General features: G+C 69.4%; 53 protein-coding genes and 1 tRNA gene (2 of these 54 running past the window's edge). 44 read left to right on the top strand and 10 right to left on the bottom strand.

Annotation, left to right across the window (positions count from 1 at the left end):
- From miv_RS25360 to miv_RS25215, 30 genes are all read left to right on the top strand, one after another.
- Positions 1–138, top strand: partial view of a CAP domain-containing protein gene (locus tag miv_RS25360; RefSeq protein WP_207179597.1) — the end only. Its footprint begins 417 nt before the window's first position; 138 of the gene's 555 nt are visible here — the last part of the coding sequence; the start codon falls outside the window, past its left edge; the stop codon is at positions 136–138.
- 307 nt (positions 139–445) lie between these two features.
- A complete protein-coding gene (locus miv_RS25355) occupies positions 446–811 on the top strand; it encodes an NADH-quinone oxidoreductase subunit A (protein ID WP_048425436.1) in 366 nt (121 codons plus the stop codon).
- 50 nt (positions 812–861) lie between these two features.
- Complete coding sequence (locus miv_RS25350) at positions 862–1,443, top strand: NuoB/complex I 20 kDa subunit family protein (RefSeq protein WP_048425437.1); 582 nt, start codon at positions 862–864, stop codon at positions 1,441–1,443.
- A 12-nt stretch (positions 1,444–1,455) separates the two neighbouring features.
- The gene (locus miv_RS25345; RefSeq protein WP_207179595.1) at positions 1,456–2,118 is read left to right on the top strand and encodes an NADH-quinone oxidoreductase subunit C; all 663 of its coding nucleotides are present in this window, start codon (positions 1,456–1,458) and stop codon (positions 2,116–2,118) included.
- A 6-nt stretch (positions 2,119–2,124) separates the two neighbouring features.
- Positions 2,125–3,315 (top strand): NADH-quinone oxidoreductase subunit D, encoded by a 1,191-nt coding sequence (locus miv_RS25340; RefSeq protein ID WP_048425439.1) that lies wholly within the window; start codon positions 2,125–2,127, stop codon positions 3,313–3,315.
- A gap of 59 nt (positions 3,316–3,374) precedes the next feature.
- Positions 3,375–4,478 (top strand): NADH-quinone oxidoreductase subunit NuoE, encoded by a 1,104-nt coding sequence (gene nuoE, locus miv_RS25335; RefSeq protein WP_207179593.1) that lies wholly within the window; start codon positions 3,375–3,377, stop codon positions 4,476–4,478.
- Between the two features lie 48 nt (positions 4,479–4,526).
- Positions 4,527–5,828: an NADH-quinone oxidoreductase subunit NuoF gene (nuoF, locus tag miv_RS25330; protein WP_048425441.1), complete on the top strand. Its 1,302-nt coding sequence runs from the start codon at positions 4,527–4,529 to the stop codon at positions 5,826–5,828.
- 99 nt (positions 5,829–5,927) lie between these two features.
- Positions 5,928–8,009 carry an NADH-quinone oxidoreductase subunit NuoG gene (gene nuoG, locus miv_RS25325; protein ID WP_207179590.1) on the top strand — a complete coding sequence of 694 codons (2,082 nt, stop codon included), beginning with the start codon at positions 5,928–5,930 and terminating at the stop codon, positions 8,007–8,009.
- A gap of 13 nt (positions 8,010–8,022) precedes the next feature.
- Positions 8,023–9,045, top strand: a complete 1,023-nt coding sequence (nuoH, locus tag miv_RS25320; protein WP_048425443.1) for an NADH-quinone oxidoreductase subunit NuoH — start codon at positions 8,023–8,025, stop codon at positions 9,043–9,045.
- Between the two features lie 23 nt (positions 9,046–9,068).
- Positions 9,069–9,557 carry an NADH-quinone oxidoreductase subunit NuoI gene (gene nuoI, locus miv_RS25315; protein ID WP_048425444.1) on the top strand — a complete coding sequence of 163 codons (489 nt, stop codon included), beginning with the start codon at positions 9,069–9,071 and terminating at the stop codon, positions 9,555–9,557.
- 190 nt (positions 9,558–9,747) lie between these two features.
- The gene (locus miv_RS25310; RefSeq protein ID WP_048425445.1) at positions 9,748–10,368 is read left to right on the top strand and encodes an NADH-quinone oxidoreductase subunit J; all 621 of its coding nucleotides are present in this window, start codon (positions 9,748–9,750) and stop codon (positions 10,366–10,368) included.
- A gap of 126 nt (positions 10,369–10,494) precedes the next feature.
- Entirely contained in the window at positions 10,495–10,800 is a 306-nt protein-coding gene (gene nuoK / locus miv_RS25305) for an NADH-quinone oxidoreductase subunit NuoK (protein ID WP_048425446.1), read from the top strand.
- Positions 10,801–10,882: 82 nt separating this feature from the next.
- Positions 10,883–13,045: an NADH-quinone oxidoreductase subunit L gene (gene nuoL, locus miv_RS25300; protein WP_207179588.1), complete on the top strand. Its 2,163-nt coding sequence runs from the start codon at positions 10,883–10,885 to the stop codon at positions 13,043–13,045.
- Between the two features lie 22 nt (positions 13,046–13,067).
- A complete protein-coding gene (locus tag miv_RS25295) occupies positions 13,068–14,588 on the top strand; it encodes an NADH-quinone oxidoreductase subunit M (RefSeq protein WP_207179586.1) in 1,521 nt (506 codons plus the stop codon).
- A gap of 10 nt (positions 14,589–14,598) precedes the next feature.
- Positions 14,599–16,044: an NADH-quinone oxidoreductase subunit NuoN gene (nuoN, locus tag miv_RS25290; RefSeq protein ID WP_058618920.1), complete on the top strand. Its 1,446-nt coding sequence runs from the start codon at positions 14,599–14,601 to the stop codon at positions 16,042–16,044.
- 4 nt (positions 16,045–16,048) lie between these two features.
- A complete protein-coding gene (locus miv_RS25285) occupies positions 16,049–16,849 on the top strand; it encodes a biotin--[acetyl-CoA-carboxylase] ligase (RefSeq protein ID WP_207179585.1) in 801 nt (266 codons plus the stop codon).
- A gap of 205 nt (positions 16,850–17,054) precedes the next feature.
- The gene (locus tag miv_RS25280; protein WP_058618918.1) at positions 17,055–18,728 is read left to right on the top strand and encodes a ribonuclease J; all 1,674 of its coding nucleotides are present in this window, start codon (positions 17,055–17,057) and stop codon (positions 18,726–18,728) included.
- A gap of 176 nt (positions 18,729–18,904) precedes the next feature.
- Positions 18,905–19,309, top strand: a complete 405-nt coding sequence (gene mce / locus miv_RS25275; RefSeq protein ID WP_207179584.1) for a methylmalonyl-CoA epimerase — start codon at positions 18,905–18,907, stop codon at positions 19,307–19,309.
- Between the two features lie 2 nt (positions 19,310–19,311).
- Positions 19,312–19,647 carry a DUF1467 family protein gene (locus miv_RS25270; protein WP_244748703.1) on the top strand — a complete coding sequence of 112 codons (336 nt, stop codon included), beginning with the start codon at positions 19,312–19,314 and terminating at the stop codon, positions 19,645–19,647.
- A 494-nt stretch (positions 19,648–20,141) separates the two neighbouring features.
- Positions 20,142–21,476 carry a proline--tRNA ligase gene (proS, locus tag miv_RS25265; RefSeq protein WP_207179583.1) on the top strand — a complete coding sequence of 445 codons (1,335 nt, stop codon included), beginning with the start codon at positions 20,142–20,144 and terminating at the stop codon, positions 21,474–21,476.
- 4 nt (positions 21,477–21,480) lie between these two features.
- Positions 21,481–22,791: a lipoprotein-releasing ABC transporter permease subunit gene (locus miv_RS25260; protein ID WP_207179582.1), complete on the top strand. Its 1,311-nt coding sequence runs from the start codon at positions 21,481–21,483 to the stop codon at positions 22,789–22,791.
- A 117-nt stretch (positions 22,792–22,908) separates the two neighbouring features.
- Positions 22,909–23,610, top strand: coding sequence for an ABC transporter ATP-binding protein (locus miv_RS25255; RefSeq protein WP_207179581.1), 702 nt, complete (start codon positions 22,909–22,911; stop codon positions 23,608–23,610).
- 244 nt (positions 23,611–23,854) lie between these two features.
- A complete protein-coding gene (gene ppdK / locus miv_RS25250; RefSeq protein WP_207179579.1) occupies positions 23,855–26,533 on the top strand; it encodes a pyruvate, phosphate dikinase in 2,679 nt (892 codons plus the stop codon).
- Between the two features lie 247 nt (positions 26,534–26,780).
- Entirely contained in the window at positions 26,781–28,511 is a 1,731-nt protein-coding gene (locus miv_RS25245) for an adenylate/guanylate cyclase domain-containing protein (protein WP_207179578.1), read from the top strand.
- 136 nt (positions 28,512–28,647) lie between these two features.
- Positions 28,648–29,880: a cell wall hydrolase gene (locus tag miv_RS25240; protein WP_244748702.1), complete on the top strand. Its 1,233-nt coding sequence runs from the start codon at positions 28,648–28,650 to the stop codon at positions 29,878–29,880.
- 620 nt (positions 29,881–30,500) lie between these two features.
- A complete protein-coding gene (locus miv_RS25235; RefSeq protein WP_058618914.1) occupies positions 30,501–31,106 on the top strand; it encodes a hypothetical protein in 606 nt (201 codons plus the stop codon).
- Between the two features lie 150 nt (positions 31,107–31,256).
- Entirely contained in the window at positions 31,257–32,264 is a 1,008-nt protein-coding gene (gene acuI / locus miv_RS25230; protein ID WP_058618913.1) for an acrylyl-CoA reductase (NADPH), read from the top strand.
- 49 nt (positions 32,265–32,313) lie between these two features.
- The gene (greA, locus tag miv_RS25225; RefSeq protein WP_048425459.1) at positions 32,314–32,775 is read left to right on the top strand and encodes a transcription elongation factor GreA; all 462 of its coding nucleotides are present in this window, start codon (positions 32,314–32,316) and stop codon (positions 32,773–32,775) included.
- 295 nt (positions 32,776–33,070) lie between these two features.
- Positions 33,071–33,565 carry a YciE/YciF ferroxidase family protein gene (locus tag miv_RS25220; protein ID WP_058618912.1) on the top strand — a complete coding sequence of 165 codons (495 nt, stop codon included), beginning with the start codon at positions 33,071–33,073 and terminating at the stop codon, positions 33,563–33,565.
- Between the two features lie 43 nt (positions 33,566–33,608).
- Positions 33,609–34,022, top strand: a complete 414-nt coding sequence (locus tag miv_RS25215; RefSeq protein WP_058618911.1) for a VOC family protein — start codon at positions 33,609–33,611, stop codon at positions 34,020–34,022.
- Positions 34,023–34,032: 10 nt separating this feature from the next.
- On the opposite strand, the gene miv_RS25210 is transcribed toward miv_RS25215, so the two are convergent.
- The 6 genes from miv_RS25210 to miv_RS25185 form a co-directional block, all read right to left on the bottom strand.
- Positions 34,033–35,022 carry a glucokinase gene (locus tag miv_RS25210; protein ID WP_207179576.1) on the bottom strand — a complete coding sequence of 330 codons (990 nt, stop codon included), beginning with the start codon at positions 35,020–35,022 and terminating at the stop codon, positions 34,033–34,035.
- A 66-nt stretch (positions 35,023–35,088) separates the two neighbouring features.
- Positions 35,089–36,039 (bottom strand): 3-hydroxyacyl-CoA dehydrogenase family protein, encoded by a 951-nt coding sequence (locus tag miv_RS25205; RefSeq protein ID WP_207179574.1) that lies wholly within the window; start codon positions 36,037–36,039, stop codon positions 35,089–35,091.
- Between the two features lie 256 nt (positions 36,040–36,295).
- Complete coding sequence (locus miv_RS25200) at positions 36,296–37,444, bottom strand: NADH:flavin oxidoreductase/NADH oxidase (protein WP_207179572.1); 1,149 nt, start codon at positions 37,442–37,444, stop codon at positions 36,296–36,298.
- Between the two features lie 8 nt (positions 37,445–37,452).
- A complete protein-coding gene (locus miv_RS25195) occupies positions 37,453–38,481 on the bottom strand; it encodes a cyclase family protein (RefSeq protein ID WP_048425465.1) in 1,029 nt (342 codons plus the stop codon).
- Between the two features lie 67 nt (positions 38,482–38,548).
- A complete protein-coding gene (locus miv_RS25190; RefSeq protein ID WP_425312992.1) occupies positions 38,549–39,772 on the bottom strand; it encodes an ABC transporter substrate-binding protein in 1,224 nt (407 codons plus the stop codon).
- Between the two features lie 177 nt (positions 39,773–39,949).
- On the bottom strand, positions 39,950–40,636 hold the full coding sequence (locus miv_RS25185) for a histidine phosphatase family protein (RefSeq protein ID WP_048425466.1): 687 nt from the start codon (positions 40,634–40,636) through the stop codon (positions 39,950–39,952).
- Between the two features lie 143 nt (positions 40,637–40,779).
- Between miv_RS25185 and miv_RS25180 the strand changes: the two genes are divergently transcribed.
- The gene (locus miv_RS25180) at positions 40,780–41,193 is read left to right on the top strand and encodes a PaaI family thioesterase (RefSeq protein ID WP_425312940.1); all 414 of its coding nucleotides are present in this window, start codon (positions 40,780–40,782) and stop codon (positions 41,191–41,193) included.
- Positions 41,194–41,297: 104 nt separating this feature from the next.
- Complete coding sequence (locus miv_RS25175) at positions 41,298–42,779, top strand: MFS transporter (protein ID WP_207179568.1); 1,482 nt, start codon at positions 41,298–41,300, stop codon at positions 42,777–42,779.
- Positions 42,780–42,782: 3 nt separating this feature from the next.
- Here miv_RS25175 and miv_RS25170 read toward each other — a convergent pair whose 3' ends face one another.
- Complete coding sequence (locus miv_RS25170) at positions 42,783–43,850, bottom strand: NAD(P)H-dependent flavin oxidoreductase (protein ID WP_207179566.1); 1,068 nt, start codon at positions 43,848–43,850, stop codon at positions 42,783–42,785.
- 389 nt (positions 43,851–44,239) lie between these two features.
- On the opposite strand from miv_RS25170, the gene miv_RS25165 reads away from it, so the two are divergent.
- The 3 genes from miv_RS25165 to miv_RS25155 all read left to right on the top strand — a co-directional run bounded on the left by miv_RS25165 (position 44,240) and on the right by miv_RS25155 (position 46,864).
- Positions 44,240–45,754 (top strand): DEAD/DEAH box helicase, encoded by a 1,515-nt coding sequence (locus miv_RS25165; RefSeq protein WP_058619284.1) that lies wholly within the window; start codon positions 44,240–44,242, stop codon positions 45,752–45,754.
- A 22-nt stretch (positions 45,755–45,776) separates the two neighbouring features.
- Positions 45,777–46,160, top strand: coding sequence for a hypothetical protein (locus miv_RS25160; RefSeq protein ID WP_207179564.1), 384 nt, complete (start codon positions 45,777–45,779; stop codon positions 46,158–46,160).
- A 518-nt stretch (positions 46,161–46,678) separates the two neighbouring features.
- On the top strand, positions 46,679–46,864 hold the full coding sequence (locus miv_RS25155) for a YegP family protein (RefSeq protein WP_207179561.1): 186 nt from the start codon (positions 46,679–46,681) through the stop codon (positions 46,862–46,864).
- 15 nt (positions 46,865–46,879) lie between these two features.
- Here the strand turns inward: miv_RS25155 and miv_RS25150 are convergent, their stop codons facing one another.
- Positions 46,880–47,083, bottom strand: a complete 204-nt coding sequence (locus tag miv_RS25150) for a DUF2283 domain-containing protein (RefSeq protein ID WP_048430857.1) — start codon at positions 47,081–47,083, stop codon at positions 46,880–46,882.
- Positions 47,080–47,328, bottom strand: coding sequence for a DUF4258 domain-containing protein (locus miv_RS25145; RefSeq protein WP_207179559.1), 249 nt, complete (start codon positions 47,326–47,328; stop codon positions 47,080–47,082). Before miv_RS25145 ends, miv_RS25150 begins: the two co-directional genes overlap by 4 nt.
- A gap of 188 nt (positions 47,329–47,516) precedes the next feature.
- Here miv_RS25145 and miv_RS25140 point away from each other — a divergent pair, with 188 nt between their 5' ends.
- The 8 genes from miv_RS25140 to miv_RS25105 all read left to right on the top strand — a co-directional run bounded on the left by miv_RS25140 (position 47,517) and on the right by miv_RS25105 (position 55,987).
- Complete coding sequence (locus miv_RS25140; RefSeq protein ID WP_244276405.1) at positions 47,517–47,840, top strand: hypothetical protein; 324 nt, start codon at positions 47,517–47,519, stop codon at positions 47,838–47,840.
- Between the two features lie 631 nt (positions 47,841–48,471).
- Positions 48,472–49,125: a septation protein A gene (locus miv_RS25135; RefSeq protein ID WP_048430854.1), complete on the top strand. Its 654-nt coding sequence runs from the start codon at positions 48,472–48,474 to the stop codon at positions 49,123–49,125.
- 56 nt (positions 49,126–49,181) lie between these two features.
- Positions 49,182–49,931, top strand: a complete 750-nt coding sequence (locus miv_RS25130; RefSeq protein ID WP_207179557.1) for an endonuclease III domain-containing protein — start codon at positions 49,182–49,184, stop codon at positions 49,929–49,931.
- A gap of 102 nt (positions 49,932–50,033) precedes the next feature.
- A complete protein-coding gene (gene trpS, locus miv_RS25125; protein WP_207179554.1) occupies positions 50,034–51,074 on the top strand; it encodes a tryptophan--tRNA ligase in 1,041 nt (346 codons plus the stop codon).
- Positions 51,075–51,759: 685 nt separating this feature from the next.
- Positions 51,760–52,467 carry a haloacid dehalogenase type II gene (locus miv_RS25120; protein ID WP_207179553.1) on the top strand — a complete coding sequence of 236 codons (708 nt, stop codon included), beginning with the start codon at positions 51,760–51,762 and terminating at the stop codon, positions 52,465–52,467.
- Between the two features lie 505 nt (positions 52,468–52,972).
- Positions 52,973–53,599: a metallophosphoesterase family protein gene (locus miv_RS25115; protein ID WP_207179549.1), complete on the top strand. Its 627-nt coding sequence runs from the start codon at positions 52,973–52,975 to the stop codon at positions 53,597–53,599.
- 154 nt (positions 53,600–53,753) lie between these two features.
- Positions 53,754–53,828, top strand: a tRNA-Thr gene (locus miv_RS25110).
- A gap of 644 nt (positions 53,829–54,472) precedes the next feature.
- Positions 54,473–55,987, top strand: coding sequence for a methyltransferase domain-containing protein (locus miv_RS25105; RefSeq protein WP_207179547.1), 1,515 nt, complete (start codon positions 54,473–54,475; stop codon positions 55,985–55,987).
- Positions 55,988–56,188: 201 nt separating this feature from the next.
- On the opposite strand, the gene miv_RS25100 is transcribed toward miv_RS25105, so the two are convergent.
- A complete protein-coding gene (locus miv_RS25100) occupies positions 56,189–56,338 on the bottom strand; it encodes a hypothetical protein (protein WP_207179544.1) in 150 nt (49 codons plus the stop codon).
- A 119-nt stretch (positions 56,339–56,457) separates the two neighbouring features.
- Between miv_RS25100 and miv_RS25095 the strand changes: the two genes are divergently transcribed.
- On the top strand, positions 56,458–56,598 hold the 5' end (the start) of the coding sequence (locus miv_RS25095; RefSeq protein WP_207179542.1) for a tyrosine-type recombinase/integrase. It continues 621 nt past the right edge of the window; only the first 141 of its 762 coding nucleotides appear in the window; it begins with the start codon at positions 56,458–56,460; its stop codon lies beyond the right edge, outside the window.

The following is a 56,598-nucleotide window of genomic DNA, read 5'->3' as shown; positions in this document are numbered from 1 at the left end:
CTGAAGCGCTGGCAGGTCTCGCCCGAGCACAACCGCAACATGCTGATGCCGCAGGTCCGGCGCGTGGGCATCGCCCGGGTCGATGCGCCCGGCAGCCGCTACAAGCGCTTCTGGGCCCTGATCCTGTCGGACGGCTGAGCGGCGCCCCGGCGACCGGATCGGGCACCCGGCGGGGCCGGAGCGGGAAGGGGCCCTGCGACGATACTCCCCGGGAGGCCCGAGGCCCCGCGGTGTTGTGCACCGCGCGCATATCCTTATGTAGCGCAGGGACGTTCGCGGTTTGTGCGGTGCGAACGCCCCTTGTTTCGCAATACCCGCTCGTTTAAGCCTCGCGGCACCTTCCGGGCTTTGGAACCGTTCCGAGAACGGCCCCGGCGGCCCGCGGCGCGGGCCCGCGCCAAGGCCCGCGCTCACAAGGCCTCGCGCCAACCCTTGAGGATGCTCGATGAACGGCCTCCTGTCGGATTACCTGCCGCTGGTGATCTTCATCGGCGTCTCTCTCGTCATCGCGGTGGCGCTGCTCGTGGCTCCGTTCCTGGTGGCCTATAACAGCCCGGACCCCGAGAAGCTCTCGGCCTACGAGTGCGGGTTCAACGCCTTCGACGACGCGCGCATGAAGTTCGACGTGCGCTTCTACCTCGTCGCCATCCTGTTCATCATCTTCGACCTCGAAGTGGCCTTCCTGTTCCCGTGGGCGATCACGTTCGGGGATCTCGGCTGGTTCGGCTTCTGGTCGATGATGCTCTTCCTCGGCGTGCTCACCGTCGGCTTCGTCTACGAGTGGCGCAAGGGCGCCCTCGAGTGGGACTAGAAGCCGGAACGCGCAGAGCCGCCCCCGAGACGTAGGAACCGGACCCCACCATGGCCCTCACCACCGTCCGCGCCCCCGAGATCGCGCCGCAGCCCAAGGGTATCCTCGACCCGGCCACCGGCAAGCCGATCGGCGCCAACGACCCGACGTTCCTGACGATCAGCGACGAGCTCGCCGATCGCGGCTTCCTGCTCACCACCACGGACGACCTCATCACCTGGGCCCGCACCGGCTCGCTGATGTGGATGACCTTCGGTCTCGCCTGCTGCGCCGTCGAGATGATGCAGATGTCGATGCCGCGCTACGATTGCGAGCGCTTCGGCTTCGCCCCGCGCGGCTCGCCGCGCCAATCCGACGTGATGATCGTCGCCGGCACGCTGACCAACAAGATGGCGCCCGCGCTCCGCAAGGTCTACGACCAGATGCCGGAGCCGCGCTACGTCATCTCGATGGGCTCCTGCGCCAATGGTGGCGGCTACTACCACTATTCCTACTCGGTGGTGCGCGGCTGCGACCGGGTCGTGCCGGTCGACATCTACGTCCCGGGCTGCCCCCCAACCGCCGAGGCGCTGCTCTACGGCGTTCTGCTGCTGCAGAAGAAGATCCGCCGCACCGGCACGATCGAGCGCTGAGGCGGGGATCCCATGAGCAACGGCATCACCATCCGGGCCCATACCCAGACCGAGCAGGGCGACGCGGCCCTGCTGGCGCTCTCCGACACGCTCGCCGCGGGCCTGGGCGCCGCGATCACCGACCGGGCGCTCGCCTTCGGCGAATTGACGCTGGTGGTCGAGGGCTCGGAGATCCTGCGGGTGCTCACCCACCTGCGCGACGATCCGGCTTGCGCCTTCTCGACGTTCATCGACATCTGCGGCGCCGACTATCCGGCGCGGGCGAAACGCTTCGACGTCGTCTACCACCTGCTCTCCATGCGCCATAACCGGCGCATCCGGGTGAAGGTGCAGACCGACGAGCGCACCCCGGTCCCGTCGGCGATCCCGGTCTTCCCGGCCGCCAACTGGTTCGAGCGCGAGACCTACGACCTCTACGGCATCCTGTTCTCGGGCCATCCGGACCTGCGCCGGCTGCTCACCGATTACGGCTTCGAGGGTCATCCCCTCCGCAAGGACTTCCCGCTGACCGGCTTCGTCGAGGTCCGCTACGACCAGGACGAGGCCCGGGTGGTCTACGAGCCCGTGCGACTGACGCAGGAATTCCGCAACTTCGACTTCCTGTCCCCCTGGGAGGGCACCGACTACGTGCTCCCGGGCGACGAGAAAGCCGACAAGGCACCGGCGAAAGGCTGAGCCGACATGGGCGAGCACAGCATCCGCAACTTCTCGATCAATTTCGGCCCGCAGCACCCGGCGGCGCACGGCGTGCTGCGCCTGGTGCTGGAGCTCGACGGCGAGGTGGTCGAGCGCGTCGATCCGCATATCGGCCTGCTCCATCGCGGCACCGAGAAGCTGATCGAGGTCAAGACCTACCTCCAGGCGACGCCCTATTTCGACCGGCTCGACTACGTCGCGCCGATGAACCAGGAGCACGCCTTCTGCCTCGCGGTCGAGCGGATGCTCGGGATCGAGGTGCCGCGCCGTGCCAAGCTGATCCGCACGCTCTACTGCGAGATCGGCCGGCTGCTCTCGCACCTCCTCAACGTCACCACGCAGGCGATGGATGTCGGCGCCCTCACGCCCCCGCTCTGGGGCTTCGAGGAGCGCGAGAAGCTAATGATCTTCTACGAGCGCGCCTCGGGGGCTCGTCTCCACGCCAACTACTTCCGCCCGGGCGGCGTCCACCAGGACCTGCCGCCGAGCCTGATCGACGACATCGAGGCGTTCTGCGAGACCTTCCCGCAGGTGGTCGACGACCTCGACAACCTCGTGATGGCCAACCGCATCTTCAAGCAGCGCAACGTCGACATCGGCATCGTCACCGTCGAGGAGGCCCTGGCCTGGGGCTTCTCGGGCGTGATGGTGCGCGGCTCCGGCATCCCGTGGGACCTGCGCAAGTCGCAGCCCTACGAGGCCTATGCCGAGATGGAGTTCGACATCCCCGTGGGGAAGAACGGCGACACCTACGATCGCCAGGTCATCCGCATGGAGGAGATGCGCCAGTCGGTGCGCATCATGAAGCAGTGCATCGCCAAGCTGCGCGAGCCGGCCGGCCAGGGCCCGATCGCCACGCAGGACGGCAAGGTCGCGCCGCCGCCGCGGCGCGAGATGAAGCGCTCGATGGAGGCGCTCATCCACCACTTCAAGCTCTACACCGAGGGCTTCCACGTCCCGGCCGGCGAGGTCTACGCCGCCGTCGAGGCGCCCAAGGGCGAGTTCGGCGTGTACCTGGTCGCCGACGGCACCAACAAGCCGTATCGCTGCAAGATCCGCGCTCCGGGCTTCGCTCACCTCCAGGCGATGGACTGGATGTGCCGCGGGCACCTGCTGGCGGACGTGTCGTGCATCCTCGGTACGCTCGACATCGTGTTCGGCGAGGTGGACCGGTGAGGGGGCTCACGCCCTCGCCCGCACCCGTCGGACACGTTTGAGACATGGACGTTTGAGACATGGCCAACCGCAGATTAGCCCCCCTCTCCGAGCAGCCCGAGAGCTTCGCGTTCACGGCTGAAAACGCCGAGTGGGCCAAGGGGCAGATCGCCAAATACCCGGAGGGGCGCCAGGCCTCGGCGGTGATCCCGCTCCTGTGGAAGGCGCAGGAGCAGAACGGCGGCTGGCTGCCGCAGAAGGCGATCGAGGCGGTGGCCGACCAGCTCGGCATGCCGCATATCCGCGTGCTGGAGGTCGCGACCTTCTACACGATGTTCGCCCTCGAGCCGGTCGGCCGCTACTGGATCCAGGTCTGCGGCACGGCGCCCTGCGACGTCTGCGGCGCCCGCGAGCTGAAGCAGTACCTTCACGAGCGCCTTGGCCCGTCGGGCCATGTCAGCCCGGACGGCAACTTCTCCTGGCTCGAGGTCGAGTGCCTGGGCGCGTGTTGCAACGCCCCGATGGCGCAGATCAACCACGACTACTTCGAGGATCTCACGCCTGAGTCCCTCGGCAAGCTCATGGACGACCTCGCGGCCGGCCGGCCGGTGAAGGTCGGCTCGCAGATCGGCCGCACCTCCTCCGAGCCCAAGGACGCGGTGACGACCCTCCAGGACGAGACGCTGTTCGACGGCTCGCGCGTCGGCGCGTGGCGCAAGCGCTTCGAGGAGGAGGGGCTGAAGGAGACCGGCGCCGACTCGACGGGCGAGAAGGCCCGTGCCGACGCCTCGGCCGCCGAGAATCCGAAGGCCGCCCGCCCGGATGCCGGCCGCGCCACCGAGAGCAAGGCTGCCGCCGCGTCCGCGCAGGCCCAGTCTCCCGCCGGCGTCGAGCCGAAATCCGACAAGGGCAAGGTGACGCCGGACCGCACCACCGTCGCGGTCCCCCGCACCGGGTCGGAGACCGTCGGCGCGCCGCAGAGCGGCCGCTCCTACACCCCGACCCCCGTCGACCCCGCGGACGGCCGCCCGGTGGCTGCCGCCAAGGGGACAACGCCGGAGGCCGGCGCCGTGCCGGCGAACGCCCCGGGCAAGACCGACGGATCGCAGGCCAAGCCCGTCGGCGTGACCAACGCGGACAAGGCCGCCGACAAGGGCCCGCCCGGCCCCAAGGCGAAGCAGTAATCTCGACCATGATGCCCCTTTTCACAGCAGGCCTGTAGGACGATCGCCATGCTCGCCGATCAGGATCGGATCTTCACCAACCTCTATGGTCTCCACTCCCCCGGTCTCGAGGCCGCGAAGAAACGCGGCGCGTGGGACGGCACCAAGTTCCTGCTCCAGCAGGGCCGGGACTGGATCATCGAGGAGATGAAGAAATCGGGCCTGCGCGGCCGCGGCGGCGCCGGCTTCCCCACCGGCCTGAAGTGGTCCTTCATGCCCAAGAAGTCGGACGGCCGGCCGCACTACCTGGTGGTGAACGCTGACGAATCCGAGCCGGGCACCTGCAAGGACCGGGAGATCATGCGGCACGACCCGCATCTCCTGATCGAGGGCTGCATGCTGGCCTGCTTCGCCATGGGCGCGCATGCCTGCTACATCTACATCCGCGGCGAGTACGTCGCCGAGAAGCACGCGCTCCAGCGCGCAGTGGACGAGGCCTACGCCGCCCGCCTCGTCGGCGAGAGCAACGTCCACGACTACCCCTTCGACATCTACGTCCACCACGGCGCCGGTGCCTACATCTGCGGCGAGGAAACGGCGCTGATCGAGAGCCTCGAGGGCAAGAAGGGGATGCCGCGGCTCAAGCCGCCGTTCCCGGCCAATATGGGCCTCTACGGCTGCCCGACGACGGTCAACAACGTCGAGTCGATCGCGGTGGCGGGCACCATCCTGCGCCGCGGCGGCGCCTGGTTCGCGGGCCTCGGCCGTCCGGGCAACACCGGCACCAAGCTGTTCTGCGTCTCGGGCCACGTCAACAAGCCCTGCAACGTCGAGGAGGAGCTCGGGATCACCTTCCGCGAGCTGATCGACCGGCATTGCGGCGGCATGCGCGGCGGCTGGGACAACCTTCTGTGCTCGATCCCCGGCGGCTCCTCGGTGCCGCTGGTGCCGGCCGCCGAGATCATCGACGCGCCGATGGATTTCGACACGCTGAAGAACCTGAAGTCGGGCCTCGGCACCGCCGCCGTGATGGTGTTCGACAAGTCGACCGACATGGTCGCGACGATCGCCCGCATCGCGTACTTCTACAAGCACGAGTCCTGCGGCCAGTGCACCCCGTGCCGCGAGGGTACCGGCTGGATGTGGCGCGTGATGCTGCGCATGGCGGAAGGCCGGGCGCAGAAGCGCGAGATCGACATGCTGCTCGACGTGACGAAGCAGATCGAGGGCCACACGATCTGCGCGCTCGGCGACGCCGCCGCCTGGCCGATCCAGGGCCTGATTCGGCACTTCCGCCCCGAGATCGAGAAGCGCATCGACCGCTACACCGCCAACCCGCACCCGACCCCGGTGCCGATGGCGGCGGAGTGAGACGGTGCCGCGTCTGCCGCATCATGACCTGCCTTCCCGGTTCGCCGGCCCGGCGCGCGGAGACGCGCGCCCCGCGGACCTCGCCCGAGAGTTGACCGCATGACCAAGATTCTCGTCGACGGCATCGAGGTCGATGTCCCGCCGGACTACACCCTGCTCCAGGCCTGCGAGGTCGCGGGTGCGGAGATCCCGCGCTTCTGCTTCCACGAGCGCCTGTCGATCGCCGGCAATTGCCGCATGTGCCTCGTCGAGCTGAAGGGCGCGCCGAAGCCCGTCGCCTCCTGCGCCTGGGCCGTGCGCGATTGCCGCCCGGGTCCGAACGGCGAGCCGCCAGCGGTGTCGACCAAGTCGGCCCTGACCAAGAAGGCCCGCGAGGGGGTGATGGAGTTCCTCCTCATCAACCACCCGCTCGATTGCCCGATCTGCGACCAGGGCGGCCATTGCGACCTGCAGGACCAGGCGATGGCCTACGGCGTCGACTCGACCCGCTACGGCGAGAACAAGCGCGCCGTCGAGGAAAAGTATATCGGCCCGCTGGTGCGGACCGCGATGAACCGCTGCATCCACTGCACCCGCTGCGTCCGCTTCCTGGCGGAGGTGGCCGGCGTGCCGGATCTCGGCGCCATCGGCCGCGGCGAGGACATGGAGATCACCTCCTACCTCGAACGCGCGATGGAATCGGAGCTGCAGGGCAACGTCGCCGACCTCTGCCCGGTCGGGGCGCTGGTCCACAAGCCGCAATCCTACAACGTCCGCCCCTGGGAGCTGAACAAGACCGAATCCGTCGACGTGATGGATGCGGTCGGCTCGGCGATCCGCGTCGATACCCGCGGCCGCGAGGTGATGCAGATCGAGCCGCGGGTGAACGAGGCGATCAACGAGGAGTGGATCTCCGACAAGACCCGCCACGTCGTCGACGGCCTGCGCCTCCAGCGCCTCGACCGGCCGTACCTGCGCGAGAACGGCCGCCTGCGCCCGGCCTCCTGGGCCGAGGCGTTCGGCGCGATCGCCGCGAAGCTCAAGGGCGCCGATCCGAAGCGCGTCGGCGCGATCGTCGGCGACCTCGCGGGCGTCGAAGAGATCTTCGCGCTGAAGACCCTGATGGCGTCGCTCAAGGTGCAGAACCTCGATTGCCGCCAGGACGGGGCGGCGATCGATCCCGCCTGGGGCCGGGCCGCCTACACCTTCGGGCCGGGCATCGCCGGGATCGAGCAGGCCGACGCGATCCTGATCGTGGGCGCCAACCCGCGCACCGAGGCCTCGCTCCTCAACGCCCGCATCCGCAAGCGCTGGCGGCTCGCGCCGATCCAGATCGGCGTCATCGGCGAGGATGCGGACCTCACCTATCCCCACACCTATCTCGGCGCCGGCCCCGACACCCTGGCCGAGGTCGCGGCGGGCCGCCACAGCTTCGCCGAGGCGCTGAAGGGCGCCGAGCGGCCGCTCGTCATCGTCGGCCAGGCGGCGCTCGCCCGGCCGGACGGCGCTGCGCTCCTCGCGGCGGTCGCCAAGCTGGTCCAGGGCCTGGGCGCGAAGGCCGAGGGCTGGAACGGTCTCGGCGTGCTCCAGAACGCGGCGTCCCGCGTCGGCGCCCTCGATCTCGGCTTCGTGCCGGGGGAGGGCGGCCTGACCTTCGCCGAGATGGTGCAGGGCGGCGCGCTCGACGTGCTGTTCAACCTCGGCGCCGACGAGGTCGAGGTCGGCCCCGGCGCCTTCGTGATCTACCAGGGCACCCACGGCGACAAGGGCGCCCACCGCGCCGACGTGATCCTGCCGGGCGCGGCCTATACCGAGAAGTCGGCGACCTACGTCAACCTCGAGGGCCGGGTCCAGCTCGCCAACCGGGCCGCCTTCCCGCCGGGCGATGCCCGCGAGGACTGGGCGGTCCTGCGCGCCCTCTCGGACGTGCTCGGCCAGCGGCTCCCGTTCGACTCGCTCGGCGCGCTGCGCAAGGCGCTCTACGCCGCCCACCCGCACTTCGCCGGCATCGACCAAGTTGCGCCGGCCGACGGCGCCGCGGCGCTGACGACGCTGGCGGGTCTCGCGGGCGAGCCCGGCCGCGAGGCGTTCCGCCCCGCGGTGGCGGATTTCTATCTCACCAACCCGATCGCCCGCGCCTCGCGGGTGCTCGCCGAGTGCTCGGGTCTCGCCCGCGGGCGGGCCCTCGAAGCGGCGGAATGAGGAGCACCGACCGATGACCGTCTGGGAGGTGCTCGGCACCGTCCTCCTCATAGGCCTGAAGAGCGTGGCGCTGCTGGTGGCGCTGCTCGTCTTCATCGCCTACGCGCTGCTCGCCGACCGCAAGATCTGGGCGGCGGTGCAGCTGCGCCGCGGCCCGAACGTGGTCGGGCCCTGGGGCCTGTTCCAATCCTTCGCCGACCTCCTGAAGTTCGTGCTGAAGGAGCCGGTGATCCCGGCAGGCGCCAACAAGAGCCTGTTCCTCCTGGCGCCGCTGATCTTCGCCACCCTGGCGCTCGCCGCCTGGGCGGTGATCCCGCTCGCCGACGGTTGGCCGATCGCCGACATCAATGTCGGCATCATCTACATCTTCGCGATCTCGTCGCTCGGCGTCTACGGCGTCATCATGGGCGGCTGGGCCTCGAACTCGAAATACGCCTTCCTCGGCGCGCTCCGCTCGGCTGCCCAGATGGTGTCCTACGAGGTCTCGCTCGGCTTCGTGATCGTCACGGTGCTGATGTGCGCCGGCTCCCTCAACCTGTCGCAGATCGTGCGGGCGCAGGACACCTCGCTCGGCATCCTCGGCTGGTACTGGCTCTGGCTCTTTCCGATGTTCGTGGTGTTCTTCATCTCGGCGCTGGCCGAGACGAACCGCCCGCCCTTCGACCTGCCCGAGGCCGAATCCGAGCTCGTCGCCGGCTACATGGTGGAATATTCCTCCACCCCGTACCTGCTGTTCATGCTCGGCGAGTACGTCGCCATCGTCACGATGTGCGCGCTGGGCACGATCCTGTTCCTCGGCGGCTGGCTCTCGCCGATCCCGTTCGCGCCCTTCACCTGGGTGCCGGGCCTGATCTGGTTCGCGCTCAAGGCCAGCTTCCTGTTCTTCATGATCGCCATGGTGAAGGCGATGGTGCCGCGCTACCGCTACGACCAGCTCATGCGGCTGGGCTGGAAGGTCTTCCTTCCGCTCTCCCTCGTCATGGTGTTCGTCGTCGCCTTCGTCCTCAAGCTGACCGGCCTCGCGCCGGTCTCCTGAAGCCCCCCGTCGGAGAACGAGCCATGAAGCTCGACCAGGTCGCCCGCGGCCTGCTGTTGAAGGAGTTCGTCACAGGGTTCGCCCTGGCGATGCGCTACTTCTTCAAGCCCAAGGCGACGATCAACTACCCCTTCGAGATGGGCCATCGCGGCCCGCGCTTCCGCGGCGAGCACGCCCTGCGGCGCTACCCCAACGGGGAAGAGCGCTGCATCGCCTGCAAGCTCTGCGAGGCGGTGTGCCCGGCGCAGGCCATCACCATCGAGGCGGGCCCGCGCCGCAACGACGGCACCCGGCGCACGACGCGCTACGACATCGACATGGTGAAGTGCATCTATTGCGGCATGTGCCAGGAGGCCTGCCCGGTGGACGCCATCGTCGAGGGGCCGAACTTCGAGTTCTCGGTCGAGACCCGCGAGGAGCTCCTCTACGACAAGGAGAAGCTGCTCGCGAACGGCGACCGCTGGGAGCGCGAGATCGCCCGCAACATCGCGGCGGACGCGCCCTACCGCTGATCGCGGCCGGGGGAGGGCCGCGAGCCCTCCCCGGATCTGAAGACAGGGGAGGGCGGTGATCCTTCCCAGATCGACGCCACATTCGCCGCTCCCCCGGTTGTGCGCCGCGGGAGCGGGTTCTATAGACGAGCCGCCGGCACGCTCCGGGGGTCGGGCAGGAGGCCGCCGCCAGGCGGCATGAATTCAGCGCATGACCGCAGCCGCCGCCTTCTTCTATCTGTTCGCCGCGATCACCGTCGCCTCCGGCTTCATGGTGGTCGCCTCGCGCAACCCCGTCGTTTCGGTGCTCTTCCTCATCCTCGCCTTCGTGAACGCCTCCGGGCTGTTCGTGCTGATGGGGGCGGAGTTCCTGGCCATGCTCCTGGTCGTGGTCTATGTCGGCGCCGTCGCGGTGCTGTTCCTCTTCGTCGTCATGATGCTCGACGTCGATTTCGCGGCGATGCGCCAGGGCTTCCAGGACTACCTGCCGGTCGGCGGCCTGATCGGGGCGGTCTTCCTGGTCGAGCTGCTCCTCGTGGTCGGCTCCTGGGCGATCGATCCGGGCCTCGTCCACGGTCCGCTGGCGGTCTCGCCCGGATCAGAGACGGTCACCAACACGCAGGCCCTCGGTCTCGTTCTCTACACCAACTACTTTTTCTTCTTCCAGATCGCCGGCCTGATCCTGCTGGTGGCGATGATCGGCGCGATCGTGCTGACCCTGCGCGACCGTCCGGGCGTCAAGCGCCAGGACATCGCGATCCAGAACGCCCGCACGCAGGCCAGCGCTGTCGAGGTCCGCCAGGTCCCGACCGGCCAGGGCGTCGAGGTCTGAGGGCCGGCCTGACCGCGGTCGAACGAGTTCGTGCGGGGCTGCCCCAAGCCTCGCGATGCTGATGGCAAGAGCGGCGGGGCAGGCGCCCCGCGACACGAAGGCGGCCGCCCGCGGCCGAGAGGCACGATGATCGGTTTGAGCCATTACCTGACGGTCGCCGCGATCCTGTTCACCCTCGGGGTGCTCGGCATCTTCATCAACCGCAAGAACATCATCGTGATCCTGATGTCCGTCGAGCTGATCCTGCTCGCGGTGAACATCAACCTCGTGGCGTTCTCGACCCATCTCGGCGACATCGTCGGCCAGGTCTTCGCCCTGTTCGTGCTCACGGTCGCCGCCGCGGAGGCCGCGATCGGCCTCGCCATCCTGGTGGTGTTCTTCCGCAATCGCGGGTCGATCGCCGTCGAGGACGTCAACATGATGAAGGGCTGACGCGGCTCACCGAGCCCGCACGCCCTTTCCCCTAAGAACCAGCGCCACAGCGGCAACCGCCACGCGAGGCCGGGACCCGAGCATGTACCACGCGATCGTCTTCCTGCCCCTGATCGGCTTTCTCATCGCCGGTCTGTTCGGGCGCCGCATCGGCCCGCGGGCCAGCGAGGTGGTGACCACCGGCATCCTCGTCTTCGTGGCGCTCCTGTCCTGGGTCGCCTTCTTCGAGGTGACCGGAGGGCACGGCCACGGCGCCACCACGTATCACGTCGCGACGTGGTTCACCGCCGGCGGCCTGACGGTCGACTGGGCGTTCCGGGCCGACACGCTGACCGCGGTGATGCTGGTCGTGGTCAACAGCGTCTCGGCGCTCGTCCACCTCTACTCGATGGGCTACATGCACGAGGATCCGCACCGGCCGCGGTTCTTCGCCTACCTGTCGCTCTTCACCTTCGCCATGCTGATGCTGGTGACGTCGGACAACCTCGTCCAGATGTTCTTCGGCTGGGAGGGCGTCGGCCTCGCCTCGTACCTGCTGATCGGCTTCTGGTACGAGAAGCCCTCGGCCAACGCCGCCGCCATGAAGGCGTTCATCGTCAACCGCGTCGGTGATTTCGGTTTCTCCCTCGGCATCTTCCTCTGCTTCGTGCTGTTCGGCGCGGTCTCCTACGACGCCATCTTCGCCAAGGTGCCGGAGCTCAAGGACGCGACGTTCCACCTGCTGGGCTACGACTGGAACGCGCTCACCATCTGCTGCCTGCTGCTGTTCATGGGTGCGATGGGCAAGTCGGCGCAGTTCCTGCTGCACACGTGGCTGCCCGACGCGATGGAGGGCCCGACCCCGGTCTCGGCGCTCATCCACGCCGCCACCATGGTGACCGCCGGCGTGTTCATGGTCGCCCGCCTGTCGCCGCTCTTCGACGCGGCGCCCAACGCGCTCATCGTCGTCACGGTGATCGGCGGCATCACGGCCTTCTTCGCGGCGACCGTCGGCCTCGTGCAGAACGACATCAAGCGCGTCATCGCCTACTCGACCTGCTCGCAGCTCGGCTACATGTTCGTCGCGCTCGGCGTCGGCGCCTACGCGGCGGGCGTCTTCCACCTCTTCACCCACGCCTTCTTCAAGGCGCTGCTGTTCCTCGGCGCCGGCTCGGTCATCCACGCGATGCACCACGAGCAGGACATGCGGAACATGGGGGATCTGCGCCGCTACATCCCCTTCACCACCGCCATGATGGCGATCGGGACGCTCGCGCTGATCGGCTTCCCGTTCACCGCCGGTTTCTACTCGAAGGACGCGATCATCGAGGCGGCCTACATGTCGACCCGCCCGGGCCACACGCTGGCCTTCCTGGCGACCGTCATCGCGGCCTTCTTCACCTCGTTCTACTCCTGGCGCCTGTTCTTCATGACCTTCGAGGGTCGGGCCCGCTGGCAGAATGCGCATGGCCACGGCCATGACGACCACCACGCCGACGCGCACGCCCACCATGCCGTCGCCCACGCCTCGGCCCACACGTCGGCCCACACGTCGGCCCATGCCTCCTCCGCCATCGCCGACGGCGCCCCCGGCCACCACGAGGGTGTCGCCCACGACGACAAGGGCCACGACGTCGAGCCGGCCTCGCGCTCGGCCATCGAGCACCACGACGACCACCACGCCCACACCCCGCACGAGAGCCCGAAGGTGATGACGATCCCCCTGGCGATCCTCGCCATGGGTGCGCTCTTCGCCGGCCTGGTGTTCAAGAACCGCTTCATCGGCGAAGGCATGGACGAGTTCTGGAAGGGCGCGCTCGCGCACGGCCCCGACAACCACATCATGCACGACATTCACAACGCGCCCGCCTGGGTGCAGCACTCGCCCTTCGTGATGCTGGTGCTGGGCTTCGTGCTCGCCTTCTGGATGTATATCCGCCGTCCGGAGCTGCCGCATCAGCTCGCCACCAACCAGCCGCTGCTGTACCGCTTCCTGCTCAACAAGTGGTACTTCGACGAGATCTACGACCGGATCTTCGTTCGCCCGGCCAAGGGCTTCGGCGAGTTCCTGTGGAAGGTCGGCGATGGCCGGATCATCGACGGGATGGGCCCGAACGGCATCGCCGCTCGCGTGGTCGATGTCACCCGCGGGGTGGTCCGCCTGCAGACCGGCTACGTCTACCACTACGCTTTCGTGATGCTGGTCGGCGTCGCGGCCCTGGTGAGCTGGTACCTCATCACCGGCGTCTCCGCGGCCACCCACTGATCTGACCGGAGAACAGAGACTCATGCTCGGCCTCGGGATCCTCTCCGGCCTCCTCGTCCTGCCCCTCGTCGGCGCCGCATTCATCCTGACGCTGCGCGGCGACGAGGAGTCGGTCCGTCGCAACGCCCGCTGGGCGGCGCTCATCGCCACCCTCGCCACCTTCCTCCTGTCCCTCGTCGCCTGGGGTCGCTACGACACCGCGACCTCGCAGTTCCAGCTCGTCGAGACCCATGCCTGGCTGACGGACACGATCCGGTTCAAGCTCGGCGTCGACGGCTTCTCGATGCCGCTGGTGCTGCTCACCACCTTCCTGATGCCGTTCTGCGTCGGCGCCTCCTGGCTCTCGATCGAGCACCGGGTGAAGGAGTACTTCGTCGCGTTCCTGGTCCTCGAGACCACGATGATCGGCGTGTTCTGCGCCCTCGACCTGGTGCTGTTCTACCTGTTCTTCGAAGCCGGCCTGATTCCGATGTTCCTCATCATCGGCATCTGGGGCGGCAAGCGCCGGATCTACGCGTCGTTCAAGTTCTTCCTCTACACCCTGCTCGGCTCGGTGCTGATGCTGCTCGCCATCATGGCGATGTACTGGCAGGCCGGCACGACCGATATCCCGACCCTGCTGCAGACCCGCTTCCCGGCGAACATGCAGATCTGGCTCTGGCTCGCCTTCTTCGCCTCCTTCGCGGTGAAGATGCCGATGTGGCCGGTCCATACCTGGCTCCCCGACGCCCACGTCGAGGCGCCGACCGCCGGCTCGGTCATCCTGGCGGGCATCCTCCTGAAGATGGGCGGCTACGGCTTCATCCGGGTCTCGCTGCCGATGTTCCCGGACGCGTCGCACTACTTCGCCCCGATGGTCTACACGCTGTCGGTCGTGGCGATCATCTACACCTCTCTGGTCGCGCTGGTGCAGACCGACATCAAGAAGCTGATCGCCTACTCCTCGGTGGCGCATATGGGCTTCGTGACGCTCGGCCTGTTCACGCTGAACGAGCAGGGCATCCAGGGCGCCCTGTTCCTGATGATCTCGCACGGCATCGTGTCGGGCGCGCTCTTCCTCTGTGTCGGCGTCATCTACGACCGGATGCACACCCGCGAGATCTCGGCCTATGGCGGCCTCGTCAAGCGCATGCCGCTCTACGCCGTCGCCATGATGGTCTTCACCATGGCCAATGTCGGCCTGCCGGGCACCTCGGGCTTCGTCGGCGAGTTCCTGGCCATGATGGGCGCCTTGCGGGCCAACCCGATGGTCTCGTTCTTCTCGGTCTTCGGCATCATCCTGTCGGCGGCCTACGCCCTGTGGCTCTTCGCCCGGGTGGTCTATGGCAAGCTCGAGAAGCCGAGCCTGCAGGGGATCACCGACCTCGATCGCCGCGAGATGCTGATCCTCGCCCCGCTCGTCGTCCTGACGATCTACTACGGCGTCCATCCCGGCCCGATCCTCGACGTCTTCGCGCCCTCGACCGACGCGCTGATGCAGGGGATGCGCGCCGCCCTCTCCACGACCCAGACCGCTGCCGCGGCCCTGCCGGTCCCGCACTGAGTTTTTCGCGATGAACGCCGCTCAGATCGTCATGCCCGCCCTCGGGCCCGCCCTGCCGGAGCTGATCCTGTCGGTCGGCGTCCTGGTGCTGATCCTCTACGGTGCCTTCAAGGGCGAACGCTCCACCGAGGGCGTCAGCGTCGGGGCCCTGATCCTGCTGATCCTCGCGCTGTTCGCGGTGGTCAGCCAGCCCTTCGGCGCCAAGGTCACCACCTTCAACGGTTCCTTCATCGTCGACGGGTTCGCCCGGATCATGAAGGCGCTGACCCTGATCGGGTCGGCCGCCGCCATCCTGCTCGCCAAGGAGCATTTCGAGCGCGAGCGCATCGCCCGGTTCGAGTATCCGATCCTGATCGTCCTCTCGACGATCGGCATGATGGTCATGGCCTCGGCCAACGACCTGATCGCGCTCTACATGGGCCTGGAGCTGCAGAGCTTGGCGGCCTACGTCATCGCCTCGTTCCACCGCGACGACGTGCGCTCGACCGAGGCCGGCCTGAAGTACTTCGTGCTCGGCGCGCTGTCCTCCGGCATGCTGCTCTACGGCGCCTCGCTGGTCTACGGCTTCACCGGCACCGTCTCGTTCCCGCACATCGTCACCGCGCTCCGCGAGGGCTCGGGGGTCGGCGTGGTGCTCGGCGTCGTGTTCGTCGCCGCCGGCGTGTCGTTCAAGCTCGCGGCCGTGCCGTTCCACATGTGGACGCCGGACGTCTACGAGGGCGCGCCCACCCCCGTCACCGCCTTCTTCGCCTCGGCTCCCAAGATGGCCGCGATGGCCATGGCCGTGCGGGTCTTCATCGGCGCCTTCCCGGTCATCACCCCGGAGTGGCAGCAGATCATCGTGTTCGTGTCGATCGCCTCGATGGCGCTCGGCTCCTTCGCGGCGATCGGCCAGCGCAGCCTCAAGCGCCTGATGGCGTATTCCTCCATCGCCAATGTCGGCTACGCCCTCATCGGGCTCGCCGCCGGCACAGAAGAGGGCGTGCGCGGCGTCGTGATCTACATGGCGATCTACCTCGCCATGACGCTCGGTGCCTTCGCGGTGATCCTGTCGCTGCGCCGCGGCCGCCAGATGTACGAGACCATCGACGACCTGTCGGGCCTGTCGCGCACCCATCCGCTGGTCGCGTTCCTGCTCGCCATGATGATGTTCTCGCTCGCCGGCATCCCGCCGCTCGCCGGGTTCTTCGCGAAGTTCTACGTCTTCGCGGCGGCCATCAAGGCGAACCTGGTCCTGCTGTCGGTGATCGGCGTGGTCACCAGCGTGGTCGGCGCCTACTACTACCTGCGCCTCGTCAAGGTGATGTACTTCGACGAGCCGGCCGGCGCCTATGCGCCGATGGGCCCTGGCCTGCGCATCGTGCTCGGCCTGTCGAGCGTCGTGGTGCTGCTGTTCTGGCTCGTGCCGGCGCCGCTGGTCGGGCTGGCCGGAGCCGCCGCGAAGTCGCTGTTCTAGGCGCATGACCTTCGTGCTCGACCCCGCGGCCATGGCCGCGGGATACCGCCTCGAGGTCCATGACAGCCTCGGCTCGACGAGCACGCAGGCCCTCGATCTCGCCCGCGCGGGCGAGACCGGCCCGCTCTGGGTGGTCACCCGGGAGCAGACCGGCGGACGCGGCCGGCGCGGCAAGGGCTGGAGCTGGATCCCCGGCAACCACGCCGCGAGCCTGCTCTGGCCCGTGCCCGCCGGGATTGCCCCGGACCGGGTCGCGACGCTCGGCTTCGTCGCCGGCGTCGCGGTCGAGCGGGCCCTGCGCCGGGCCTGCGGTCCGGGGGCGGGTGGACGCGGGCCCGATTTCCGGCTCAAATGGCCGAACGACGTGCTGCTCGGCGGTGCCAAGCTCGTCGGCATCCTCCTCGAGATGGAGACCCTGCCGGATCGCCGCGCGGTGGTGACGGTCGGGATCGGGATCAACGTGGCGGGCGCGCCGGACGGGCTGCCCTACGGCGCGACCTCGTTGGCCGGAGCCGGTCACGCGGTCGATGCGCCGGGCCTGTTCCGCCTGCTGACGGGCGCCTGGATCGAGGCCGAGCGGCTCTGGGACGAGGGCAGGGGCTTTTCCCGCATCCGCGAGGCCTGGCTCGCCGCGGCGGCCGGGCTCGGCGGGCCGGTGACGGTCCAGGCCGGGGGGCGTAGCGCGACCGGGACCTTCGAGACGATCGACGAGGGCGGGCGCCTCGTGGTGCGGCTGCCGGATGGCGGCCACGTCGCGGTCTCGGCCGGCGAGGTGCATTTCGGGACGGCCGCCACGGCGGCGTGACGCGAGGAGGCGGACCGGCGCCGTGACGGCGACGACGCGTCCCCGAGGGAGAGAGGTTTTTTCACGGCGGGGCGCCCTCTGGGCGCCGCCGCCGCGCGGCCGTTTCCGGCCGGACACGAACATGACGGCGCCGTGACCGTGACGGCAGACGAGGCCGTTCCTCGAGTGGGACCGCGACGGCGGTCCATGCAGCAATGGTATGGGAATGTCGAACAAGGGAGATGAGCTGATCTTCGTGCCCCTCGGCGGAGTGGGCGAGATCGGCATGAATGCGGGCCTCTACGGCTTCGGCCCGCCGAAGCACCGCAAGTGGATCATGGTCGACCTCGGCATGGGCTTCGCCAGCGAGGAGCATCTGCCGGGCGTCGACCTGATGTACCCGGATCTCAGCTTCGCCGAGGAGCACCGCAACGACATCCTGGGCATCCTGATCACCCACGGCCACGAGGACCACATCGGCGCCATCGGCGAGATGTGGCCGAAGCTGAAGGTGCCGATCTACGCCACCCGCTTCACCAAGAACCTGATCGAGGCCCGCCGCCTCGGCGAGCCGGGCGCGCCCAAGGTCGACATGCGGGAGGTGCCGGCGGACGGGCGCCTCCAGCTCGGCCCGTTCTCGATCGAGTACGTGCCGGTCGCCCACTCGATCCCCGAGGCGAACGCCCTCGCGATCCGCACTCCGCTCGGGATGGTCCTGCATACCGGCGACTGGAAGCTCGACGACACGCCGGTCGCCGGCAACTCCACCTCGGAGGAGACCTTCACCCGCCTCGGCGAGGAGGGCGTGCTGGCGCTGGTCTGCGATTCGACCAACGTCACCCGCGAGGGCCGGTCGCCGAGCGAGTCGGAAGTCTCGCAGCACCTCGCCGAGCTGATCCGCAACGCCCCGCACCGGGTCGCGGTGACGACCTTCGCGTCGAACGTCGCGCGCATGCGCGCCGTCTGCCTCGCGGCGCAGGCCTGCGGCCGCGACGTGGTGGCGGTCGGCCGGGCCATGGACCGGGTGATCGACGTCGCGCGCGAGTGCGGCTACCTCGACGGCCTGCCGGAGATCCGGGGCGCCGAGGCCTACGGCTACCTGCCGCGCGAGAAGGTGGTGGCGCTCCTCACCGGCTCGCAGGGCGAGCCGCGGGCGGCGCTGGCCCGGGTATCGCGCGAGGAGCATCCCGAGATCGCGCTCGCCGCGGGCGACCGGGTGATCTTCTCCTCGCGGGCGATCCCCGGCAACGAGCGGGCGGTCGGTGCGATCATCAACGACCTGATCGAGGCCGGCATCGAGGTCATCACCGACCGGACCGAGCTCGTCCACGTCTCCGGCCACCCGCGCCGGGACGAGATGGCGGCGATGTACCGCTGGACCAAGCCGCAGATCGCGGTGCCGGTCCACGGCGAGGCTTTGCACCTCGCCGAGCACGCGACCTTCGCCCGCAAGCAGGGCGTCGAGAAGGTGATGAAGGCCCGCAACGGGACCCTGATCCGGCTGGCTCCCGGCGAGCCGGAGATCGTCACCCGGGTCAAGAGCGGTCGCGTCTACAAGGACGGCAACGTCCTGGTCGATGCGAACGACCGCGCCATTCCCGAGCGGCGCAAGCTCGCCTTCACGGGCATCGTCTCGGTGGCGGTGGCCCTCGACCGCAACGGCGAGATCAAGGGCGAGCCGTCGATCGACCTGATGGGCCTGCCGAGCTACGGCCGCAAGGGCGAGGTCATCATCGACGTCGTCGGCGACGCGGTCGAGCGGACGCTCAACGGCCTGTCGCGGGTCAAGCGCCGCGACTCCGAGGCGGTCGAGAACGCCGTCGACCGCGCGATCCGCTCGGCCGTCAACGAGGTGTGGGGCAAGAAGCCCGCCTGCCACGTGATGGTCGTCGAGGTGTGACGAGAGCGGGGGCGTCGCCCCGGTGCGATTTCCGACCCTCCCCCCTCTGCGGGGGGAGGGGGCTCTTCGCGCTTTAGGCGCTCAGCGTCTAGTCACAAGGACGGGTTGATGCCGTCGCGCCGTTGGAGCCAAAACCCAAGAACAGATCATCCCTCAGGGATTACGGAGAAAACCCCATGATCGGCCGGCTCAACCACGTCGCCATCGCGGTGAAGGATCTCAAGGCCGCAGCCAAGGTGTACCGCGATACGCTCGGCGCGACCCTGTCGGCGGCGCTGCCGCAGCCGGAGCACGGCGTGACGGTGATCTTCGTGGAGCTGCCCAACAGCAAGATCGAGCTGCTGGAGCCGCTGGGTGCCGATTCGCCGATCAACGCCTTCCTGGAGCGCAACCCGGGCGGCGGCATCCACCACGTCTGCTACGAGGTCGACGACATCCTGGCGGCCCGCGACCGGATGAAGGCGCAAGGCGCCCGCATCCTCGGCTCGGGCGAGCCGAAGATCGGCGCCCACGGCAAGCCGGTGCTGTTCATGCACCCGAAGGACTTCCTCGGCACGCTGGTCGAGCTGGAGCAGGCCTGATCTTGATCGCCGACCTCTTCGACCGCGCCACCGCCTCAATCCCCCGCACCCTCGCGGTCTGCGTGGTCCTGATGCTGCCGATGCTCGCCCTGGCGGTCTGGGGCTTCCGCCTCAGCGCCTTCGGGGCGGGGGCTCTCTATTTCGTGGTCTGGTGGACGGTGCTGTTCGCGGTGCTGCCGTTCCGCGCCGCGCCCGACGGCACCGAGGTCGTGGTGCCGGGGCAGGATCTCGGCGCGCCGCACAAGCCGCAAATGCGCCGCAAGGCGGTGTGGACCACGCTCGTCTCCGACGTGGTCTTCGTCGTCGCGGTGGCGGCCTTTCCTCTCGCAGGGCTGTAGCAGAGCCGCGGCGTTCGACGCCGCGGTCGCCCGCATGGTCCGGGCTTCATTGTCGTTCGAAGCACAAAATAAAAAAGCAAGGCTCGGAAGCCTTGCTTGATAGCTTTCTGAATGTTTTCGCCAGTCCATATTCTATTATTCACCCCGTTGGGTGTTGAGGCTGGCTATTCCTCCCGAGACTCGGACCTTGCGCGGCGCCGTTCGGCCTGCCTGCGCATCATCGCGATGCCGCTTATAGGAACAAGAATTCGCATTGTCACCACCTTTCCAGCAGGTTGATGCGTTTTTTTGCATGGCAACCGCATTTTCCTCCTTCGCCCCGCTTCCGGCGCGGGGAGGGACGCCGACGGAGGCGCCGCGGCGGGCAGCGCGTCGCGTTTCATGTTTTGCGAACGGGGCCGGAAGCGTGCAAAAGGGCGATCCCCGGGGATCAACCCGCCCCGGCGGGGCCGCGAGCCCCCGTAAAGCCACTGCCTGCCACGCCAAGGTCGACCATGCGTCTCAGCCGCTACTTCCTGCCCATCCTGCGCGAGACGCCCAAGGAAGCCGAGATCGTCTCGCACCGCCTGATGCTGCGCGCCGGCATGATCCGCCAGGAGGCGGCCGGCATCTATGCCTGGCTGCCGCTGGGCCTGCGGGTGCTCAACCGGGTCGCGGACATCATCCGGGCCGAGCAGGACCGCTCGGGCGCCGTCGAGCTCCTGATGCCGACGATCCAGTCGGCCGACCTGTGGCGCGAATCCGGCCGCTACGACGCCTACGGCAAGGAGATGCTGCGCATCAAGGACCGGCACGAGCGCGACATGCTGTTCGGGCCGACCAACGAGGAGATGATCACCGCGATCTTCCGCTCGGCTGTGCGCTCCTACAAGGATCTGCCGAAGAACCTCTACCACATCCAGTGGAAGTTCCGCGACGAGGTGCGGCCGCGCTTCGGCACCATGCGCTCGCGCGAGTTCCTGATGAAGGACGCCTACTCGTTCGACCTCGACCAGGCGAGCGCGCGGCACTCCTACAACAAGATGTTCGTGGCCTATCTCCGCACCTTCGCGCGGCTCGGCCTGAAGGCGATCCCGATGCGGGCCGAGACCGGGCCGATCGGCGGCGACCTCTCCCACGAATTCATCATCCTGGCCCAGACCGGCGAGAGCGAGGTCTTCTGCGACCGCGCCTATCTCGACTTCCCGACCCCCGACGCGACTATCGACTTCGACGACGTCGCCGGGCTCCGAGCGACCGTCGATCACTGGACCTCGCGCTACGCCGCGACCTCCGAGATGCACGACGCCGCCGCCTTCGCGCAGGTGCCGGCACCCGAGCAGATGGCCGCCCGCGGCATCGAGGTCGGCCACATCTTCTATTTCGGCACCAAGTACTCGGAGCCGATGGGCGCCAAGGTGACCGGCCCGGACGGGCAGGAGCGCCCGGTCCATATGGGCTCCTACGGCATCGGCCCGAGCCGGCTGGTGGCGGCGATCATCGAGGCGGGCCACGACGAAGCCGGCATCGTGTGGCCGGACGCGGTGGCGCCCTTCGACGTCGCGCTCCTCAACCTCAAGGTCGGTGACGCCGCCACCGACGCGGCCTGCGCCAAGCTCCAGGGCGAGCTGGAGGCCGCCGGCCTGACCGTCCTCTACGACGACCGCGACGAGCGCCCGGGCGGAAAGTTCGCCACCGCCGACCTGATCGGCCTGCCCTGGCAGGTCATCGTCGGGCCGAAGGGTCTGGCCGACGGCAAGGTCGAGGTGAAGCGCCGCGCCACCGGTGCCCGCGAGACCGTGGCCCCCGACGCGGTGCCGGCCTACCTGCGCCAGAACCGGACGGCCTGAGCCGATGCCCCTTGCCGCGATTCGCGACCGTATCCCGAAGATCGGTACCCTGTTCGCGGGGCGTGGGCAGGGCGGCACCCTGCCGTTCGCGCCGTTCGAATGGACGATCGCCGGGCGCTACCTGCGCACGAGGCGGAAAGAGGGCTTCGTCTCGGTCATCGCCCTGTTCTCGTTCCTCGGCATCATGCTGGGCGTGGCCACCCTCATCATCGTGCTCTCGGTGATGAACGGCTTCCGCAAGGAGCTGTTGAGCAAGATCGTCGGCATCAACGGCCACATCTTCGTCGCCCCGATCGACCGGCCGCTGACCGACTTCGCCGACCTGTCGGAGCGGCTCGGCAAGGTGGCGGGCGTCCACCTCGCCCTGCCGATGGTCGAGGGCCAGGCCTTCGCCTCGTCGCAGTTCGGCGGTTCGGGCGTGCTGGTGCGCGGCGTGCGGGCCGACGACCTCCAGAAGATTCCCTCGGTCGCCAAGACCATCCGGGGCGGCACGCTGGAGAACTTCGACACCGGCGGCGGCGTCGCGATCGGCAAGAGGCTGGCCGAATCCCTCGGGCTCCAGGCCGGCGACACGATCACGCTCGCGACGCCGAAGGGCGCCACGACGCCGTTCGGCACCGCGCCGCGGATCAAGAGCTACAACGTCGCGGCGGTGTTCGAGGTCGGCATGTCCGAGTTCGACGGCACCTTCGTGTACATGCCGCTGACCGAAGCGCAGGCCTTCTTCAACCGCGACGGCGACGTCTCGGTGATCGAAATTTTCCTCGACAATGCCGATTCGGTCGGGGAGGCGCGGGGAGAACTGGAGCTTGCCGCCGAGCGCCCGGTGCTGATCACCGACTGGCGCCAGCGCAACCGCACCTTCTTCTCCGCCCTCGAGGTGGAGCGGAACGTGATGTTCATCATCCTCACGCTGATCGTGCTGGTGGCGGCGCTCAACATCGTCTCCGGCCTGATCATGCTGGTGAAGGACAAGTCGAGCGACATCGCGATCCTGCGCACCATGGGGGCGACGCGGGGCGCGATCATGCGGGTCTTCCTGATCACCGGCGCCTCGATCGGCATCCTCGGCACCATCGCGGGCTTCGTGCTCGGGCTCGTCTTCTCGGCCAACCTCACGGTGATCCAGCGCACGCTGTTCCCGGGCGCCTGGGATCCGACGGTGCGGTTCCTGTCCGAGATCCCGTCGGAGACCAACGCCAGCGAGGTCGTGGCCGTCGTCGCGATGTCGATGGTGCTGTCGCTGCTCGCGACCCTCTACCCGTCCTGGCGCGCCGCCCGGCTCGACCCGGTGCAGGCCCTGCGCTACGGCTGATCCTTCGTCCCGGCCGGGCGCTCGTCCGGCCCCGTACCCGAGTACCGTCCGGATGCCGTTGCCCGCCTTCCCCGAACGCTCCACCCCCCACGCCTCGGCGCGGGGCGCCTGACGCCGATGGACGACACACAACAGCAGCCGGTCCCGGCGCTCTTCCTCGCGCAGGTCGAGCGGCGCTACGCGCAAGGCGCCGGCCATCTCGAGATCCTGAGCGGGGCCGATCTCGCGATCTGGCCCGGCGAGATCGTCGCGCTGGTCGCGCCGTCCGGCACCGGCAAGTCGACCCTGCTGCACGTCGCCGGGCTGCTCGAGCGCCCGGATGCCGGCGAGGTCTATATCGGCGGCCAGCCGAGCGCCCGGATGGACGACGCGGCCCGCACCCGGATGCGGCGCGAGGAGATGGGCTTCGTCTACCAGTCGCACCACCTCCTGCCCGAGTTCTCGGCGCTGGAGAACGTGGCCCTGCCCCAGCTCATCCGGGGCCTGGCGGCCAGGGAGGCGCGGGCGCGGGCGGGCGAATTGCTGTCGTTCCTCGGCCTCAAGGAGCGACTCGCCCACCGCCCGGCGGAGCTATCGGGCGGCGAGCAGCAGCGCGTCGCCATCGCGCGTGCGCTCGCCAACGGCCCGCGGCTGCTGCTGGCCGACGAGCCGACCGGCAACCTCGACCCGCAGACCGCCGGCCACGTCTTCGCGATCCTGGTCTCGCTGGTGCGGGCCTCCGGCGTCGCGGCGCTGATCGCCACCCACAACCTGGAGCTCGCCGCCCGGATGGACCGGCGGGTGACGATCCAGAACGGCCTCATCGTCCAGCTGGCGTGACCCGTCGTCGCCGGCCCGCCGGGCGCCACACCCGGTATCCGGCCCGGGCCCGGGGGAGGCGAGGCACCCATGTCCTCCGAGCCCAGACCTCCGAGCCCAAACCTCCGGGCCCAAGTCCCCCACGCCCGGCACGTCCCGCCCCTAAGACTTTTGGATGACCCTGCCGTTCAGCTTGCGTTGGGCCGGGGAATGGTCCAACCCGGCGGGAACGTCAGGCGGCAGCCGCTACGAACGGACAAGTGACATGGCGAAGTGGGTCTACACCTTCGGCGACGGCAAGGCCGAGGGCAAGTCGGCGATGCGCGATCTGCTCGGCGGCAAGGGCGCGAACCTCGCCGAGATGTCGAATCTCGGCCTCCCGGTGCCGCCCGGCTTCACCATCACCACCGAGGTCTGCACCTACTACTACGACCACGGCCGGCAATACCCGCCGGAACTGGAGGGCGAGGTCGCCGGCGCGCTCGAAGCCGTCGGCAAGCTGACCGGGCGCCGCTTCGGCGATTCCGAGTCGCCGCTCCTCGTGTCGGTGCGCTCCGGCGCCCGGGCCTCGATGCCCGGCATGATGGACACGGTGCTCAATCTCGGCCTCAACGACGTCACCGTCGAGGCGCTGGCCCGCGGCGCCGGCGACGAGCGCTTCGCCTATGACAGCTACCGCCGCTTCATCACCATGTACTCGAACGTGGTGCTCGGCGTGGAGCACCACTCCTTCGAGGAGGTGCTGGAGCGCTACAAGGACGAGAAGGGCCTGACCCTCGACACCGAGCTGGGGGCGGCCGACTGGAAGCACCTGATCGGCGAGTACAAGGCGCTGGTGAAGCGCGAGCTCGGCCAGGACTTCCCGCAGGACCCGCAGGCCCAGCTCTGGGGCGCGATCGGCGCGGTGTTCGGCTCGTGGATGAACCCGCGCGCCAACAAGTACCGCGAGCTGCATAGCATCCCGGCGAGCTGGGGCACCGCGGTCAACGTCCAGGCCATGGTCTTCGGCAACATGGGCGAGACCTCGGCCACGGGTGTGGCCTTCACCCGCAACCCCTCCACCGGCGAGAAGGCGCTCTACGGCGAGTTCCTGATCAACGCCCAGGGCGAGGACGTGGTGGCGGGCATCCGCACACCCCAGGACATTACCGAGGTCGCCCGCATCGAATCCGGCTCCGACAAGCCGTCGATGGAGCGGGCGATGCCGGAGGCCTATGCCGAGCTCGTGCGCATCTACGGGATGCTCGAGCACCATTACCGCGACATGCAGGACCTGGAATTCACGGTCGAGACCGGGAAGCTCTGGATGCTGCAGACCCGCAACGGCAAGCGCACGGCGAAGGCCGCGCTCCGGATCGCGGTCGAACTCGCGGCGGAAGGCCTGATCACCCACCAGGAGGCGGTCGGCCGCGTCGAGCCGGCCTCCCTCGACCAGCTGCTGCACCCGACCATCGACCCGAAGGCCGAGCGCAAGGTCATCGCCACCGGCCTGCCGGCCTCGCCGGGCGCCGCCTCGGGCGAGATCGTGTTCAATTCCGAGGAGGCCGAGGCCGCCAAGAAGGCCGAGCGCAAGGTCATCCTGGTCCGCATCGAGACCTCGCCGGAGGACATCCACGGCATGCACGCCGCGGAAGGGATTCTCACCACCCGCGGCGGCATGACCTCGCATGCGGCGGTGGTCGCCCGCGGCATGGGCAAGCCCTGCGTGTCGGGCGCCGGCCAGATCCGGGTCGATTACGCCGCCCGCACCCTGTCGGTCGGCGGCGTGACGCTCAAGGCCGGTGACCGCATCACCATCGACGGCTCGAACGGCCAGGTGATGCAGGGGTCGGTCGAGATGGTCGAGCCCGAGCTGTCGGGCGACTTCGCGGCGCTGATGGAATGGGCCGATGAGGTCCGCACCATGAAGGTCCGCACCAACGCCGAGACCCCCCTCGACGCCCGCACCGCCCGCAAGTACGGCGCGGAAGGGATCGGCCTGTGCCGCACCGAGCACATGTTCTTCCAGGAGGAGCGCATCGTCGCGATGCGCGAGATGATCCTGGCGGACGACGCGGAAGGCCGGCGCGCCGCGCTCGCCAAGCTCCTGCCGTACCAGCGCCAGGACTTCGTCGAGCTGTTCACTATCATGTCGGGCCTGCCGGTCACCATCCGGCTCCTCGACCCGCCGCTGCACGAGTTCCTGCCGCATTCCGACAAGGAGATCGGCGAGGTCGCCGCCGCCACCGGCGTCCAGGAGGACAAGGTGCGGCGCCGGATGAACGAGCTGCACGAGTTCAACCCGATGCTCGGCTTCCGCGGCTGCCGGCTCGCGATCCTCTATCCGGAGATCGCCGAGATGCAGGCCCGGGCGATCTTCGAGGCCGCCGTCGAGGCCGCCAAGCAGACCGGCACGCCGATCATTGCCGAGGTGATGGTGCCGCTGGTCTTCACCCGCACCGAGTTCGACCTGGTGAAGGCCCGCATCGACGCCATGGCGAAAGCCGTGGCGTCCGAGACCGGCACCGAGGTCGAGTATCAGGTCGGCACGATGATCGAGCTGCCGCGCGCCGCTTTGCGGGCCGGCGACATCGCCCAGACGGCGGAGTTCTTCTCCTTCGGCACCAACGACCTGACCCAGACCACTTTGGGCATCAGCCGCGACGATGCGGGCCGGTTCCTCGGGCCCTACACGCAGCGCGGCATCCTGGCCTCCGACCCGTTCGTGTCGATCGACCAGGAAGGCGTGGGCGAACTGGTGCGGCTGGCCGCCGAGCGCGGCCGGGCGGTACGGGACAAGCTGAAGCTCGGCATCTGCGGCGAGCATGGCGGCGACCCGGCCTCGATCGCCTTCTGCCAGGAAACCGGCCTCGACTACGTCTCGTGCTCGCCGTTCCGCGTGCCGATCGCCCGTCTGGCGGCGGCGCAGGCGGCCCTTAAGGTGAAGGGCCGCGGCGAGGCGTGAGGCCCCCACGCGGCCTGCGCGTCGGGTCGCGTGCAGTCGCCTCTCCCCGCGGGCGGGGAGAGGGCTCCGGCAACTTCATGGTCGACGGAGCGAGGCGTGAGCCGAGGGTGAGGGGGAGGCGCCGGATGAGGCTCCGGAAACGCCCCCTTACCCTCGCCCATCGGGCTTGCTGCCTGCACGACGAGGTGCAGACAGGCCTCTCTCCGCCCGCGGGGAGAGGAAACGCCCGTGCCATGAAAGAGATGCCATGCGCGCACCGCCTCCCGCCGGCATCCCCGATGCGGAAGCCGGTGCCCGCCTGTGGCGCGGCTCGCCGGCGCAACGCCTACGGCTGATCTCGGGCCTCGTCCTGTTCGCCTTCGCGGGGACGCATTTCGCCAACCACGCGCTCGGCCTCGTCGGTCTCGACACGATGATGGACGTGGCCCGCTGGCGGGTCGCGGTCACCCGCTCGCTGCCCGGCAGCCTGATCCTCGGTCTCGCGCTCGTCGCCCACGTCGCCTTCTCGCTGGTGCGCCTCGCCGAGCGCCGCACGCTGCGGATGCCGCTCTGGGAGGCGGCGCAGACGCTGCTCGGCTTCGCGATCCCCTTCCTGCTGGTGCCGCACGTCCTGGGCACCCGGATCACCAGCCTGGTCGACGGCACGCGGACCACCTACGCTTACGTGATCGTCCGCATCTGGCCCGACGGCATGGGTTTCCAGACCGCCCTGCTGCTGGTGGTCTGGCTCCACGGCTGCCTCGGCCTGCATGCCTGGCTGCGCCTGTCGCCGCTCTACCGGCGCATCGTGCCGCTCCTCGCCGTGCCGGTCTTCGGCCTGCCGGCGGCAGCGCTCGCCGGCATCGTCACGCAAGGGCGCCTGATGGAGCGCGACACGGTGCTGGCCCGCCGCTTCGAGGCGCCGGACCTCGCCGCCCGCTGGCAGGTGCCGCCCCTCGATTCGACGGTCGCGGCCTGGGGCGACGCCGTCACGGGCGCGATCTACGCGGCGGTCGCGGTCGCGCTCGGCATCGTGCTGGTCCGGGCGGCCGCGACCCTGCGGGCCCGGCGCTTCACCGTTTCCTATGTCGGCGGCCCCACGGTGAAGAGCCTGGAGGGGCCCACGCTCCTCGAGATCAGCCGGGCGAATCGGGTGCCGCACGTCTCGGTCTGCGGCGGGCGCGGGCGCTGCTCGACCTGCCGGGTCCTGGTGGTGGGCGGGGAAGGGCACCTGTCGCCCCCCGGCGCCCAGGAGAGCGCGGCCCTCCGCGCGATCGGCGCGCCCGCCAACGTGCGGCTCGCCTGCCAGGCGAAGCCCAGCGGCGACGTGGCCGTGGTGCGCATCCTCGACCCGCGCCGCGAGAGCGCGGACCAGCACCTGACCAACACCGACGTCGCCGGCATCGAGCGCGAGGTGGCGATCCTGTTCATCGACATCCGCGGCTTCACGACGCTCTCCGAGCGCAAGCTGCCCTTCGACGTGGTGTTCATCCTCAACCGCTTCTTCGAGGCGGTCGGCCGGGAGATCGAGGCGGCGGGCGGCTGGATCGGCGGCTATGCGGGCGATGGCCTTCTCGCCCTGTTCACCCATGCCGACGGGATCGGCCCGGCCTGCCGCAGCGCCTTCACGGCCGCCGGCGAGGTCGACCGGGCGGTGACCGACCTCAACCGTCAGCTCGCCGCCGAACTGCCGAGCGCGCTCCGCATGGCGATGGGCCTGCATGCCGGCCCGCTGGTGCTCGGCCGCCTCGGCTACGGCGCGAGCCGGGGGCGCTCGGTGATCGGCCCGGCGGTGAACCTGGCGAGCCGGCTCGAATCCCTCGCCAAGGCCGCCGACGTGCAGATCGTCGCCTCGGCCGAGGCCGCGGAGCGCGCCGGGATCGGCCTCCAGGGCCTGCGCGTCGAGACCGTGGCGGTGCGCGGCGTAGAGGCGCCCCTGCCGGTGCTCTACGCCGCGCGGGCCGGCGACCTCGCCGGCCGTCTCGGCGCATCCGCTTAACCAACGCTCAACCATACCCGCCGACACTCCCCTTGACGATCGCGGGTCCCGCACGGGGCCGGCGGGGCGTGCGTAGAGTGGGGTCGGGACCTTGGGCAGGCGGTACGTGCGCAAGCGGGAGCTGCGCAGACGGCAGATGCGGCGGACGAAGGGCATGCGCTGGTTCGCCGCCGCCGTGGCGCCCTGGGCCGTCGGTCTCGGCGTCCTCGTCTCGTTCACGGCGTCCGCCGGCTACGAGACCTCGCTCGGCTCCAGCGCCGTCGCACGCCTCGTCCCGCGCGGGATGCCGCCGCTGCCGGAGCGCGGCCTCATCACCCCGGTCGGCCCGTCGCAGATCAGCCTCTCGGGCCCTCTGCGCCTCGCCCTCGACGCCGAGCCTCTGCGCCCGGACCTGAAGGCGGATGCCCGCACTCAGCCGCTGGCCCAGCGCACCCACAAGACCGATCCGCTGATCCCCGGCCGGGTCACCGGGGCCGGCCGGCCCCTCCCGGTGGCGAGCGGCTGGCTCGGCAGCACCGGCCCGAGCGTCGCGTCGACCTTCACCCCGGGCCCGGCGACCTGGAACCCGGACCTCGAGCCGCAGGAAGCCTTCGTGCCCTTGCCGGACACGGCGAGCGAGGCGGGCGCGAGTTCGCCCGCTGCCGGCGCGACGGCGCCGACCCGTGGGGCCGCCGCCGGCGGCCAGACCGCCGACAAGACCCGTGCGGCGAAGGTCCGGGACACCGAGACCCGGGCGGATCAAGGCGGCACCCCGGCGGTGCCCCGCGCCGTCGCCCTGTCCTCGACGACGCCGGCCCCGGCCGAGGCGACCCCGGTCGAGATCGCCGCCGGCGGCCAGATCTCGCCGCGCCTCGATCGCGACGCCCGGGCGGCCGTCACCACCGCCGCCCGCATCGCCCCCGAGGCGCTGCCGAGCGAGGACGCGAAGCGCCGCTACGCCGACCTCATCACCCCGGAGAACGCCGAGAAGGAGCAGCGCTGCCTCGCCGAGGCGGTCTACTTCGAGTCCCGCGGCGAGCCGGAGCAGGGCCAGGCGGCGGTGGCCCAGGTGGTGCTCAACCGCGCCAAGAGCGGCCTCTACCCGGCCAACATCTGCGGCGTGGTCTACCAGAACCGGCACCGCTACATGGGCTGCCAGTTCTCCTTCGCCTGCGAGGGCAAGTCGCTGCGCATCACCGACGACGCCTCCTGGCAGACCGCGACCCGCATCGCCCACGCGGTGGTCGAGGGCCGCACCTACCTCGCCGATGTCGGCGGGGCGACCCACTACCACGCCGATTACGTCAAGCCGCGTTGGTCGCGCCGCCTGCGCAAGATGGACGTGATCGGCCGCCACATCTTCTACCAGCTGCGGCCGGGCCAGACCTGATCGACCGCTGAACAGGCGTCCCGACGCGGCCGCTCCGCCCGGGCCGGTCGCGCCCGGCATCCGGGCCGGTCGCTGGCCTCAGGTGCCGTCGGGCTTGCCGTCCCGGCCCGTCTCTCAGGACTCCGATCGCCATAGCGATATCCCGCAAGGGCGGTCGCTGCCGACGCGGCTCAGGCTTCATGCCGATGCGGGTGGCAGCCGGCCCCTGTCCGAGCCAGGACCCACCCCGCCCGGGCTGGCCGCCGGTGCGCCGACGCGGCATCGTGAGTCCCCCGTAAGCTCGGCACCCGATCACCGTCCGGGATGGACGGCGCCGCTCGACTCTTCCTCGTCGAAAAGTTCCGCCCGTCCACCGGCGAAGCGAGCTACGTGGTTTACCGCAAGTATAGAGAACGCGCCGGATTCACAGGTTCCCGGGCTGCCGAGGCGATCGACTCTCAGGCTTGCGCGATCCCCTCTGCAATTCGCCGAAATACGTAGTAAATCCCGAGGGCAATTTTACCCTCTTCCGGGTTTCGGCTTGCCTGGCGGGCTCCGCACCGGCTTCACTCCCGGGCAAGCGTGGCGCTGGCGAGTGTCGCGCCAGCGTCTTTCCCCGCGACTCCCGAGGATCTCCGACCATGACCGCCCCGGTCACCCGTGCCATCGCCGCGACCGCGCTCGCGGCCGGCCTCGTCTCCGCCGCCCCGGCCCTCGCGGGCGGCTACGGCTGCACCACCGATTGCTACCGCCAGGTCTCGACGCCGCCGGTCTACGGCACGGTGTCCGAGCAGGTGATGGTGCGCCCGCCGCGCACGGTGAACCACGTCGTGCCGCCGGTCTACGACACCGTGTCCGAGCAGGTGCTGGTGGCCCCGGCCCGCCGCGTCTGGCAGACCTCGATCGACGCCTACGGCCAGACCGTCGGCTGCTGGGTCACGATCCCGCCGCGCTACGCCACCCAGACCCGCCGGGTGCTGGTGCGTCCGGCCCAGGTGGTGCCGCAGGTGATCCCGCCGGCCTACGCCTCCTACCAGCGCCGCGTCCTGGTCGAGCCCGGTCGCTCCGGCTGGGTGCCGGCCAATGGCGGCGGCTATGGTGGCGGCTACGGCGCCGGCCCGGCCCCGAGCGGCCTCGTCGGCGCGGGCCTCGGCCTCGCGGGTGCCGGAATCGGGCTCGGCGCGGCGGCGGTCGGTGCCGGCACCGGCCTCGTCTTCGGCGGCGGCAGCATCTACGACGGCTACTGAGCCGAGCCGATACGCGGCCCGGGTCCGCCCGGGCGTTGCGCGGCCCGGGTCCACCCGGGCCGCCGCCACCTTGCCGCCGGGGGGCTCGCGCCCCACAACCCGGTTCGGCGACGCGGCACGAAGGCCGCGCGCGGACAGGGAGGCGACGGCGTGGGTACCTTCAAGGCGGTGGTGATCGAGAAGGGCGAGGGCGGCGGGAAAGGCGAGATCAACCAGCGGGTCTCGCTCCAGGACTTCGACGAGGCCGGTCTGATGGACGGCGACGTCACCGTCCGGGTCACCCATTCCACCCTCAACTACAAGGACGGACTGGCCCTCACCGGCAAGGCGCCGGTGGTGCGGCGCTGGCCGATGATCCCGGGCATCGATTTCGCCGGCGTGGTCGAGACGTCCTCCCACCCGGACTGGAAGCCGGGCGACGCCGTGGTGCTGAACGGCTGGGGCACCGGCGAGACCCATCTCGGCGCCTATGCGGAAAAGTCACGGGTCAAGGGCGACTGGCTGGTCGCGCTGCCGGCGACGCTCACCCCCGAGCAGGCGATGGCGATCGGCACCGCCGGCTACACTGCGATGCTCGCCCTGCTGGCACTGGAGCGCCACGGTCTCACCCCCGAATCCGGTCCGGCCCTGGTGACCGGGGCGGCCGGCGGCGTCGGCTCGGTGGCGGTCGCGCTGCTGGCGCGTGCCGGGTGGCACGTCGTCGCCTCGACCGGACGGGCGGAGGAGGAAGCCGAGTACCTGCGCGGCCTCGGCGCGGCCGAGATCCTCGACCGGCAGGAGCTGAGCGCCCCGGGCAAGCCGCTCGGCAAGGAGCGCTGGGCCGCCGCGATCGACGCGGTCGGCTCGACGACGCTCGCCAACGCCCTGGCGATGACCCGCTACGGCGGCGCCGTCGCCGCCTGCGGCCTCGCCGGCGGCATGGACCTGCCGACCTCGGTCGCGCCCTTCATCCTGCGCGGCGTCGCGCTCTACGGCATCGACAGCGTGATGGCGCCGCTTCCCCTGCGCCGCGAGGCCTGGGCTCGCCTCGCCCGCGACCTCGATCCCGCCGCCCTCTCTGCGATGACCACGACGGTGCCGCTCGCCGACGTGATCGCGCGCGGACCCGAGATCCTGGCCGGGCGCACCCGCGGGCGGGTGGTGGTGACGATCGCCTGACCGCGCGGGCCGGCGGAACCTTGACGAGACCTCGCGCATTGCCCGTTTCATGAGCATCGCCTTCGTTCGCGAGAAGGAGGGCGGGGAGGCCTTCGAGGATCTCCCCGACCGCCCCGTCTCCCCGCATCCCAACTTCGTCACGCCGGAGGGCCTCGCCCTCATCGACGCGGAACTCGACCGGCTGCACACCGAGCATGCCGGCCTGTCCCCCGACGACAAGGCGAACATGGCGCGGGTGAACCGCGACCTGCGCTACTGGACCGCCCGGCGCAACTCGGCCCAGGTGGTCGAGCAGCCCCCCGGCGATACGGTGCATTTCGGCTCGACCGTCACCATCACGCGCGACGACGACAGCGAGCAGACCTTCCGCATCGTCGGCGAGGACGAGGCGGATCCCGCCAAGGGCACCATCGCCTACGTGGCGCCTCTCGCCCGCGCGCTCACCGGCAAGCAGGCCGGCGACACCGTCACGCTCGCCGAGCACGAGATCGAGATCGTCGCGGTGCGCTGAGCCCGATCCGGACGGGAGACGATCCGAAGGCCCGGCCTCGCCCCTCGCATGTTTCCGCGAGCGGGGACGAGGCCGGGCCGACTTTTTTCGAGCCCGGCCGCTCTCGATCATCCGCCGTCACGGCCTCGGTCCCTTGCGGAGCATCGCGAGGGGTCGATGAAGCCTGGCTCGATCGAGGGGGCCGATCCGATCGCGCAGGCCCGTCGCGATGATCCGGAGCGTATCCCCGCATCGGAACGAAGCCAGGCGACGCGGCGTTTCCGGGGGCGTTTCCGTACCCCATGGGAGCATATGCATGGCCGACGACAAGACCCTCCGGGCGCTGTTCCTGCATCAGCTCAAGGACACCTACTTCGCCGAGAACGCGATCCTGAAGGCCCTCCCCAAGATGGCCCAGGCCGCCCGCTCGGACGCCCTGCGGGGTGCCTTCGGCGTCCACCTGGAGGAGACCCGCGCGCAGGTGAAGCGCCTCGACCAGGTGTTTCGGATCGTCGGCGAGAAGCCCGAGGGCGTGACCTGCCAGGCGATCCAGGGGATCATCGCCGAGGGCGAGGAGGTGATGCGGGAATTCGCCGGCGGCGAGGCCCTCGATGCCGGCCTGATCGCCGCCGCGCAGGCGGTGGAGCATTACGAGATCACCCGCTACGGCACGCTGCTCGCCTGGGCGCGCCAGCTCGGCTTGAGCGAGGCCGAAGACCTGATCAAGGAGACGCTGGTCGAGGAGGAGAACACCGACGAGGTGCTGTCGGAACTCGCCGAGGACGCGGTCAACCCGGCCGCGGTGGCGTAACCGCCGGACCGCCCGGGCGTTGATCCGGCGGGAGGTGCCAGCCATGCCACCGATCGCCGGAATCCTCGAGACGGTCCTCTACGTCGACGATCTCGCGCGGGCCGCCGCGTTCTGGGGCGGGCCGATGGGCCTGCCCTGCCTGCACGAGGACCATCGGATGCGGGCCTACGACGTCGCCGGGCGCGGCGTGCTGCTGCTGTTTCCCCGCGGCGGCTCGCTGACACCGATCCCGACGCCCGGCGGCACCATCCCGCCGCATGACGGGTCGGGCCCGCTCCACCTCGCCCTGTCGATCCCGGCCGATGCGCTCGACGCCTGGGAGCGGCACCTCGCGGCGCACGGCATCGTGGTCGAGGGCCGCACCACATGGCCGCGAGGCGGCACCAGCCTGTACTTCCGCGACCCCGACGGCCACCTGGTCGAACTGGCGACGCCGGGACTCTGGAAGGGATACTGACCGGTCCCGCTCACGCCACCCAGTGCTGCCCGTCATAGGCGAACCTGTCCGGCTGACAGGCGAGTGCCGAAAGGCCGGCGAGCGCCGGGTCGGCGATGGTGATGACGCAGGTCGGGATCTGCGTCATGCGATCGGAGAAGGGCGGCTTGTGCTCGAAGGCGCGGCGGAAGGTGCCGTCGTTCAGCACGTCGAGGATGCGGGGCACGATGCCGCCGCCGATATAGACCCCGCCGGTGGCGAGGAAGGTCAGGGCGAGGTCGCCGCAGAGCCGTCCGAGCAGCTTGGAGAAGACCTGCAGGGTGCGCCGCGCCGCCGGGTCCTCGCCGGACATGCCCCGCTCGGTGATGTCCTTCGGGTCGGCCTCACCGCCGCCGAGACCGGCATGGAGCCGGGTGAGGCCGGGGCCGGAGAGCAGCGATTCGACGGTGATGCGCCCCTCGATCCGGGCGAGGTTCGGCCAGAACGCCGCTTCCTCCGCGTCGCTTGGCCCGAAATCGATGTGGCCGGCTTCCGTCGAGACGATGGCGAGCTGCTTGCCGTAGGGCACGAGCGCCGCGGCGCCGAAGCCGGTGCCGGGGCCGAGCACCAGCCGCGCCCCCCCATCGGGACAGAGCGTCGGGCCGATCTGCTCCAGGATCGAGCGGTCGCGACCCGCCGGATCGAGGGCGGCGGCGCCGGCCGCCACCGGGACGTAATCGTTGACGACCCGGCAGCTCCTCAGGTCGAAATCGCGACCGATCCGCTCGCCCTCGATCACCCAATGGGCATTGGTGAGGTGGACCGACGGCCCGTCGACCCGGGCGGCCACCGCCAGGATCGCGGAGCGGGGCGGGGCGACGTCGCTCGTGTCGAGGGCGGCCCGGATCGCCGCGCTCGGATCGGGAAAGGCGGCGGTCTTCTCGTGAGCGAGGACCACCGGCTCGGACCCCGGCTTCTCCTGCACGGCGAAGCGCGCGTTGGTGCCACCGATGTCGCCGAACAGGACCGGGAACTCGAACATGGGCCGCCGCCTCGCTCCGCCTCAGGGCTACCGGTTATAGCGCCGCGGCGGCCCCGGTCGACCGGTTCACTCGCCTTCCATCCGGCCGACCTCCTTCATCGCCTGCTTGAGGGCGAGCAGCCGCCGGTCGCGGTCGCGAAAAAGCTCGGCCGGATCGCGCCCGCCCCAATCGAAAAAGCCTTTTCCCGCCATCACGCCGGTGCGCCCCTGCGCCACCAGGTCGTCGACCGCCTCGGAGCGGGTACGGGGCGGGGGCGGGCTGTAGCTGGCATTGGCCAGCGCGTGGCGCAGCAGCTCGATGCCGGTGAAATCCGCCTTGGCGAGGTGGCCGAGGATCGGGATGCGCAAGGCGAGCCCGTGGATGATGGCGTCGTCGATCTCGCGGGCGGACGCCACGCCCTCGTCGAGCAGGTGGTAGACCTCGGCCGAGATCGCCGACTGGATCCGGTTGGCGACGTAGCCCGGGATGAAGCGCTTGAGCACGATCGGCACCTGGCCGAGGCCGAGCACGAGCTGGCGTGCCTCCTCGATCACCGCCGGATCGGTCTGCGGGCCCGGCACCACGTCGACGAGGTCGACGATGTAGGGCGGGGTGTACCAGTGCATCACGAGCGCCCGCGCCTGCCGGGCCTCCGGGATCAGCGGGAAGACGTCGAGGTAGCTGGTGTTGCTGGCGATCCGGGTCTCGGGATCGCAGAGCCGGTCGAGCTCGGCGAACAGGGTGCGCTTGGCTTCCGGGTTCTCGGTGATCGCCTCGATGACGAGGCTCGCCCCCGCCACCGTCGCGGCGAGGTCCGGTTCGAGGCGGATGGCCTCCGCCGCCCGCTCCGGCGTCCAGTCGGCGGACACCGCGCCGGCCTCCCGCAGGGTGTCGAGGGCGGAGGCGATCAGGCCCGGCACCCGCTCCAGGGTCTCGGGCCGGCTATCCGTCAATCGCACCCGATGCCCGCCGAGCGCCAGCACCAGGGCGATGCCATGCCCCATCAGGCCGGCGCCGACGACTGCGATCTCGCTCATGGTGTCCTCCCGTTCCGATTGATTGTCGTTGCGTCGCGCCGTCCGCGATCGGCGTCGATCCGCGAATGCCGATTCATCCCTCTCGCACTCTCACCCTGAGATGCCTGGCGGGTGAAGATCGCAGACTGAGAGAAGCCTCGAAGGAGGGCTCCAGGACGCGCATCGACATCTGGAGCCCTCCTTCGAGGTCGGTCCATCGTCGATGGACCGACACCTCAGGATGAGGTCGTGGATGGGAGGGACCGGATGACGAGGCTCACTCCCGCCACGGCCCCAGCCGGGCGATGTCCTTCTCCCGCCGCTCCAGCCACCAGCCGGCCTGCTGCGGCCAGGCCTCGAAGCCGGGCTCCGGCGCCCCGTCGAGGACGCGGCTGGCGCGCACCGCCCAGTTCGGGTCGGCCAGCGCCTCGCGGCCGACCGCGACGAGGTCGGCTCGGCCCTCCGCCACGATGGCGTCGGCCTGGCGCGGATCGACGATCAGGCCGACCGCCATGGTGGAAAGCCCGGTCTCCCGCTTCACCGCCTCGGCGAAGCCGACCTGGAAGCCGTAGTCGCGCCGGATCCGGGCGGCGGTGGCCGAACCGGCGAGCCCGCCCGACGAGCAGTCGAGGACGTCGACCCCCAGCCCCCGCAACTCGCCCGCGAAGGCCAGGGTGTCGTCGAGCGTGATCCCGCCCTCGAGCCCGTCGACCGCTGAGACCCGCACGAAGAGCGGCTTGTGCGAGGGCCAAGCCTCGCGCAGCGCCCGGGCGATGCGCAGGGGAAACCGCATGCGCCCGGCCCGGTCGCCCCCGAACGCGTCCTCGCGCCGGTTGGTCAGCGGCGACAGGAAGGTGTGCAGCAGGTAGCCGTGGGCGGCGTGGAGTTCGATCACGTCGAATCCCGCCGCCTCGGCCCGCCGGGCCGCCGTCACGAACGCCTCGGTCAGGGCGTCGAGATCGTCGCCCGAGAGCTCGGCCGGCATCAGCCAGCCCTCGTCGAGGGGGATCGCGCTCGGCGCCACGATCGGCCAGGGCGCCTCGCCGCGGGCGATTTCCTGGGCCGAGAGCGGGCCGTTGCCCTCCCAGGGGCGCTGCATGCTGGCCTTGCGGCCGGCATGCGCCAGCTGCACCCCGGCCGCCGCACCATGGGCCTTGAGAAAGGCCGCGACCCGGGCGAGCGCGGCGCCGTGCGCGTCGGACCAGATCCCGAGATCGCCGTGGGTGATGCGCCCTTCCGGCACCACCGCGGTCGCCTCCAGGATCACCAGCCCGGCGCCCCCGAGGGCGAGGCGGCCGTAATGGACGAGGTGATAATCGCCAGCCATCCCGTCGGCCGCCGAATACTGGCACATCGGCGGGATCACGATGCGGTTGCGCAAGGCGACGTCGCGGAGGGAGACGGGCGTGAAGAGCGGCGCGGTCATGGGGTGGCTCACACGGTGGCGATCGGCGTCGTCGGCGAGCCGACCGCGCCGGGCAGCCGCAGGGGCGGCGCCGTCAGGAGGAAGCGGTGGCGCCCGTTGGCCCGCAGCCAGTTCGCCAGCGGCGTGAGGTGCCACAGCTCGCCGAGATTGACTCCGAGACGAAACAGGCAGTGCTCGTGCAGGGGGAGGGTGGCGCAGCACCCCTCCGCCGGCATCGCGGGGTGGACCTCGACCGCGTAATTGTCGGCGATGAGGGCGGCGAGCCCCGAATCGGTGATCCAGTTGAGGAGCTTGCGGTCGCGCCCGTCGAGGCCGGCGCAGAGGTCGTGGACGATCGCCGGGTCCGGGTTGCGGTTCATCCCGAGCAGCCGCTCGGCGAAGCCGGTATGCAGGCAGACCATGTCGCCCGGCTCGACCGTGACCCCGTCGGCGTCGAGGATGCGGCGCAGGCCGTCGTAGCCCACCGCCACCCGGGCCTCGCCGAGATGGGCATGGAGGTCGATCATCACGCCGCGCCCCTGCATGCCGCGCTCGGCCAGCCGCTCGATGCCGAGCGCCTGGGCGCGTGAGGGGGCGCCGGCCTCCTCCGGGGTGGCGGGACCGGTGATGTCGGAGCCGGCCCGGAAGCCGTTGTAGTAGACCGGGCGCGGGGTGCCGTCGCCCTCGACGTCGAACAGCGAGCCGACATGGGCGAGGCTGTCCCACTGCGTCGAGTATTGCAGGTGGAGCACCGCGAGGTCGTCGCTGATCACGTCGGTGGCGTCGGGCACCTCCTCGCAGACCAGGAAGTTCATGTTCGGGCGGCCGCTCGCCCGCACGGTCGGGCGGATCTGCGGCGGGTGGCGGCGGGGGTTGAGCACGTTTCCGCCCGGATAGTCGAGGGGCAGGCTGAGGCAGAAGGTCAGGCCCTCCCGCACCTCGGCGGCGCCCTGGCGCACCTTCTCGGGGGTCAGGAGGTTGAGCCGGCCGAGCTCGTCGTCGGGGCCGAAATCGCCCCAGGTCGAGCCCTCCGGCCGGCGGCGCCAGCGCAGCGTCATGGTCGGGATCTCCCCTCACGGTGCGGCCGGACGGCGCGCCGGTCCGCGGCGCGCGCGTCCGCCGCCGTCACTTCTTCACCAGCGGGCAGCGCGAGGCCGAGAGCGGCTGGAACGCCTTGTCGCCCGGCACCGTGGCGACGCGCTTGTAGAGGTCCCACGGCCCCTTCGATTCTTCGGGCCTCTTGACCTCGAACAGGTACATGTCGTGGACCATGCGGCCGTCCTCGCGGATGCGGCCGCCGCGGGCGTAGAAGTCGTCGACCGGCATGTCGCGCATCGCCTGCATCACCGGCGCGGTCTCGTCGGTACCGGCCTTCCGCACGGCCTTGAGATAGTGCATCACCGTCGAGTAGACGCCGGCCTGGGACATGTTCGGCATCTTGCCGACCCGGTCGAAGTAGCGCTTCGACCAGGCCCGGGTCTCGTCGTTGAGATCCCAGTAGAAGCCCTCCGTCAGCAGCATCCCCTGCGTCGCCTTGAGACCCAGGCTGTGGACGTCGCTGATGTAGACGAGCAGCCCGGCGAGCTTCTGCCCGCCTTGCGTCAGGCCGAACTCGGCCGCCTGCTTGATCGCGTTGGTGGTGTCCGCCCCCGCATTGGCGAGGCCGACCACCTTGGCACCCGACCCTTGCGCCTGGAGCAGGTAGGACGAGAAGTCGGCCGTGTTGAGCGGCACCCGCACCGCGCCCCGCACCGTGCCGCCATTGGCCTTCACCACCGCGCCCGCGTCGCGCTCGAGGTCGTGGCCGAAGGCGTAGTCGGCGGTGACGAAGAACCACGAATCGCCGCCGGCCTTGACGGTGGCCTGCGCGGTCGAATTCGCCAGCGCGTAGGTGTCGTAGGCCCAGTGCACCGAGACCGGCGAGCAGGCCTCGTTGGTGAGCCGCACCGCGCCGGGGCCGTTGAACACGATCACCTTGTTCTTGGCCTTGGCGATGTCGGCGGCGGCGAGCGCCGTGGCGGAGGCCGCCACGTCCAGGATCGCGTCGACCCCGCCGGTGTCGAACCAGGCCCGGGCGGTGGTCGCCGCGATGTCGGGCTTGTTCTGGTGGTCGGCGACCACGACCTCGACGGGGGCGCCCAGCACCGTGCCGCCGAAATCCTCCACCGCCATGCGGGCCGCCGCGGCGCTGCCGGGCCCGGTCACGTCGGCATAGGGCCCCGACATGTCGAGCAGGAAGCCGAGGCGCACCACGCCGTCGGAGATCGTCTGGGAAGCCTTGGGCGCCGGCGCCGACTGCGCACGCGCGGTCCCCTGCCAAGCCACGACCTGCAAAGCCATGCCCGGCATCGCGGCGACGAGCGTCGCCGCCAGAAGCGTTGTCCTCACCCGGTCCGTCCTTCGTCGAAGACGTTCGTTCGTGCGGTACGCCGTCGAGGGCGCCCGGATGCATGGTCCTGACAAGCGCCCCCGGTTGTCAACCGCGGGCGAAGCGGGGCGGGCCGGAAAAATCGGTATGGGGGTGCCTCACGCGGCCGGTCCGGCCCCCTCCGTCGCCCCGAGCCAGGGTTGGGCATTCACCATGCCGACGCGCCAGCCGGCGCCGTCCGGGCCGTCGTAATGGTCGAGGCGGGTGAGCGAGCAGTTCTCGATCGCGAAGGCGAGGCCCCCCTGGGGCGGCAGGTTCAGGGCGAGCGCGAGGGCGGCCCGGATCGTGCCGCCATGGGCCACCGCCACGATGTCGCGTCCGCTGTGCTCGGCGGTGAGCTCGGCGATGGCGGCGCCGACCCGGGCCGAGAGATCGGAGAAGCTTTCGCCGCCCGGCGGGCACTCGTCGGCGGGGGCGAACCAGTAGCTCGCCGCAAGGGGCTGGCGCTCGGCGAAGAACCGCGCCCGGTCCTGGCCCTGCCAGGCGCCGAGATTCTGCTCGGCCAGGGCCGGGAGCGCGGTGAGCCGCGGGCCGCTGCCGTCCACGGTGAAATCGCCGGCCTGCCACAGGGCCTCGGCGGTCTGCCGGGTGCGGCCGAGATGGCTCGCGACCCAGACCGCGCCGCGGGGCAGCACCGGGGCGAGGGCCGAGAAGACGTGGGCGTCGCCGCAATCGCAGGCGATGTCGGCGCCGCCATAGATGCGGCCGCCATCGCCCCTGACGGGGGCGTGGCGCACCCACCACCAGCGGGTACGGACGAAGGAGGAGGGGGGAGAGGCGCTCATGTCCCCACTCTTAGCACTGTGCGAAAGCGCCGCCAGGGCGTCACGAGGGGGGACAGGAGGAAGAACCGCCGAATTGCCAGGCCGGCGAACTCTCCCCATACGGGCCCGAAGCAAGCTGGAGCGGATGCGAGCGGGAGCGGATGATGGACGAGGCGGATCACGGCAACATCTACGGGGCGACCATCCCGTTCGCTCGACTCTGCGGCATCGAGGCGCTGGAGGTGGTGGACGGGCGCACGCGCCTGCGCCTGGCGCTCGGGCCACAGCACGGCAACAACCTCGGCATCGCCCATGGCGGCATCCTCTGCACGCTCCTCGACATCGCCATGGGCACGGTGGCGCGCCTCACCGCCGGCCGGCCGGTGGTGACCCTCGACATGCAGACCCGCTTCCTGTCCCCCGGCCACGGCGTGCTCCTGGCGGAGGGCCGGGTGACGCGGGCCGGCCAGTCGATCCTGTTCTGCGACGCCGAGATCCGCGACGAGGCGAGGCGGGTGGTGGCGACCTCGACCGGGGTGTTCAAGCCGGTCGGCGTGAAGGAGCAGGCCAAGGCGTAGAGCGGGTTTTGGGGCGGGCCGCCGAGGTTTCTGATCGGTTTCGGGTTCCCCTGGCGGCGTCGGGGGCCATCTCCGTTCCGGCACGGTCCGATCGAAAGGCCCCGATGACGCACCCATCCGCGACCCGCCCCGCCCCCGGCGGCGCGATCGAGCCCGGCGCCGCCGTCGGCGGCGTGATCGAGACCGACGTCTCGGCCCGGCTCGACCGGCTGCCCTGGGGCCGGTTCCACACGCTGGTGGTGCTGGCGCTCGGCATCACCTGGGTGCTCGACGGGCTCGAGGTGACGCTCGCCGGCGCGCTCGCCGGTGCGCTCAAGGCGAGCCCGACGCTGCAATTCTCCAACGCCGAGATCGGGCTCGCGACCTCGAGCTACCTCGCCGGCGCGGTGCTCGGCGCCGTCGGCTTCGGCTGGCTCACCGACCGGCTCGGGCGCAAGAAGCTCTTCTTCATCACGCTGGCGGTCTACCTCGCGGCCACCGCCGCCACCGGCCTGTCCTGGAGCCTGTGGAGCTTCTGCCTGTTTCGCTTCCTTACCGGGGCCGGCATCGGCGGCGAGTACACGGCGATCAATTCCACCATCCAGGAGCTGATCCCGGCCCGGGCCCGCGGCTGGACCGACCTCGTCATCAACGGCAGCTTCTGGCTCGGCGCGGTGCTCGGCGCCGGCACCTCGCTCGTCGTGCTCGATCCCGCCCTGTTCGGACCGGATCTCGGCTGGCGCGTCGCCTTCGGGCTCGGCGCGTTCCTCGGTCTCGTCATCCTCTTTCTGCGCACCTGGATCCCCGAGAGCCCGCGCTGGCTGATGACCCACGGCCGGCACGAGGAGGCCGAGGCCCTGGTCGCCGGGATCGAGGCGCGCTTCCGTGCGGAAGGGCACGCGCTCACCGACGGCCCGTTCCCGAAGGCGCGACTGCGCCAGCGCAGCCACACGCCGCTCGCCGAGGTGTTCGCCGCCCTCAAGGCCTACCGGCAGCGGGCCTGGGTGGGACTCGCGCTGATGTCGGCGCAGGCCTTCTTCTACAACGCGATCTTCTTCACCTACGCGCTGATCCTGATCGACTTCTACCAGGTGCCGGCGGACGGGGTCGGCTGGTACATCCTGCCCTTCGCCGCCGGCAATTTCTTCGGCCCCGTGCTGCTCGGGCGGCTGTTCGACACGCTCGGCCGCAAACCCATGATCGCCGCCACCTACGGGATGTCGGGGGTGCTGCTGGCCCTCAGCGGGTGGGCGTTCCAGCAGGAGATCGTCACCGCGACGACCCTGACTTTGTGCTGGATGGCGGTGTTCTTCTTCGCCTCGGCCGCGGCGAGCTCGGCCTATCTCACGGTGAGCGAGGTATTTCCGCTCGAGATCCGGGCGCTCGCCATCGCGCTGTTCTACGCGGTCGGCACCTCGGTCGGGGCGGCCGGGCCGGCCCTGTTCGGGGTGCTGATCGAGGGGCATTCGCGCAACGCCATCTTCGGCGGCTACCTGCTGGCCTCGGTGCTGATGATCGCGGCCGGAATCGTGGCGGGGATCTGGGGGGTGGCGGCGGAGCGGAAATCGCTGGAGGACGTGGCGAAGCCGTTGGCGGCCGAGACTTGAGGCTCAGCCCAGCATCTCCTCCGTCCCGCTCCAGATCCCGCCCAACACCTCCCCCGCCGGCACCGCCCGCGCCAGACCCGCCGCCTGCCCGGCCCAGGCCTGCATCCGGCCGAGGTCGCCCGCCTTCGCTGCCGTCTCGCGCATCGCCTGCGTCAGGCCGCGCTGGACCGGATAGGGGGCGGGCGCCGGGGCGTCCGCCGCCGCGGCGGCCGCGACGTACTCGGTCGCGAGGCTGCGGCCGGCGCGGCCACTGAAGGCGCGGGTGACCTGCGTGTCCTCGGGGCGGGCCCGGCCGAGCCCCTCCGCCCAGGCCGACGCGATGCCCGCTTCGGGGCAGCGCAGGAATCCGGTGCCGACCTGCACGGCGCTGGCGCCGAGCAGCAGGGCCGCCGCGGCCCCGCGGGCGTCGGCGATGCCGCCGGTGGCGACGACCGGAATCGTCACCGCATCGACCACCGCCGGCAACAGCGCCATCAGGCCGACCGCCGCCATTTCGGCCCGCGCCGGATCGAAGCTGCCGCGATGCCCGCCGGCCTCCGCGCCCTGCGCCACGACGGCGTCGGCGCCGGCCGCCTCGGCGGCCAGCGCCTCCGCCACCGTCGTGACGGTGGCCCACCAGGCGATGCCGCTCGCCTTGAACCGCGCGACGAGGGCCGGCGGGTAGAGCCCCATGATCGAGGAGACGATTCGGGGCCGGGCCTCGATCACCGCCTCGCACTGCGCGAAGAAATCCGGCGGCGTCGCGTCGCCCGCCTCCGGCGCCACCGCGGGACCGAAGCCGCCCAGGAACGCCCGCAGGCGCGCCTCGTGCGCAGGGTCGCGGACGGGGGCGGGATCGGGGATCCACAGGTTGATCTGGAACGGGCCAGCCTCCCGCACCGCCTCGGCCCAGGCGAGGATCGCCGGGGGCTGCATCAGCAGCGCGCCGCAGGCGCCGAGGCCGCCCGCCCGCATCACCGCCAGCGAGAGCGCCGGCGGGCAGGCCCCGGCCATCGGCGCGAGCAGCACCGGCCGACGCAGGCCGTAGGTCGCCGCGAAGGCCTCGGCGCGGGCGAGGGCGGGATGCGTCACGGGCGGGCTCCGGGCAGGCGCACCCGGTGGGTGCTCCTCGGCAGCATCGGATCCCCCGCGGCGGCAGGCAAGCCCGCCGCCGGAGACGCGAGCCAAGCGTCCGGGGCAGGGGAGACCGTCGCGCACCGCGTCGCCTCCCGCGATTGACTTCGCACCCGCGCAACGCCATATGGCGGATTGCAGCGTCAGCGGCCGATCGCGGTCCGCTCGAGAGGGCTGCGTGACGGATTTCGCCGCGGCACCTGCGCGGCAGGCCCGGCCCTCTCTTAATCGCTCGTCCCTCGGATCGCTCCATCACGCGGGCGGTCTCCTGACATCGGATCGCGATGAAGGCCGTGCCCCGTGCGCGCCTTGCGGCGATCCCGCTGCCAAAATTCAAGAAGATTCCTTTGACCCAGTTCACCGATTTCGGCCTCGCGGCGCCGATCCTGAAGGCGCTCGCCCAGGCCGGCTACGTCACGCCGACCCCGATCCAGGCGCAGGCGATCCCGCCCGCCATGCAGGGCAAGGACCTGTGCGGCATCGCCCAGACCGGCACCGGCAAGACCGCCTCCTTCGCGCTGCCGATCCTGCACCGTCTCGCCACCGAGGGCGCCGGGAAGCCCGCGCCGCGCCGCAGCTGCCGCGTGCTGGTGCTCGCGCCCACCCGCGAGCTCGCCAGTCAGATCGCCGACAGCTTCAAGGATTACGGCCAGTTCCTGAAGCTCACCACCACGGTGGTGTTCGGCGGCGTCACCATCGGCCGCCAGGAGCGGGCGCTGGCCAACGGCGTCGACGTGCTGGTCGCCACCCCGGGCCGGCTCCTCGACCTGATCGACCGCCGCTCGCTGACCCTCGACGGCGTCGAATACCTCGTCCTCGACGAGGCCGACCAGATGCTCGACCTCGGCTTCATCCATGCGCTGAAGCGCATCGTGAAGCTGCTGCCGGCCCAGCGCCAGAGCCTCTTTTTCTCGGCCACCATGCCGAAGAACATCGCCGGGCTGGCCGACCAGTACCTGAAGAACCCGGTCCAGGTCGCGGTGACCCCGGTCGCTACCACCGCCGAGCGGGTCGACCAGAAGGTCGTCTTCGTGCCGACCGGCTCGAAGCAGCAGTTGCTCGCCACGATCCTGCGCGACGAGGCGATCGACCGGGTGCTGGTCTTCACCCGCACCAAGCACGGCGCCGACCGCGTGGTGCGCGGCCTCGAGCGCGACGGCATCGGCTCGGCGGCGATTCACGGCAACAAGTCGCAGCCGCAGCGCGAGCGGGCGCTCGCCGCCTTCCGCGCCGGCACCTGCCGGGTGCTGGTGGCGACCGACATCGCCGCCCGCGGCATCGACGTCGACGGCGTGTCCCACGTCGTCAACTTCGACCTGCCGAACGTGCCGGAGGCCTACGTTCACCGCATCGGCCGCACCGCGCGCGCCGGCAAGGACGGTCTCGCCATCTCGTTCTGCAACGACGAGGAGAAGGCCTACCTGCGCGACATCGAGCGCCTGACCCGCCAGAAGGTGCCGGTGATGGCGATCCCCGAGGGCTTCGTGCCCCCGAGCCGCGAGGAGGCGGCGCAAGCCGTCGCCGAGGCCGAGCGCGACCGGCGCCAGCCCGGCTCGGGCCCGCGCGGCCAGCGTCCCGGGGGCGGCCGCCAGGGCCAGCAGCCCGGTGGGCGCCAGGGCCAGCCGGCGGGCCGTCAGGGCCAGCCGCGCCACGGCGCCGGCCGTCCGCAGGAGCACCGCGAGCCCCGCGCCAACGATGGGCGCGGCGGCCACGAGGGACGTCAGGGCCGGCCGCAGGGCCAGGGCCAGGGCCGTCCCCAGGGCGGCGGACGCGCCGACGGCAACCGCCAGCAGCGTCCGGCGGGCGGCGGCGGCAACCGCGACGGCCGCGCGATCGGCTGGCTCGACCGCGCCCCGCGCTGAACGGCCTGATCAACGCTGAAGAGTGAGAAGCCCGCGCTCCGGACAGGAGCGCGGGCTTCGCGCATTCGGGGTGTTGCTCTCGGCTCGCGTACACCCGACAGGACAGGAGGCCCTCCCCATCCTGTCGCCTCTGCAGGACGCGGACGGTCAGGACGTCATCACGCTCGCCAGAAGATGGCGTGCGTGCCGTCAGGACGACGGCGGGCGGCCGCAGCTCACGCCGCTCGCGCGCCATCCGCGGATGGACAACGAGACGCGGGAAGGCGCGAAACAGTCCCGCTTCCTGCATTTCTGCCCGATCTCGACCAGATTTCGGCACGCCATGGTCGAAAATTTCTGCGATGTCAGTATCGGCCTGAAGAGTTGTCCGGCAGGTCATCGACCGGGATCGATCATGGTTTCCTGATCGTCACTGCCAGCCTCGCCCGTCAGAGCCGGCGGACATCGTCCGGCATGCGGTCGCTGATGCCGATTCGCAGATCGGCATCCACCAGGGCCTGCGATTCGCCGAGCTTGCCGACAGGCTCCCGATCGCGCCCGATGAGGTCGTGTGCCGGGAGCACGTCCGACGAAGCGGATGCCGGTTCGTCGCGGACAATGCGGCCAGATCGCGAGGCCTGGAGAGCGTCGCGAGGGCAACGCGATCGTCAAGCGCTCGCGTTGCCGTAGCGCCGGTACGCGCCCGAGTCTTCATCCGGCCCTCCGAGGGATCGGGTCGCGAGTTTGTCATGGTCGCCGACTCGGCCGCGGCGTATCCGGGACGATGGCAACGACGGCCAGACAGCCGGGCGGAGGACAGCCCCGGCGCTCGTCTGACGGCGAGGCATGGATCGTGCGGTCCGCGATCCGGTGTCGATTCGCTCTGGGCGACACGCGGATGGGACCCCATCTCCAGCCTTCGACTCAGCGAGGCAGGAGACGCCGATGCGCTTCGAACTCTATCGCGACGGCAAGGGCGAGTGGCGCTGGCGCCTGCGGGCCGAGAACGGCGAGGTGGTGGCCGATTCGGGGGAGGGCTACGTCCGTCGCGAGGATTGCGAGCACGGCATCGCGCTCGTGAAGGGCGCGACCAACGCCCGGGTGGTCAACATGACGCTCAAGATCGCCTGAGAACGGGGCTCGATCTCAGGCCGCCTCGGGTCTAAAATTCTTGATATCGGCCCCCGCCGCAAGGGCGGCGGACGCGTCAAGGATCTCCAGGGCGACGAGGCGACCGTCAGCGTCGAAGTCGAGGATCAGGCCGGGCTTGACTTCCTCGCTCTCCGCGACGGCGGCCTCGGCGAAGCGCACGTAGAGCGCATCGGCTTCGTCGTCGTAACGCAGCTTCACGTCGTACGCCTCCTTCGGTCCAAGAATGCCGTGACGATGATGCAGCCGTCGGGCTCGGGCCGGTATACCACACAAAGGACCCGACCGTCGCGCTCGGGTATCGCCGTGAAAGCGCGCAGGAGAGTGGGATCTCGCGCATCCTGCTCCAACTGATCAGGGTGGAGGATCGTCCGTTCGACCCAGCCGGCATCCAAGCCCCGCTCCTCCATCACGGTTCGGGAGTGGCGTGTGTAGGTGAAGCGCATGCGTCGATCGTCCCCGGGTGGCACAAGCCGTCGATCGATCCTAGCAACGGGTCGTTAATCTTTGCGCAACGCATTTCCTTCACGCGCCACACCGTCGGTCCGACACGCAACGCTTTCCCGCCCCCGCGCGTTTCAGCCGTCCATGCCTCGACCGAGAGGCGACCGCCTCTCTCGGGAGGCCCTTTCGCATGAGTAGGACCGACGACGTGCTGAAGACCGTGATTCTGGCGGCCGGACTGATCCTGGGCGGCGCTGCCGCCATGCCGCAGGGCGCCAGCGCCGCTCCGCTGAGCGAGACCGCCGCCCCGGCGGCGACCTCCGCGCCGATCGCCTGGGCGCAGTACGGCTATTACGGCCGTCATCGTCATTGGGGCCCGCGCGGCTACGGCTATGGCTACCGCCGCCATTTCGGCCCGCGCTACGGCTTCCGCGGCCCGCGCCATTTCGGGCATCGCCATTGGGGCCACCGCGGCTACGGCTACGGCCCGCGCGGCTACTATCGGGGTTTCTGAGTGAGGTGATCGGCTGCTGAGCGGAACCGCTTCGTCCGCCGGCAGACACGCAGCGGGCTCTCCTGCGAACAGCAGGAGAGCCTCTTTGCTATATTGCCATATGTCATCTCGATATGACTTTATATTGAAAACATCATCGAATTCGTTCGAAGGAAGCAAACCTCCCCGATTATTCCGATGCATATGAACGTGATGATCGGCAGAATATTTAAGACAGGATTACAAAGAATATACCCACCTCCTCGGCAGCGACGGCTCCACCCGATTCCAAAGACAGGGATACGATTCGCCGCCGTTTGAGGTCACGGCCATCGTGCCCGACGGCGCCGGACGCATACCGATCACTGAGCGGAGCCCGATCCGAAGTCCAGGCGAACGGTGTTCACGGCAGGACGTGGCGCCGGTCCAGAGTGTAACGGCACGCCTGGGCCGGACACGTGCCCGAACGCGGGGGCCTGCGAGCATCGACGCCCGGCGCCCTCCGCCGAGGTGAGCCGGAGGCCGCGGGGGGATGGAAGACTCGGCCGCACCGGTCTATGGCCTCGCCTCCCGTTGCGTGCGGCACCGAGCGGACCCACCTGCCTGGAGGATGCCGCTCCCGCGCGCGAGACAAGGACGTCGCCCCCGCCCCATGCAGATCGAAGCCGTCCCGCCCCAGGCCCACCTGCCGCCCCTTGCCAAGCTCGCCCTGGAACTCGGCCCTCTCGGGGTCTTCTTCTTCGGCAACGCCTACGCGGAAAAATTCGGCTTCGCCGCCGACCAGCGCCTGTTCGTGGCGACCGGGCTGTTCATCGCCGCGACCCTGGTAGCGCTCGCGGTCCACTACGCCTGGGTGCGGCGGCTGCCGATCATGCCGCTCGTCTCCGGCGTCGTCGTGGTGGTGTTCGGCGGCCTGACGCTGCTCCTGCGCGACGAGGTGTTCATCAAGCTCAAGCCCACCATCGTGAACAGCCTGTTCGGGGCGGTGCTCCTCGGCGGCCTCGCCTTCGGCCGGCCGCTGCTGGCCTTGGTGCTCGACAGCGTGTTCGATCTCACGCAGGAGGGGTGGCGCAAGCTCACCTTCCGCTGGGGCCTGTTCTTCTTCTTCCTCGCCGCGGTGAACGAGGTGGTATGGCGCACCCAGACCACGGACTTCTGGGTCAGCTTCAAGGTGTTCGGCATCATGCCGCTCACCATCGCCTTCGCGCTCGCCCAGACGCCGCTCCTGCTGCGCTACGAGCGCAAGAAGGACGACGCCAAGTCGGACGAGACCAAAGCGGAAGGGACGACCTCGGACCACGCCTGAACGAGACGCGGTGCCGCAGCCGGAACGGGCGCCCCACTTCGGGGATTCATCCCGTCATGAGCACCGCGCCCAAAGATCTCGCCGAGACGCCCATGGCCGAGAAGGCCCTGGCCCTCCACCGCCGCCTGTGCGGGGTCTATGGCTGCCCGATCCCCTACTTCCACGATCTCGACCCGGTGAGCGAGCTGATCTCCTCGCTCCTGTCGCACCGGACCCGCAACGCCGATTCGGGCCGCGCCTTCAAGGCGCTCAGGGCGCGCTTCAACGACTGGGATTCGCTCGTCACCGCGCCGACCGAGGAGGTCCAGGCGCTGATCGCGGGCGTGACCTGGCCCGAGTTGAAGGCGCCGCGGATCCAGGCGGTCTTGCGCGCGGTGCAGGCCCGGGCCGGGAGCCTCGATCTGGCTTTTCTCTGCGACATGCCGGTGGCCGAGGCTCGGTCCTGGCTCGAGGAAATTCCCGGCATCGGGCCGAAGACCAGCGCGGCGGTCCTCTCGTTCAGCGACCTGCGGATGCCGGCGCTCCCGGTCGACAGCCACCACCACCGCGTGGCGCAGCGCACCGGGCTCATCGGCCCCAAGGTCGATGTCGGCCCCGCCCACGCGATCCTGCGGGCGCAGCTGCCGGCGGACTGGGACGCGCAGAAGCTTTACGACAACCACGAGATCCTGATGCTGCACGGGCAGCGCTGCTGCTTCCACCGCAACCCCGCCTGCGGGGCTTGCGCCGTGCTCGATCTCTGCCCGACGGGCCAGGCCCGGACGGAGAGCCGCAGGCCCGATCGCACGGCCGCGCTCCACCCCTGATCGGGCTGCTTGACCCCCCTCCCGGAACGGTCCAGAACGCCGCGCCCGCGGGAGTGTGACAGCCCTCGGCCAGGGACCGCCCCAGGGGACGACGAACTCACGATGCCCGCGTTCAAGGAACTGGTCTTCTCCGGCGTCCAGCCGACCGGAAACCTGCACCTCGGCAACTATCTCGGCGCGATCAAGCGCTTCGTCGCCATGCAGGCGCAGTTCGACTGCCTGTATTGCGTCGTCGACCTGCACGCGATCACGGTCTGGCAGGACCCGGCCGAGCTGACGCGCCAGATCCGCGAGGTCACCGCGGCGTTCCTGGCGGCGGGCATCGATCCGGCCCGCTCGGTGGTGTTCAACCAGAGCCAGGTGCCGCAGCACGCGGAACTGGCCTGGATCTTCAACTGCGTCGCCCGCCTCGGCTGGCTCAACCGCATGACGCAGTTCAAGGAGAAGGCCGGCAAGGACCGCGAGAACGCCAGCGTCGGCCTCTACGACTACCCCGTGCTGATGGCGGCCGACATCCTGGCCTACCGCGCCACCCACGTCCCGGTGGGCGAGGATCAGAAGCAGCATCTCGAACTGACCCGCGACATCGCCCAGAAGTTCAACAACGACTTCGCGGGAGCGATCGCGGAACAGGGCCACGGCGAGGCGTTTTTCCCGATCACCGAGCCGCTGATCGGCGGGCCGGCCGCCCGGGTGATGTCCTTGCGCGACGGCACCAAGAAGATGTCGAAGTCGGATCCGTCCGACTATTCGCGCATCAACCTCACCGACGATTCCGACGGCATCGCCACGAAGGTGCGCAAGGCCAAGACCGATGCCGAGCCGCTTCCCTCCGAGACCGCCGGCCTCGAGAAGCGGCCGGAGGCCGACAACCTCGTCGGCATCTTCGCGGCCCTCAACGACGTGAGCCGGGAGGACGTGCTGCGCGAGTATGGCGGCGCGCAGTTCTCGGCCTTCAAGGGCGCGCTGGTCGATCTGGCGGTGGCCAAGCTCGGGCCGATCGGCGCCGAGATGAAGCGCCTCGTCGCCGATCCGGGCCATATCGATGCGGTGCTGGCCGACGGCGCGGCGCGGGCGGAGGCGATCGCCGCCCCCAACATCGCGACGGTCAAGGACATCGTCGGGTTCGTGCGTCGGCGCTGAGCGCCGGCCGCTACCCCCGACGGGATTGGCCCTCTCCATGGCCGCTCCGGAGGTGAAAGCCCGATCCGGGGCGTCCGGCGGCCGTCGGGTGCGCCGGCTCCTGCCGCTCGCCCCACCGCATGGAAACGGCGTCGACGATCACATCCGTTCGATACTTTACAGAACATCTCGACCGATCGTCGGCTATCTGACAATCACCGCCGCATTCGAGCGGCCATAGCTCTCTCGAGCCAGGGTGCAAGCCATGGAGGCGAGAATATCGCTCCATAGCTTCATCTTGTGCGTGTAGATACGCAAAATTATTCTCACATCTTGCCGCTGGCCTTCAGCTGTGTCAGCCGAGTAACGGCCCGGTCGGCCGAATCATCCCGTTGCACATCCTGTGCCCATTCCTCGATCAGGGTGGGGCGGGACCGCGACTTTTGTCTCAGATTTTCGATCTCATCCCTCAGGATGGTGTTCCGGGGGGCATCCCGATGCTCGGACGATGCAGGTGATTTGCGGCGACTCGACATGGCCGGCATGCTCTGCGGGCGTCGTTAACGAGAGGTAAATTTCACCTCGTTCACGGCGTTCGTCCGGCCCCGCTCACTCGAAGGTGATGGACGGCATCCGGCACCCTTGAAGCGGGCCGGGCGGGACCGATAACCCGAAACGACAGAAACCGACCCGGGAGGCGGTCCGCATGGCGATCCAGGCCCTCATCTTCGACGTCTTCGGCACCCTGCTCGACTGGCACGGCGGCGTCGCCCGGGAGGCGGCACGGATCCTGGCACCGTTCCGGCCCGACCTCGACGGTGGCGCGTTCGCCCGGGCCTGGCGCGACCGCTACCAGCCCGGCATGGAGCCGATCCGCCAGGGCGCTCGCCCCTATACCGACCTCGATACCCTGCATGCCGAGAGCCTGGAGAGCGTGCTGGCGGGCCTGAATCTCGCCGACTCGGTACCGGACGCGGCGAGGCACGACCTGGTTCTCTCCTGGCACCGCCTCGATGCCTGGCCCGAGGTGCCCGACGCCCTCGCGCGCCTTCGCGAAAAATACGTGCTCGCGCCCTGCTCCAACGCCCATGTGCGCCTCGCCATCGCGCATGCCCGCCGCAATCGGCTGCCCTGGGACGCGGTGCTCGGGGCGGAATTCGCTCAGGACTACAAGCCGAAGCCCGCCGTCTACCTGCGCGCCGTCGAGGCGCTGCGGTTGCAGCCCGGCGAGGTGATGATGGTGGCGGCGCACTCGTCGGACCTCGCCGCGGCGGCCGCCTGCGGGCTCGCGACCGCCCATGTCGCCCGGCCCGGCGAGAGCGGCCCGGGCACCGGCGAGCCGGCCCCCCTGGTGCCGGTGGACATGGCCGCCGCCGACCTCGCCGATCTCGCAGGGAAGCTCGGTTGCGGGTGATCGCTCGACGGCGGAGACCCGCCACATGCCGGAGGCTGCCGAGGCGGCACCCTGACGGGAAGCCCACGACCGTTCGACGCAGGAGCATCTCGTCGTGCGAAGGCCGGTTCTCCGGGGTGCCGGTTACGGCGCGACGAAGGCCGGTCAGATGCATGGGCCCGGATCGCTCGCCCTGGTCGGAGAGCATGGCGGCGCAGGTCGAGCCGGGCGGTCGTTCGCCTCGGCGGCCCTGCCGTCCTTCCGGCGTAGACCGTCCGGCCGATTTGTCGCCACCAAGTGCAAGAGCCACAAGACCGAAGAAGGCAAGGCCGCAGCGCTCGATACTCGACTCAGTAGAAATTTGCCCGATCGACCGGGGCTTGAGGCGATCGACAATTCAGATGACCCAGAGAATCCCGATCTCTGTCCCCTCCGTCCCAACCCGGCGCTGACGCTCCGACAACGGCAAAGTCCTGACGATTGGGTCCTGCTCACGCGTGCCGACCCGCAGAACCGACGGCGTTCCATGGATGAGCTCACTTACGCCATCGGCGACGTCCACGGCCGCGCCGGCGCGCTGGAAAGCCTTCTCGGCCAGATCGCGGCACGTGGCGCGGGCCGGCTGCGGCAGCTGGTCTTTCTCCGCGACTGCATCGACAAGGGTCCCGAGAGCGCCCGCGCCGTCGCCATGGTCCGGGAGACGCAGGCGGGCCCCCGACGCGGTGATGTGCCTGATGGGCCATCGGGAATCCGCGCTGCTGCGGGCCGCGTGCTGGATCGCGACCGGCCCCTCGTCTCCGACGGCGTCGCGTGGGTCGCGGACCGGCCGGCAACGGCGATGGGCTGGGTCGCCGGCTTGCGGAGGGTGCACGAGGACCGCTTGCGCGACTACGTCCATGCCGGTTTCCGGCCCGGGCGGCCCGGCATCGATCCGAGCGTGCGGGCCCGCCTGTGGATCCGCGAACCGTTTTTGTCCGTCGACGACGATTTCGGCAAGCACGTCGTCCACGGGCATACGCCGTCCTACGAAGGCGTACCCGGATGCCACCCCTGCCGCACCGACCCCGACACCGCGCCGTTGCGGACCGGCCGCCTGACCGCGGCCATCCACGACCGGGCGACGCCCGGCCCGATCGCCTTCATGCAATCCTGACGGTCGGGAAAGCGGCGCGTCCTGCGCCGGGATTTTGCGCCTTGACGAAGCCCCGGCCAGGGGCTCTATAGACCCGCCCGCCGCGCGCCACCTGCGCCCGGGTGTGAACAGCTTGCAGATCAACGACTTGTCGACCAAGGGCCTGCAGGCTCCCGCCGGTGTAGCACAGCGGTAGTGCAGCGGTTTTGTAAACCGAAGGTCGGGGGTTCGATCCCCTCCGCCGGCACCATCTAAATCTCTGGAAAGTCGATAGAATCGTCCCGTCAGGGGCGTCATTGGACGCACCTGAGACCCCGGCGCCACAAAATCCCGCACATTCTGTTCCGGAGACGTTCTGCCCTCCCTTCGAGTGGGAGCTCATCCGGCCCCGAGGCGTAAAATCGGGCCCGCACAAACACGGCACAGCATGACCGCCCACTCCGACACCGTCCTCACCTGGTCCCGCGGCCTCGCCCGCCTGTCGCCTGGCGTCGTCCCGTGCCGTGGCCTGCGCGACGCGGACTGGCGCGACGCGCACGGTCGGTTCTACGCCTTCATCGACCAGCGGGGCGTCCGGACGCACCAGGCGGGGTGCGGCATGGTGGCATCCTTCGGGGCGCATACGCCAATCCGACCTATCACCACGGCGCCGCGGTCCTTTCCAAAGCGACGGGCACTTGCCATGATAATCTGGACAATCAACCCCGAATCTATGACGTCCTCCACCGAAAAATCGCGCATGCTCCCGACGGGCGGAATGAGCGCTTAACGCTTGGATGAACACGCAATCCGACCCAAAAGGTTTATCCGTTCGTTTCATTTCTGCATCGAGCATGCGTTGAGATATCATTGTTGTTGAAGATCAAAATGCCACGCAACAATCAGGAGAGCTAGGTGTCGAATTTTGAGTTGCCGGATGAATATGTATCGCGAAAAGAAGTAATCTATTTTGACGATGCGCCACAAGCGCATAGCGACATCATACATCAGCCCGAAGTATATGATTTTGCAGAATTTATATTAATTTCGACGAAAAGAGTTAAAATAATCGATGTTGGCTGTGGGAGTGGACGCAAGCTTTGCAATGTCCAAGCGGAAAAGCGTATTGGCATTGATTTCGGCTCTAACATCGCCGCCTGCAAAGATTTACATGGCAGCAAAGCAGAGTGGTACGAGGCTGATTTCACAAGCGCGTCTTGCATCTTATTATCAGAGATGGCTGATAATGACTCTATTGTCGTTTGCGCCGATGTCATAGAACATATCATTGATCCGAGCATCCTAATTGCATTATTGAAGGCGTGTTTCGAGCGCGGTGCAATTGTCATTACAAGCACCCCCGACCGCATCAGGGTTCGCGGCGATGATCATCGCGGCCCCCCACCGAATCCAAGCCATATCAGAGAGTGGTCTCTCGATGAATATAAGCGGCTGCTAATCAAGCAAGAGCTCGTCCCTCTATTTGCGGGATATACAATCAATAACAATATGAATCGTCAAAATAAAACTATTATTACGATACATGACATTCAAGTACAATCAATAGCGGGTATCGTGCCCGCACAGCGTCCCCTTGCTATTATCGCGGCCTATAATGAGGTCGATGTTATTGAAGAGGTGATAACAGATTTTATTAATCAGGGATGCGATGTCCGTCTTATAGACAATTGGTCTTCGGATGGGACCTGGGAGGCGGCGCTACGCGTCCAGGGCTGCTTCCAAGGAGCGGTCTCCGTTGAGCGGTACCCAGTCGAGGGACCGCAAGCCACATACGAGTGGCAGGCGATCCTTCGACGGAAAGCTGACATTGCCGCGGAATTTCCGGGACGCTGGATCATCCACTCGGACGCGGACGAACTTAGACGCTGCCCTTTCGATGGGCGAACGCTTGCGGAAGGATTTGCAATTGCAGAAGAGCTTGGATGCACCCGCGTAAACTTTAACGTTGTTAATTATTTACCAATTGATGAACAGGATTATCAACCCGGCACGCTCGAGAGCCATTTCAGCCACTATGAGTATGGAACGCGCCCTGGGCACTTTCTCCAGCATAAAGCGTGGCTGCAGGGTGAAAATCCGGTCGATCTGACTTCAACGGGGGGGCATACAGCCATTTTTCCCGACGCTATCGATTTTCGCTACAAGTTCTTATTAAAGCATTATCCAATTCGGTCGGCAGATCATGGTCGTCGCAAAATACTAACGGAACGCCAAGGAAGATGGTCTCTAAAAGAGCGGCAAGAATTGGGGTGGCACACACAGTATGATAAATACAACGCCGATTCGCGCTTCACATTTGACCGTTCATCCCTCCTCATTCACGATGAATTCTGGGCCGATAATTTTCTTCTGATAATCTCTGATCTTATCGAGCGCCGAGTCAAGGCAGGTCACAAGCCGCACGAGTGAACGTCACAATCGGTTGTCGTTGGCGCGCTGGATTGCGCGTGAGGCGATCACAACCGCAAGTTCGGAACATCGGCTGGCAAGGCACGGCAAAAAGAAAACCCCGCTCGGCGGCTGCCGGCGGGCTGAAGGCAAGCCTTGAAATGGCGAAGCGCCCCGAGCCGGAGCCCGGTGCGCGTTGACGGATGTTGACGAGACGAGGGGTTAGGGCTTGAGCCGCACCGCCTCTGCTCGGTCGAGACGCTTGTCGACCCGGTCCATCCCCCGGTCATGCTCGGTCCAGCGCTGCTCGTACTCCTCGCGGGGCACGACCTGTGCCTGGACACTGTCGAGGTCGCGCTCCATGCGCTTCATCCGCTCGCCGGAGGCGGCGAACCGGGCATGACGACACGGGTGCGGCCATCGTGCGGGCTCGGCGCGCGGCCGGGGTCTCGACGGCCACCATCCGGCGCGACCTGACCGCGCTGTCCGGCGTGCTCGGCTTCGCGGTCGACGAAGAATGGCGGGAGGGCAACCCGGCGCTCGAGGCGATGCAGAGCCGCCGCCTGAAGGAGCGCCGCGACCCGATCGTGCTGCCGGAGGATCGCGACATCGAGCGGGTGATCGCGCGGGCT

Origin of the sequence: Methylobacterium indicum (assembly GCF_017347565.1) — a bacterium.
Lineage (GTDB): Bacteria > Pseudomonadota > Alphaproteobacteria > Rhizobiales > Beijerinckiaceae > Methylobacterium > Methylobacterium indicum.
Note: the sequence above shows the minus strand (reverse complement) of the source record. Positions and strands in the feature narration are given on the sequence as shown.

Excerpts from the sequence above, each read along its gene's own strand:
- ppdK (WP_207179579.1), top strand. The coding sequence starts at position 23,855 with ATGGCGAAGTGGGTCTACACCTTCGGCGACGGCAAGGCCGAGGGCAAG.
- nuoG (WP_207179590.1), top strand. The coding sequence starts at position 5,928 with ATGACCAAGATTCTCGTCGACGGCATCGAGGTCGATGTCCCGCCGGAC.
- miv_RS25185 (WP_048425466.1), bottom strand. The coding sequence starts at position 40,636 with ATGAGCGCCTCTCCCCCCTCCTCCTTCGTCCGTACCCGCTGGTGGTGG.
- miv_RS25285 (WP_207179585.1), top strand. The coding sequence starts at position 16,049 with ATGACCTTCGTGCTCGACCCCGCGGCCATGGCCGCGGGATACCGCCTC.
- nuoI (WP_048425444.1), top strand. The coding sequence starts at position 9,069 with ATGAAGCTCGACCAGGTCGCCCGCGGCCTGCTGTTGAAGGAGTTCGTC.
- nuoE (WP_207179593.1), top strand. The coding sequence starts at position 3,375 with ATGGCCAACCGCAGATTAGCCCCCCTCTCCGAGCAGCCCGAGAGCTTC.
- miv_RS25280 (WP_058618918.1), top strand. The coding sequence starts at position 17,055 with ATGTCGAACAAGGGAGATGAGCTGATCTTCGTGCCCCTCGGCGGAGTG.
- miv_RS25180 (WP_425312940.1), top strand. The coding sequence starts at position 40,780 with ATGGACGAGGCGGATCACGGCAACATCTACGGGGCGACCATCCCGTTC.
- miv_RS25130 (WP_207179557.1), top strand. The coding sequence starts at position 49,182 with ATGAGCACCGCGCCCAAAGATCTCGCCGAGACGCCCATGGCCGAGAAG.
- miv_RS25155 (WP_207179561.1), top strand. The coding sequence starts at position 46,679 with ATGCGCTTCGAACTCTATCGCGACGGCAAGGGCGAGTGGCGCTGGCGC.
- proS (WP_207179583.1), top strand. The coding sequence starts at position 20,142 with ATGCGTCTCAGCCGCTACTTCCTGCCCATCCTGCGCGAGACGCCCAAG.
- miv_RS25255 (WP_207179581.1), top strand. The coding sequence starts at position 22,909 with ATGGACGACACACAACAGCAGCCGGTCCCGGCGCTCTTCCTCGCGCAG.
- miv_RS25200 (WP_207179572.1), bottom strand. The coding sequence starts at position 37,444 with ATGACCGCGCCGCTCTTCACGCCCGTCTCCCTCCGCGACGTCGCCTTG.
- miv_RS25345 (WP_207179595.1), top strand. The coding sequence starts at position 1,456 with ATGAGCAACGGCATCACCATCCGGGCCCATACCCAGACCGAGCAGGGC.
- nuoK (WP_048425446.1), top strand. The coding sequence starts at position 10,495 with ATGATCGGTTTGAGCCATTACCTGACGGTCGCCGCGATCCTGTTCACC.
- miv_RS25205 (WP_207179574.1), bottom strand. The coding sequence starts at position 36,039 with ATGAGCGAGATCGCAGTCGTCGGCGCCGGCCTGATGGGGCATGGCATC.
- nuoH (WP_048425443.1), top strand. The coding sequence starts at position 8,023 with ATGACCGTCTGGGAGGTGCTCGGCACCGTCCTCCTCATAGGCCTGAAG.
- miv_RS25350 (WP_048425437.1), top strand. The coding sequence starts at position 862 with ATGGCCCTCACCACCGTCCGCGCCCCCGAGATCGCGCCGCAGCCCAAG.
- miv_RS25135 (WP_048430854.1), top strand. The coding sequence starts at position 48,472 with ATGCAGATCGAAGCCGTCCCGCCCCAGGCCCACCTGCCGCCCCTTGCC.
- nuoN (WP_058618920.1), top strand. The coding sequence starts at position 14,599 with ATGAACGCCGCTCAGATCGTCATGCCCGCCCTCGGGCCCGCCCTGCCG.
- miv_RS25215 (WP_058618911.1), top strand. The coding sequence starts at position 33,609 with ATGCCACCGATCGCCGGAATCCTCGAGACGGTCCTCTACGTCGACGAT.
- nuoL (WP_207179588.1), top strand. The coding sequence starts at position 10,883 with ATGTACCACGCGATCGTCTTCCTGCCCCTGATCGGCTTTCTCATCGCC.
- miv_RS25295 (WP_207179586.1), top strand. The coding sequence starts at position 13,068 with ATGCTCGGCCTCGGGATCCTCTCCGGCCTCCTCGTCCTGCCCCTCGTC.
- miv_RS25245 (WP_207179578.1), top strand. The coding sequence starts at position 26,781 with ATGCGCGCACCGCCTCCCGCCGGCATCCCCGATGCGGAAGCCGGTGCC.
- miv_RS25210 (WP_207179576.1), bottom strand. The coding sequence starts at position 35,022 with ATGTTCGAGTTCCCGGTCCTGTTCGGCGACATCGGTGGCACCAACGCG.
- miv_RS25340 (WP_048425439.1), top strand. The coding sequence starts at position 2,125 with ATGGGCGAGCACAGCATCCGCAACTTCTCGATCAATTTCGGCCCGCAG.
- miv_RS25115 (WP_207179549.1), top strand. The coding sequence starts at position 52,973 with ATGGATGAGCTCACTTACGCCATCGGCGACGTCCACGGCCGCGCCGGC.
- mce (WP_207179584.1), top strand. The coding sequence starts at position 18,905 with ATGATCGGCCGGCTCAACCACGTCGCCATCGCGGTGAAGGATCTCAAG.
- miv_RS25190 (WP_425312992.1), bottom strand. The coding sequence starts at position 39,772 with ATGCCGGGCATGGCTTTGCAGGTCGTGGCTTGGCAGGGGACCGCGCGT.
- miv_RS25235 (WP_058618914.1), top strand. The coding sequence starts at position 30,501 with ATGACCGCCCCGGTCACCCGTGCCATCGCCGCGACCGCGCTCGCGGCC.
- miv_RS25220 (WP_058618912.1), top strand. The coding sequence starts at position 33,071 with ATGGCCGACGACAAGACCCTCCGGGCGCTGTTCCTGCATCAGCTCAAG.
- miv_RS25240 (WP_244748702.1), top strand. The coding sequence starts at position 28,648 with ATGCGGCGGACGAAGGGCATGCGCTGGTTCGCCGCCGCCGTGGCGCCC.
- miv_RS25195 (WP_048425465.1), bottom strand. The coding sequence starts at position 38,481 with ATGACGCTGCGCTGGCGCCGCCGGCCGGAGGGCTCGACCTGGGGCGAT.
- miv_RS25120 (WP_207179553.1), top strand. The coding sequence starts at position 51,760 with ATGGCGATCCAGGCCCTCATCTTCGACGTCTTCGGCACCCTGCTCGAC.
- miv_RS25355 (WP_048425436.1), top strand. The coding sequence starts at position 446 with ATGAACGGCCTCCTGTCGGATTACCTGCCGCTGGTGATCTTCATCGGC.
- nuoF (WP_048425441.1), top strand. The coding sequence starts at position 4,527 with ATGCTCGCCGATCAGGATCGGATCTTCACCAACCTCTATGGTCTCCAC.
- miv_RS25145 (WP_207179559.1), bottom strand. The coding sequence starts at position 47,328 with ATGCGCTTCACCTACACACGCCACTCCCGAACCGTGATGGAGGAGCGG.
- trpS (WP_207179554.1), top strand. The coding sequence starts at position 50,034 with ATGCCCGCGTTCAAGGAACTGGTCTTCTCCGGCGTCCAGCCGACCGGA.
- miv_RS25260 (WP_207179582.1), top strand. The coding sequence starts at position 21,481 with ATGCCCCTTGCCGCGATTCGCGACCGTATCCCGAAGATCGGTACCCTG.
- miv_RS25100 (WP_207179544.1), bottom strand. The coding sequence starts at position 56,338 with ATGAAGCGCATGGAGCGCGACCTCGACAGTGTCCAGGCACAGGTCGTG.
- miv_RS25175 (WP_207179568.1), top strand. The coding sequence starts at position 41,298 with ATGACGCACCCATCCGCGACCCGCCCCGCCCCCGGCGGCGCGATCGAG.
- miv_RS25140 (WP_244276405.1), top strand. The coding sequence starts at position 47,517 with ATGAGTAGGACCGACGACGTGCTGAAGACCGTGATTCTGGCGGCCGGA.
- greA (WP_048425459.1), top strand. The coding sequence starts at position 32,314 with ATGAGCATCGCCTTCGTTCGCGAGAAGGAGGGCGGGGAGGCCTTCGAG.
- miv_RS25310 (WP_048425445.1), top strand. The coding sequence starts at position 9,748 with ATGACCGCAGCCGCCGCCTTCTTCTATCTGTTCGCCGCGATCACCGTC.